Raw genomic sequence first — 57671 nt, forward strand, 5'->3', positions numbered from 1 at the left:
GTAAATAACCGCCCCATTCCAGTTCTTAAAGCACTGAGACTAGCTCGAATTGGAGATCGGCGCTTACTTGTCAGAGCGGAACAAGTTGCACGATTAGCCGCCATACGATTGGGAGAGCATTACCCTATGCTTAGACAAGTCGGGTTCGATATAGCCATTGACAAGAAACGGCGAATTTGGATTATCGAAGGCAATTATCAACCAGCCTTACGGCCTTTCCGACTTTTGAAAGATTCCTCGATGCACCGCAGAATATTATGGTACAAGAAACATTAAAACGAAAAAAGACGACCTGCCTGCTAGCCCGGGCAAGTCGTCTCTTCATGTTTCGTACCTAATCTCGATATTAACCCTCTTCGGTTATTTCCGGCATTTTCTAATCGCACTTGTAACACGTGTCACTCGGAACTGATTTACCCCTACCTGTATAATGGCGAACTGGCTGTACGAAGTACCAGAAGAGGTATACGGTTCAGCCTCAATATTTCCACTCGGTGTTCTAACCGTCGCGGTGATTCTGGTTACCAGGCACACACCACGGTCGGAAGATCTCCAAGTCTCGTCACGCTGAACACTATATCTATCGTTGCTACAAAAGATGGATGCATACTCCACTACTCCACTCGCATTAAACGAAGTAGAGTTATAGATCTGAACAGGGTCATAACCACCTCTAGGTGCTCCAGGTCTTCTATTTCCCATTCTCAAAACCTCCTTTTTATTGATAATCTATTAAATGCAATTAAATAGTTTTGGTGAGGTATAAATGTGGACAAGGCAGAAAAAGTGTGTTTGTCCGAGGGTCGCAGACATAAAAAAGAACCACCCTTTCATGTGCAAAGGTGGTTCGAGAATTATAGTCCTATTATCATAATCATCTTATTCAGCCAATTGAGCCGAAACGGTACATTATAGAAGGTCAAATAGAAGGTCAAAACTCCCTAAATTGCAGATGCTTCTATTCTGCCGCCTCCGCCAACCATGCTTGCATAGCCGGAGATTCCGCCGGATTCAAACGTAAAGAAATTTCGGTATTGATCTTATCCGGCGGCATGACTTCAACAAGGACACATACCGACTCTCGCGGTTGATTTAAGGCAAATATGCCTTCATCATCGAGCATTTTCATCGCCAGCTCCATGGCGTTCAGCCTCACATCCAACTCGCGATTCCAATCATCATTCTCCAGTTCCGCAATGAAAGGACGCTCGTTATATCGTTGTTTGACATCGGCAAAGTGATCATCCCCAAAACAACAATAGGGCGAATCCGCATACGACCATTTGATGAGATCCGCAATCGTGGATACCGGCGTATCACTTTCCTCTGCTTGTCTAGCCGATTCCAACGCCAAAGCTTCCCACGACCATGCAGAAATGCTTGGCGCATGTCCTTCGCCAGTAGTGTATAACGTACAATAATAGTAACGTTCACCATTTTCAAAAAGGGTGCAAAAAGACTTTCTGGCGGCAGCAGCGATCTCTATGGCCAGTGTCTCTATTTCTTGCATTGGCTTCACGATTAGAGTTCCCCTTTCCATTCGTTGATCATTTGCCCCTTCGATATGAATTGGCTATTTGGACTAGATACCAGACACCTGCACCCACAAGGGCAGCAAACACCAGATTGATACAGCCGAACACGATGAGTGACTTTGCTTGGCCTGGACCAATCCGGAAAGCGGTAACAAGCTGGAAGACAGCCGGTAGCAAAAATGCCAGCCAGGAGATGGTTATAAGCTTTTCTGTTCTGAAGCTCCACCATACTGCGGAACATGAGGCAACTAGCAGTACCCAGGTACAGATAATATTTAGGGCGAACGTCATTTCAGCCCCTCCTATTTGCCATGAATCACAAGTCCATATTTACTGAAGATCCACGATTGGCTCAATTTGTGCATTGCATCATGGCTTATACGCACAGAGGGCTTTTGCTCCTGCATCGCATCTGCATCAAGGGCTGAGAAGCGAAGGGGTTTGGTCATTTTTTTGATAGAGTCTCTTATTTCATCGAAAAACGCATAGGTCAGCGGCTTATGGTCCCGGATATCCTCATATATATAGTACTTTCCTTTTTCATCTTCCAAATCAACTTGAAAACCTTTCGGAAATGAAAGCAAGATACACGGCAGTTCATCCTCTGCCCATTGTCCGTGATATGGAAAAGAAACCTCTTCATTTCTTACAAAAAATCCTGAACTTTCTTGATCCGATGCAATAGAAATAGAGTAAACAAAGAAGGGATGGATGTCATCTCTCTTTTCTCCTGCCACAAAATACTGATAGAACGTCTGATACTCCTCGTACACCTGATTATAATCATGCTCTGTTCGGGCAGCATTGGTACGATGGAATTGCGCTTGCCGATGCTCCAAAAGCTGCAAAAGGCTTTTAAACTCTTCAGGAGTGATGAAGAATCTCAGTTTATAGAATCCGCTATTCTTTAATTTGTCCATTTCTTTTCGCTCACCGCCCTGTTTAGAAATGTTATGCCAATGACCTTAGCAGTTCGGGTTCAACTATATATGTATCTTATTTCCATTATAGTGATTACCTTTCCTGAGTCTACCTACTTTACACCTGAATTTTGCGAATGAACTTTGAAAGGGTAGCGAAATATCAGGATCATTGCGCCTGTACGCGAGCAAAAGACATACGTGAGGTGAATTCCAGACTACCCGCCTTATAAGGATGGGAGCACGCCAACATCTCGTAATCAGCACAAATTAGCCGTACGGAATATCACCCGTACGGCTAATTTTGAATTATTCAGCTTTGCGAATTTGGAATTGTTAAGGTTTAACTACAGAGAGAAGAGACTCATTCCCCTCAGAGATCACCGTCACATCTGGAGCAAACGTTGCATCACTTACATGTAGCGTTTCTCCAAGTTCCATAGTACTAATGTCAAATTCAATCGACGTTGGCAAGTGTCTCGGCAATGCCTCCACTTCAATAGAAGATAATTGAACTTGCACGACTCCACCCTGTTTTGTACCGATCGGTGTGCCGTTGAACTTCACAGGAATTTTAGTACGCAGGATCTCATTGGTCTGCACCTGCTGAAAATCCACATGAAGTAAATCCCGTGTAACTGGATCACGCTGGAGATCTTCCAACAATACAGTCAATGAGCCTTTCTCTTCAAACTGCAGTTCTATAAAACCAGACGTACCCTGCTTCAACCATTTTTGAAATTGTATTGTTGGAATATGAATCATTTCATTCTCCGTATTTTTGCCAAACACAATACCTGGCAAACGCCCGGATTTACGTAAATCCCTAAGTCGGGATGTATTTAATGGAATGCGGGTCTCCGCCTGAAAACTAGTAGTCATGCTATGTTCGCTCCTCTTTATTAAATGATATTTTCACATTTTTCATACTCATCCAACCATCCCCTGTTGGGGCTAAAGAGAGAAACATAGCATCACCACCTCCATATACGATCCAATTGATTTTAAAATACATTTAATGTAAGCACCCATAATATACATGAAGGCACTCTACTCCGAAGAGTAGAATGCCTATGGGATGCTTCAACCCTATCATAGAAACATCAATTTGTCGATTTAACCCCATAATATGATCAAAAGCGTCTCCTTCCAGTCCGCGTCGTTGATCAACATAGAGACCACCCCAACGATGGAGTGGCCTTCATGTCCTCATCTCAAATGTATACATCCTCGATACTCGTTGGATTCGTCAGAATTTATCGATCTGCGTAATTCCTCAAGCCACATGTCCATGAGCACCTTATTTCGGGGACAAGAAAAATCGCGTCCTCTAAGGAGAGAACGCGAAATAAAATAGATTGATTTTGTTTTTCAGCATCGTCAATTAACGCTTTCGAGCCACCACCGCTAACCTACCGTTTTCGGTCGAATACTCGCATGTGGACAGCACAATAAGCTTGTCACCATACTGTGCTGTTACGCCTGTGTCATAAAGAGAGAGTTTTTTGATATTCTGAACATATGAATCGAACTCGGCGGGCGTATTTACATTCTCAATCTGGTAGTATTTAAACACGTCGTCCGATTTGCGATAAACTTTTGACAGAATAACGGCAACAATCTCATACTCTTCCTTTTCGTAAAGCGTGCTGAACTGGAACGTCGCATGTTCTTGATAAAAGCTTTCGTTCTTGTACTTCATTAAATCTTTAAACATCCAACCACTTTTCATGTGATGACCATGAATCAGCAAAATGTCCGAATTGTTGGTCGTACTAGACTCGTCCAAAAAAGGAAGACCGCCTTGGTTTTCATTTTTATCAAAATCATGATTGAGATAGTACTCCGAATCCTGTGGATTCTGCATAACCGGGTACTCAATTCGGGTACCGTCAATCTTCAGCCAGCCGACGATGTCTGAGTTCCTCTCGTAAAGATCTCGAAATTCGGGAAGCATAACCGGCTCATTGCCTTTATTGAACAAAAGGGAGGGGAACGCATCCCCTCCGCCTTGTTCTGATCCTTCTTTCCAAACCTTTGTTAACTCTTCGATTTTCTGCTTCTCGGCATAATCTCGCAAGAAAGTCCTCGCAAGACTGACAAGTGAAAATACCAACACAAGCAAGGAAACAGCGATAAGAATTTTTTTAGTTTTGCTCATTTTCTTACCGCCTTCCCTTCCATTACTGGATGTGCTTTTTCTTCTTGTACCCGAGCAGACAGAACCCGATCGTCATTAAGGACATCAGCGCCAAAACCATATACAAGAATGGCGATACGCTGTTATCTCCAGTTTTCGGAGCATCGTCCAACTCGTTGCTATCGTTCTTCTTAAGCTGATCGTTACCATTGCCCGGTTCAGGCGTTACGGTGCCTGGGTCAGGCGTTACGGTGCCTGGGTCAGGCGTTACCGTGCCCGGTTCAGGCGTTACCGTGCCTGGGTCTGGCGTTACCGTGCCCGGATCTGGCGTTACCGTGCCCGGATCTGGCGTTACCGTGCCCGGATCTGGCGTTACCGTGCCTGGATCTGGCGTTACCGTGCCTGGATCTGGCGTTACCGTGCCCGGATCTGGCGTTACCGTGCCCGGATCTGGCGTTACGGTGCCTGGACCAGGCGTTACGGTGCCGCCTCCGTTGTTACCATTGCCGCCACCAGAACTAATTGGCTTCATTGGCACATCGTACCTGACAATGTCAAAATCGACTGAAATGGTACCACTTGTGTGCGTTTCGTATCCGTCTTTCGTTACGATCAGATAGTAATCCGCTTCAGGAAACACCATGTACGCATAGAAGCCATCTGCATCACTACTCTGCTCCGGGCTCTCGTTGTCGTACGGTGGGAAATTTGGAACCTTTGGAAGTGTTACTTTCGTACCCGGAATGCGGCCGTTATCTCTATTCCGCTGCGTATCCGCATAATACAGTGTAACTTTGGCTCCATCAATTTTCTTGCCAGTGACGGCATCTCCTGTCGTTTCATCATAGACCGTACCGTAAGGGTCGACTAACTCCTCTGAAATATTCAGTTCTCCGTTAGCTTTAACGTCAAGTTGCGCCACTTTGAGGAGCAATTCCTCGCCGGTCTCAGCTTGATAGCGAACTTCCATTGTGTACTTTTGCTCGCTTAGCCCTTCCACAGAGAAAGTTCCATTCGAAGCCATAGGAAATGCTTTAGGTTGGCCGTTTTCCTTAACATAAATGCCATCCTTGTCTTTCAAATAGATATGCATCTGGCTAGTCAACAAATCGTTGAATAGCACTGTTGTTCCATCCAGTTGTTTGAACAGAATGATCCCCACGGCCGTAATGTCCGCTGGAACAGTCTCGTCCGTTACACTGCTGTTCACATTTGCTTTCTGCGTAAACTCAACAGGTACATCCTTACCGCCTACCCGATACATCTTCGTATATCTGATCGTATAGTCGGTATCCGCTACGGCTGGAATTGAATATTCACCCTTCTCATTCGTCTGCGTCTGAATCTCTTCGCCTGTCTTCAGATCGGTTACCGTAATCGGTGCATTCGGAATGACTTCTCCTGTGTTATTGTTACGCAACACGCCTTCCAGATACGGTCGGGTATTGGCAAAATGTGCTTCAGACCATTTTTTCTCTGGAATAGTGCCAATGTGAATGAGACTCTCTGGATCAGTCACATAGCCATCTTCCGTATAATCATCTTGGGTCACTTTGTACTGAAGATTGGTTGGAAGCCCTTGGACAATGAGCGTCTGTCCATCTGTAAGCTCAAAGCTCTCACCGCTCTTGATCATACCCTTGCTGCCGTCTGATTTCTCATAGACGTAGGATTCGTCCGATCCCTCGCCGGTGAAGGCAACCGTGTACTTAAACAGCTTCTTCTTGTCTTCATCTTTGCCTTTAACTGTGTTGCTGATTAATAGGCCGCCCTTCAAGACTCGTACGTTCGTGAATGGGGCATCTTCATCAATGCCTTTCATGACCCCGGTATAGTACCGTTCTTCAGGAGTAGTCATGTATTCATCGGTTGTGTAATCTTGTTGGGTAACTGTGTATTTCAGATTCTTAGGCAGACCCAAAATATCCAGTGCCGCTCCATCCTTAAGGCGGAATTTACCGCCGGACTTGATCGAACCTGTGCTGCCGTCCGTCTTCAAGTAAGAGTAACTTTCCTCTTTGCCTGTATCCTCAAAGTTGACGGTGTACTCGAACTCCTTCGTTTTATCGCCGCCGTTGCCCATGACCGTATTGCTGATGGTCAGCTTGTTAACGGTCCGTTCATTGATAAAGTCCGCCTTGTGATCACCTTTATTCACGATTGAGCCAGACAGCTCCCTCGTACCCGGTGTCGTCGTATAACCATCAACGGATGTATAATCAGCCTCGGTTACGGTATAGACCAGATCCGCAGGCAAGGCTGGGAACGTCACAGATTCCCCGTGCTTAAGGGTAATCTTGCCTCCGCTCTTGATCGTGCCAAACGTATCATCCGACTTCTTATAGGTATACTCTCTGTCCTTACCTTCGCCGGTGATGGTCACGGTGTACTCGAACTCCTTGTCCGGATCACTGCCGTTGCCTTCCACCTTATTGGTAATGGTCAGCTTGCCTTGGGCCGGTGTAGGCACGATCAGTGGATTATCAGAGGTTAATTTCACCCCGTCAACCCAGATGGGCTTCCCTGGCGTATTCCCTACATATACTTGGTATACTCTTGTAGTTGGCAGCCAAGTATTGGTGTCAATATAAGTTTCTTTCAGCTCATAATACCCTGGATCAGGGAATAGCAGATTAAGTTTCCCTCCGCTATCGGTTTTTCCTTTGGTGATTATAGTTCCGCCGTCTTTCTTATAGAGTGTAAACTCTACGTCTTTTAGCGGATTGCCATTGGGATCTACCTTTTTCAGAGGCAACAGAGCATTGGAACTTGAACTGCCAGCCACGTCCGAACTGTCCAGCGTACTTTCGCTTCTGGCACTGACAGATTTCAGATTGTCATCGCCCTCCAGTTTTACCTCGTTGCCCATTGTGTCTCCAGCTTTCGCTTTAGATGGATCAACTTCTGTTTGGTACACAAACTGGTAAAACTGATTAGGGTCGTCCATTTTAAATGTTAGAACCGTAGCGCCACCCGTGCCTGGTGTAGCTTCTACTTGAACTTCAGCATTCGGGTCGCTGAGGTCCAGTGCTGCGCCCTCTCGTTCAAGAGTGCCGCTTGCGGTCAATTTAGCAGGATAGACTGCCATACTAGGTGATGTCAGCACAAGCTTTCCGTTTTCTTCATAACGCAAATTCATGCCTGCACCCAGGGTATCCTGCAAATAAACACCCTGCTTCATGTTAAATGGCGGGGTATAGTTCACCGTCCATTCCAGCACTCCTGGAACTGGCTTAGTTACCGACTTTCCAAGGGTCTGAATAGGTACAATAACTTTGCGCTGTTCGGTGACAACCTTCTCCACTCCACCCCATGACATATGAAGGTCGGCTTTGTTATACAGCACCTGTTTGTCTGTACCGTTGATGGTGTATTCCTCTAAATACTTCTGCAGAGCATCGTTGGAAGGTCTTGCCTTCACCAGAATGATATAAGGACTTTCCAACTTGGAGAAGGTGAAAGTACCCTCGTTTCCAATGTGTGAAAAATGGACTACATGAGAACTAGTACCTGGTTCAATTAGAGTTCTAGCATCGTTTCTAACACCATATTCTGTTCCTGCACCATTGTCCGAAAATCCTTTCCAAAGCTCAAAATCCTTAGTTTCAGAGAAAGGAACGAATTCCCAGCCTTCGGGAAGTGTATCCACTAGCTTAATATTACTAATGACTCGATTACCGCCATCCTTAGCCATTTCTTCTGTGTTATATCCAGGCATATTAACCCCTAAACGGAATGTGACCGTCTTGGTTGTCCTGTCATAGCCAGAAATTGTCCATGCTTCATTGTTATCATTTCTAATGTAACTGCTAACGTAATTCGGCGTCACATTGTCATAAGTACCATCTACTTTTAATGGCCTCGAAGCAAAGAGCATATCCTTGTTCAACATATGCAGGTGTAGGTTGGCGCTGTTATCTGCTTTTTTTACGGTTTCGCCATCAATGAGCAAAGCCCGATTCGAAACAGTTTTCCCTGCGTTAATATCCTGTCTGAAGAGAATGTTCGGGTTGGTCTCAAGTGCACGGAAGCTGAAGGATGCCGCTTCTTCGGTGTATCCGGTCACCTTGATCAAATCCGCCACCACTTTACCGTCCACGGTTAATGGAATAGCTTTCATCGTCAATCCGGTTGCATTCGACTTCAGAGTTCCCGCTTTGTACTGCTTCCAAAGCTGCGCAGAAGTGATATTTGCTTTAATTTTCGCAATTGTCTCCGCACTCACCTCGCTGGTTTCATCTACAGCGTTGTCCAAGACGTTCAAGTCACCGCCATGCACAAGGACATCGTATACTACCGCGTTAGGTAAGGCATACTGTGGTGCTAGATTAACGGTCCACGTGATACTGCCCAGGTTATAATCCTCGGTTGATACTGCGCCTGTTTTTGTAAACGTGTGTGCGCCAATGCTGACGACTGCCTCATCTGTCACCGCAATAGGTCTTTTACCCGTCATTACATCGTTGTTCTGTATAACCCCTGGTGTATCCAAATTCCAGTTGGCACGAGGGTCAATTTGGAAGCTGGAACCACTTATCGCCTTGCTTTTAATCAACAATTCGACTTTTCCGTTAATATCCCCGAAGGAATACACGCCGTTTGAATCTGGTGTAATTGGCGTTTCTTCAGATACAGCGCCATCTACCCATGTCTGCCATGCAGCCGATTCAAATTCCAGCCCAGCCGGTAATACATTTGTGATGGTAAAGTCCTTTAACTCTTTTTTATTATATTGGTTAACCGCGATCTTCCATGTAATGGTTTCATTCGCATGGTCATACGAAGCGCTGGCTTGAATCCAGTCGGGAGCAAAAGAAATCTCCTGACCTGCCTGTACCAACATGTTGTTGTCCTGTCTCAGTTCCACTTTGCCATTCATGTCCCGGTAGCTGCGACCAAGATTGTTTGGCGGATTCCGATGTTCGTAATAATAAGCTTCCTTTGGAATCCATGTTTTATATTCAACCTTTGGATCTAGACCTGTTCCCTGCGGAAATATGTAAGTCAGCGATCCGTCGGCCCCAATGACTGGCGTTACATTTTGGCCGTTTACTTTGAATGAACCCTCCTTATAGATACCACGGACATTTCCAAAACCCGTATTATAAGTGGCTGGATTCGTATAGAATGTCTTCCCGTCTAACGGCAATTTGACTGTTTTATCAAACTGATCGAATGCAGAGACGTTTGACTCCCAAGTAATTGCACCTTCAACCAATTGCGCTGGCTGAATCCCGCGGTAACCATACTGATCCCACCTGATCATTCCAGGCGAGCTTAAAGTAATGTTATACTCTGCTGTAACATCTGGGTTCTCTAGCTGATATGCACCACCAAAGATGTTGATCGGCTTTTTATCGCCATACGCTAGTCCCGTTATATCTGCATTGGCAGTAGATTCAAAGCTGAAGGCAATACCTCGTCCAACACCATTGAAAAAATTATCTTCACCGTTAAATACAATCTTAATGCTATTTGGAGTGAAATAGGCGGTGCCCAGCTGTTTTGTACCTGATTCCGTCTGTGCATTCAAGGTTTTAGTAGCTGTTGGCAGCACCACTTCCTTGAAGTAATCTTCTCTTTTCAGCTCGATCCAGTCACCCTTTTGGATGTATTTCTCAGGATCTGCATTAGTTGGATTTGGGTCATCACCATTCACTGGTACCTTGAGACCTTCCGATTTGAGCGTAAAGGGCTGTCTACCCTGAATAATACCGTTCGGATTAATAACAGCATTCCCCTGTGTCACTTCCAGCGGAAAGGTTGAATTAGATTCCATAAATACCGCTGTTTTGTCCATTGGGACTGCCGCCATCGCTACGAAACTATTCGGTGCATCGTACACTGCCTCAGGTATCGAAAGTGGTTCGTCGGCACTCGGTGAGTCAGATTCAATGACCGCTTCCATTCCGGAATCGGTTGGCACACTCTCCGCATATGCGGCGGTGGAGTATATCACTGTCTGCAAGACGAGCAACATTGCCAGAAATAAAGACAATAACGGTTTACCTATATTGCGTTTTTGTTTCAAACGAAAATCTCCTCCACTTCTAAAATTTTTGCAGCAACCAGAAACTTTTTCCCTTTCCTTTGGCCATTCCATCCTTACAACAGAAACTGATAAAATTCATCAAGTTCATATGGCTTGCCTTACCATTTTACTGTAGAGCCCTTACCAAATTCTGAACACTAAGCGGTAACCAGAGCATAGAGCTAATTCAAACATGGATTTCTCCATAGAATCGTGGATTTTAAGCATAAAAAAAACATCCTAAATTGGAATATGGCATTCTCCTGGATAAACCCTTTTCACCAATTGAAGAACTACTTGTTGAGAGGGTTTATCCGTAGAGGAATGCTCATTCGCCCGATAGGATGTGTTTCTCTGTTTTAATATAAAGTTTGAATAAGTTTTACATTATGAAGCTTTTGCTGCAACAGCTTTTTCAATTAATGCTTTTGCATCGTTAGTAGTCAGACCTAGTTTAGGTTGAAGTGATTTTTTATCTGTTCCAGCAAAAATACCTTTGTCAATCAGTTTTGCCATAGGTTTAATTGCATAGGCAGACACGGATTTACCATCTTCGAAACTTGCAATAATTGTAGCAGCGTCTTTATCAGTCGCTTGATCTTTTACCAATTTAGCAAGAATGGTAGCAGCTTCTTCACGTGTGATATCCCGATCAGGATAGAAGTTTCCACCATAACCTTGAATGAATCCAGCATGCATAGCTTCAGCAATCGCATCTGCATATGCAGCATTAGCCGCAACATCTTTGAATGCAGGTGCTGTAGCTACTTCGTTAAGTTTCAACATGTCGACCAGAGCACTTACAAATTCAGCACGAGAAATGACTTCTGTTGTTACAGGTGTTTCTGTTGGCTCGGTAGATGCAGCCAGGTTTGTGATACGTCCTTCATTTTTAGCTTCGATGCTACCGCCTTTATACGTGTCTACGATGTATTGGTAGAATACATCCAGATCGATAGGACCTGCCAGGGATGATTTAGCATCCAGCAGCACTTTATAGTTATCTCCACCTGCAGCCATAAAGTTGTTAACTACAGCCGTATATGTTTTTGCAGGATCAATCGTTGTTCCATCTTCAAGACTGAGACCTGTAACGCGTTCTGCCACCGGCTTATTGAAATCTGCAGTGTATTTCAAACCAGAGATTTGGAGTGTTTTGGTATTAGGTGTACCGTCAGCATTGGTACCCCATTGCTGCTGCAACAAGGTTTTAACCTGTTCGCCAGTCAGCTCAAGTTTTACTAGAGTATTACCAAACGGTTGGATTTTGGCAAGATCAGCAAAGGTCACATCGCCTTGTGGCAGATCCGCACGAATACCGCCTGGATTCATAAATGCAAAGTCAGCAGCACTTGCCTCATCCCCAAAGTCTGCTTCACGCATTGAATCTGCAATGAGGTTGCCTAGAGGGGCTTCGTTATTATAAGCATCTGTACGGGTAACAGAACCGTCCGTTGTACCTACTGGCTTCGTCAGCTCAGGATGCTTGTCTAATGATTTTTTAATAATCGCTAAAGATTCAGGGTCTTCTTTTACACCCTCTTGGAGAGTCGTTGTAACAGTCGCTGATTTTTCAGTTACATCCCCGGTGGCAGGGTCAATCATCAGTTTGATATCTTCAAACGCCGTACCATAGGAATAAGCTTGAACGATCAACTTTCCATTCACTTCACCGTTAGCCAAAGCATGATTGTCACCTGCAACGATAACGTCAACAGGGGAGTCCGCTGGTAAAGCTTTTGCCAGATCAGCTGCTTCTCCAGTGGTTACGCCTTCTTTGGTTGTTGCTGGATCATGTGCCAAAACAATGATCGTTTCTACACCTTGGTCTTGCAATTCTTTAGCATATTTATTAACGGCTTCCACTTCTTCTTCTGCGCTTAAGAAACGTACGCCAGCTGTCCCAGATGGAGATACTTTGGCAGGTGTTGATTTCGTCACTAGTCCGATAAATCCAATTTTGACTCCGCCCACTTCTTTAATCACATACGGCTTAATCAATGTTTTTCCTGTGGCAGTTTCAATCACGTTTGCATTGACGTAATCAAATTTTGCACCGGCATGCGTTACCTTACCTTCTTTTGGATCAAGGCCACCAAAGATCTGTGCCTTTAAAGCAGCGACACCTTGGTCGAATTCGTGATTCCCTAAGGACCCTACATCGAAGCCCATCATATTCATCCATTCCATGGTAGGCTCGTCACGATCCAAAGATGAGGCTGGAGCAGATGCACCAACAGAGTCTCCATTATGGAAGAGTAGGGAGTGTTCATATTTGGCTTGAGCTTCTTTGAGATAGGTTGCTAGAATTGGAGCCGTTCCTGCCTTCTTATCACCCACGATTGATGTCGTATCTAACTGACCGTGGAAATCATTGATTCCAATCAAGTGTACTTCTACATCGTTACCTGCGGCAGAGACAGAACCTGCTGCGCCCAATAGTTGCGTGAGTAATAGTGCAGCGGTGGCTACACGCAGTGTGCTTTTACCCAAAACTTTTTTCCAAAACATGAATGAAAAAACCCCTCTCCAATTTTAGATCCTGAGATATTTTACCATAGTTCAATTCATAAAAATCATTAAATATATAAAATGGATGTAAAAAAATTGAGGATTGATAGAGGAGATGAAAACCTATGTCTCGAGCTACACCAAAGTTAGTGTTTAGCTTCAATTTATTCAAGCCATAATAGGATTTTTTCTAGCTCAGGAGACGAGAAGTTATGACGCATTGGACGTAAGTGATAGATTCAAAATTTTATATAGAAAAATATGGATTTTATATTTTTTGTTGCTATAATGGAAAATAAAGTATGTATTTTTATCTGATGATACAACTCCTCTACTAAAGAAACACTTAGCTTCCATCTCCTAAAACACACACATCCCATTACATAATATGTATTAAAGATTTTCACACTTTCTATTAAAGGAGGTGACCGTTGGGAGCATTTTAGATCTTATTTCCCGTTTTACACCAGATGGGGACGTGTTACCTCACCGCTCCTGACTGAATACAACGCAGAAACATGCAATAGCTGTAAGGATTTGTTGTTCTATGCATTTAACTTTAACCATTATAAGAAAAATAGGAGCGTGTCCAATGAACAAACGACTTTTTCCCAGATCTTTTCGCATTCTTATGGCTTGCTTGTTGATTCTTGCATTTGCCGTACCAGCAACAGCTTCTGCTGGCTATCTTGGTGATAAGCTCACGATCGGCCAAAGCATGGCAAAGGGTGACTATCTCACCTCCCAAGATGGCAGGTTCTCAGCCATTTGGCAGAATGACGGAAACTTTGTTATCTATCAAAACGGTTCTTCTCTCTGGAGCAGCGGAACTAGTAACAGTGGGGCTCTTTCGTTCAATTTTGAATCACAGTACGGGAAACCTGTCATCTATAAATATGGCATGAAATATCAAGACGTTTACCAATATGGTTATCGTTATGGTTTCAACCCGGCTACAGGTAAATTTGAATATTACACCGGTTGGGGATGGGACAAAGTTTTGATGATTGATACTTCTGTACAGGTAGCTGCCTGGTCTCCCAATACCACCTCATGGATTCCAGGTCATCACGGGAGCAGCTTACCGGCTAACACAACAGGTGATACACTGGTCATGCAAAGTGATGGGAATTTAGTTCTCTATAACACAACCCTGACCAACAGCAATTATCCGAACAGTTGGATTCCTGTCTGGGCTTCCAATACGGGCGGGCGTTAAAATCAAATGGAGAGCCGCGTGATGCGCGGCTTTTTTTGTTTTCAAAGGAAGTTGATAGATTACTTACATGTAGCGAGGGAGATCTACATATAAGAAACTTTAAAAAGTATTTATCATATTAAATAGAATAATTAACATATACAGGATGTGATTGTTTGACAGGAATTATAGGTGTTGTAGTTTTAATCATAGGATTAATTATGGCGATTTGGCCTTACTTTGCTTGGTATGTAAGACTGGGATGGAAGTTTAAAGATGCGGAGCCAAGTGACTTAGCATTAAATGCTGGACGGATCTCAGGTATTATCTTAGTGATTGTCGGTTTTATACTGATCGTTTCAAGTTGCTCCACAGGAAGCGGAGCGGATAGGAAGTGGGCAGAACAATTTAAAGAGAAACTTGATGCAGGGCAAGTAAAAGAAATCAGAATCGGTATGATTAATCCCACTATATTAAGCGAGGAAGAAAAAAATACGGTTATCCAAATGATACAAGATGCAGAACTTAGACCTTTTCATGCAGGTGATGTTGTTGGATCGAACAATGCTGGAGGAATCGAATTGTTGCATCCGAAGGCTATGCTGGACAATAAATAGGGTATTAGCAGCATTGAGTTCGCCTTTAAAGAGGGAACCGAAAAGCATTTTTTAAGCAAAGCACCCTCTGCCATGTTGTCAGCAGAAGGGGCTTTGCCTACTTCAGAAAGTCTCAGAAACTAACAATAAGCTGGCGCTTATCATCTAACATATTGAGTAGTTTCTTAGATTATATATCTTAATTTACTATCAAATAATTATTATACTTAAATGTAATATAATAGTAATTATAACATTATCTTATTTATATATTTAAGAGGAGATTTTTCAAGAAATAAAGATAAGATTGCCTGATATATAGTCATAATATCTCTTTTATAAAAAAAACTGTTCTTTGTCAGAATGAAGGTTAGCCCAACATTTGCAAAAGAACAGTTGCTTTTGATATTGTAAACCATTAAACAGAGCTGAGCTCTAACCAGTTTACGAATTACAGGGTAGCTTATAAGTAATATTACATACTACTTATATATCCATAAGCTTTCTTGAGGTTATCATTGGCATCGTTGTAGTTACCATACACATCAGATGCAGCTTTTCCCGCAGCTCCTCCAGCTACTACAGCTCCAATAATAGTCTCAATACCGATTATTGTTAATCCTGTTAAACCAACAAAGGCTTTCAAATTTGATGTCATAGAGTTGTAGTTTATTTGAAATGTATCAATAGTAGTCTGAGCTCTAGTAGCGTAAGTGTTGGAAATAGGAATATTAGACTTTTGAACATTACTTCCCTTAGGATTTCCAAATACTGAGACTCCATTATAGCAACCATAGCTGTAGTTCGTAAAGTTTCCATAATAATGGCAAACAGACGGAATACCACCTTTATCATTGGCAGCAACAGCAAAAGCTGTAGGACTAGTAACCGATTTAGAAGCAAAATTAGGAATTAGATTAGCCTCATCAGTTACCTCTTCTCCATTAAGCAATAATTCATTATCCTTAGTTGCTTCAATTATATCTGTTCTAATATCATCTTGAAGAACTTCCCTTTGCTCTTCACTTGCTGTAGGCAGTAAATCATAATGAGTGTTAGTAGTAAGTGTAACCTTAATCTCACCCTCCGAGTCGACTTCTCTAATATATGATACATCTTGTACCTTAGTTCCTACTAGTTCCCCCTGAAGTATAACTTCAGATGTATTCTGCCATTCTTGTTTTTCGGTGTTTCCTCCTGTAGAATCCGTTGCTGCGAATGCAGATGAACTGCCCAATAATGTAACACTTAGTACCACTGCCATAAACTTTTTAAACATGTATTCCTTCCTTTCTTCCCGTATAATGGTATAATTAACACACTAATAATTCTAGTATTAATAAATTTATTAGTAAATAGTACCATATAATCATTTATTGTCGAATTATGTATATTAAAGGAGGGTGGACAAAATGCGTGCAATTCGTGCTCATCTAAGTATGTATCCTAAGTGGCTCTTATTTATCCTTCTGGTGTTTTTAATTACCTTTATTTTATCAATTACTGTTTTTAGTAACTTCACACTTATGCTAATTAACTTAGCTCTGCTTTTTGGTGCGTATTCTATAAAAGAAATTAAAGGAAATCAATTTGTCTTTGTCTTTTGCCTTATTCTATGTATAGCCTTCATATTGCTTGCTTTCAAAACTTACCCCATCTAAGCCTCCTCATGTAATAAATACAAAGGAACCCTTTAAATAAAGTTAAAGGGTTCCTTTGTATGCACCTTTGTAGTATCCAATTCTAGATTTTGCTCTATTTGTAGTACGGTTCATCGTATCACAAGTATGGCGAAAGTCTTTAAAAAGTCTTCAGTATTATCAGGCGGTGCTTGTCCAGTCAATCTCAATCGGGCTTGATAATACCAGAAGGCTTCCCTTTGAAGAGCGTTCATATATCGACAAATAAATGTGTTAGACTACTAAAAGAAGAATCGCCGATCTATATTAAAGACGCTACACAACTGGATGCAGACAGTTATTACGATAAACGTAGTTAGAAAGGAAGCCCCATGGATAGTTCCTTGAAACAACGAATGAAATCATTATTAGCACCCGTGTTTCCCGGTGGAATCATAGCCATTCTGATATTTTATCTTGATTACTTCCAATTCGAACTTGTTGAAAAATTTCTACTTTTTGCGGCTTTTGTCATTGTACCTCTTGTGATTTTACTTTTGAACCATGACGAAAAGAATGAACATCAACGAATGATTTATGCTGCTATGAAATGGCTTCAATTTCCCGCTGCGCTTCTTACCCTGGCCTCGGTAATGAGTAATAAGATGTGGGGGTTAGAAAGTACGGAAATCCCAGGGATTCTGTCTCTTGGATGGCTACTGTTCACACTGCTGCTTGGCATCTATGGCTTGACCACGATTGTAATCTCTAAAGGAAAAGCAGCTGAAATAGCGATTGGTGCGGGGCTCGTTTATTTTTTTATCGGGGGCATTTGGTTTACCTTATATCAATATCAATTGAACCTGTTCCAAGCTAATCCTTCAACGCACGCGTTAAGCTCGCTCCACTTTCATTTCTCATCTGCGATCGTTCCGATTTTTATTGGTGCACTGGGACGCATCATGACGAAGAAAAGCTGGTATCCTTGGGTCGTTGCCATCGATATCATCGGACCAATCTTGATTGCTATTGGTATGATTTTCTCCAAGCCAATTGAATACATTGGTGTCACTTTGTTCGCCTGTAATATTGTGGTTTACACCGCTTATCTCCTTACTTACTTGAGGAAAAATGCTTTGGATATTAAGGCAGCCTTTTTCTTAGGCCTTTCTTGTCTAGCCTTTTACACGGTTGTTGTCATTTCCATCTTCTATCCGTTACTAAAAAATATGTACTCCTTAACCATACTCGATTTTATTCCCATTTATGGATCTCTGCATGCGTTTGGTTTTGTCTTATGTGGACTAATTGGTTGGGTGTATATGGTGGACTTCATTAAGGAAAAGGCTAACCAATCGGCTTCATAGGAGTAGTTTAGTCAGGTTCGTGCTATAATAGTGATCACATAAATAACATTCATCATTCTGCCGAGATGGCGATGATTAAGGAGATTGAATTTTGACGAACAACCATGATATTGGAGCAGTTAACGAACTACCGGAGAACTTTGAAGAGCTCAAACGAGCGGCTAACCGGACGTCGAGCTGGAGAGAAAGACTGAATGCAGTGAACGAATTGGGGAACTGGAATACAGCCCCTACCATTAAATTGCTGCAGCATGTTTTGAAAGCTGATCAAGTGTTTCAAGTGCGCGAAGCCGCATATCACAAGCTCAAGCAGTTGGATGAAGATGTACAAATGCCTGCCAAAAACAAAGGTGAGCTGTTTAAAGGTACTAACAAAATTTTGCTACGGATTAAAAAAAGCCTTCCTGAAGGTCACACATTCGAGCAATTCAAGGAAAAACTGCAAAAGACACGTCTGGATATTTATGATACTTACGAGGGCGACAAAGATGCTGAGTTCGATTCCTGGCTCCATGGAATTTGGGAGACACTAGGTAGAAAATAGCCGACGTTCACCGTATAATAGCTGAGTATCAAGCCACTCCATCAATGGAGTGGCTTCTTTATTTTTTCAGCGTCACCTCCATCAGATGTGGGGGTATTTTCTCTCTAAAAAAGTCACCACTGTCAAACTGATCTGACAAAAAAACGCCCTGTCTACTGATTCTTAAAAATCAGTAAACAAAGCGCAAAGTTAGAGCCTACATTCAACTTTACATGTACATTCCCCTGTACGATGCGAAGTGGTGTGCTATAAGATTTATTCTGGTATATAAGGAAGATCCAGTGTCTTCGGAACGTTGATGACATGTTTTTCTGTATACGTGCGGATACCTTCTGCGCCATATTCACGGCCAATACCAGATTGCTTGAAGCCACCGAAAGGGAACCGAACGTCGAGCCCCTGCACAGCAGCTGTATTGATCATAGTCGTTCCAGCTTCGAGTTGACGTGCGACGGAGATGGCATCCTCTTCCTTCCCCCACACAGAACTCGTCAATCCATATATACTTTCATTGTGTAGATGAATAACCTGCTCTTCATCGTCAAATGGAAGAATCGGAACCGTAGGACCAAACTGTTCCTCCACTACAATCGGATCATGAACATCGCAACCTAAGACAAGCGTAGGTTGTAGGTAGTAACCTTGTTCAAACAGCTTCTGATCAAGAATTTGACCGAGAGGGATGACCTTAGCCCCACGCTTTTGCGCATCTTCAACCAAACCAAGCACATAATTTTTCTGCTTCAGATTATTAACCGGACCTACTGTCGTATTTGAATCAAATGGGTCACCAATTCGAATCCAGCGATTAGCCGCCTCTATATATTTTTCCACAAACTCATCATATATAGAACGGTGCACATACACACGTTTGGCGATCATACAGATCTGACCTGCTGTCAAGAAATTAGAAATGACAATCCGGCGCATTGCTCGCTCATCATGAACATCAAAGCTTTCCAAGAAGATAGCCGCATCATTACCACCAAGCTCAAGCGTCATATCCTTAATCGTTTCCGAAGCCGCTTTAATAATATGCTTAGCTGTTTCGGTTCCACCTGTAAAGGCGATTTTCGTAACAAGAGGATTACTAGTCAGTTCAACGCCCACATCCGCAGCACCATGAACGACATTGATTACACCACCCGGGAACTCACTCGCAATAATCTCTGCCACTTTCGCTGCCGCCAGTGGCGCATATGGACTTGGTTTAAGCACAATGGTGTTACCCGCAAGTAAGGCAGGAGCGATCTTAATCGTAGATAAAGCAATGGGATAGTTCCATGGACTAATCGCAGCCACCACACCAATGGGATCATAGGAAAGAATCGTTTTACCATTCTCATGCTCTTTGATCTCTTCCTGTAGAGCTGATTTAGCTTCATTACAAGCAAACTCCATCCACATTAACGAAACATAAATTTCACCGTGTGCATCATACAGGGGCTTGCCATGCTCTCTAGACAGCAATTGTACAATTTCATTCTCAGCTGCTCTAATCTTTTCTATCGCCTTGCGCATCATCATAATGCGTTCATCAATGGAGGTCTTCTTCCATGTTTTAAAAGCCCCTGCCGCTGCTTCAATCGCTTCAACCGCTTGTTCTTTCGTAGTGACAGGGAAATAACCTACGATCTCAGTTGGGTTTGTCGGATTCTCTTTTGCTAACTGCGAAAGGGATTTTACATTCTGACCATTAATGAACGCTTCAACGATAATTGTCTCTTGGTCTGCTTGAATTGTCATTTTACATCCCCTCCGTTATTTAAATGGATTAATTCCAAACTTCTTCTGCAATTCCCTTCACATAACGAAGTTTACGCCATTGCTGTTCTTCCGTTAAAATATTGCCTTCTTCTGTAGATGAAAAGCCACATTGTGGACTCAAACAAAGTTGCTCAAGTGGTACATAGGTTGCCGCCTCTGCAATCCGAGCTTTAATGTGTTCTTTATCCTCTAACTCGCCTGTTTTCGATGTGAGTAAACCAAGCACGATTTTCAAATCTTTTCGATTCACATATTTTAATGGCTCGAAACCACCTGAGCGCTCATCATCAAATTCTAAGAATAATCCATCTACGTTTAAGCCTCCAAAGATAACTTCAGAAGCGTAATCATAACCACCCGTTGAGAAATAGTTCGATTTATAGTTACCACGACAAATATGCATCGTCACCACTAAATCTGCCGGTTTATGAGACAAGGATTCATTAATCATGCGCTGCATCGTTTTCAACTCTTCCGCCGGTTCCAGACCTTTAGCACGTAGCTTATCGTGACCAGCTTCTGAGAACAGGTCTGCCCAAGCTGTATCATCTAATTGCAGGTATCGACATCCTGCATCATAGAAGGCTTGAATTGCTTTTTGATACGCCGCAATCGTATCCTGAAGGAATTGCTCTCGGTCCGTATAGATGTTAGCGTCATTCTCCAATCGATATAGAAGCATGTTGGGACTTGGAATGGTCTGTTTCGCCACAGCGTCACCTGCATGCTTTTTCAAAAACTCAAAATCCTGAACAAAGGGATGACTCGAGAAATCAACTTTACCAACAACACGAATCCCGCCCTTGCGCGTTTGCATATTATGGAATTTCGGTCCATCTATTTGCTCATACAACTCTACGCCATCCAAGCCGCCCAGAAAATCAAAATGCCACCAGCTTCTGCGGAATTCACCATCCGTAACTGCCAATACGCCATTTTCCTTTTGCTTTTCAATAATTCGAATAATCTCTTTATCTTCCACAGCTCTTAATTCCTCATATGTGATGTTGCCTGATTTATATTGTTCACGTGCCTGACTTAAATCTGCAGGACGTAGAAAGCTACCTACATGATCATTACGAAATGGTATCATAACTATTTCTCCTTCTAACTTTTTAGTCTAATGAGTATAGCATGATGGAAAGGAATGCTTGTTATATGAAAAAAGCATGGCTAGTCATAGCTTTTAACAATAGCTAGAAGACTTTAATACGCAAAAATCCACAACTTCATAGGGTAGTGGATGTGGTTTTACCTTTTATCAATATCAATTCAGGCTAACATACACCTTCCTATCTCTGCCATTATAATTATTTTCTAGTATAATAACGGGATACAACAATAATTTTAAAATAGAAGGAGAGTTGTTATGGAATATCATGTATCCATACATGGGAATGATCAAGGAAAAGGAACAGCGGATCAACCCCTTCGTACCATATCACGCGCTGCGGCTTATGCCATGGCTGGTGATACAGTTATTGTTCATGCGGGAGTATACAGGGAATGGGTTAACCCGGCTAATGGAGGAACAGCGGAGCATAGAATCGTATATCGATCCGCAGGAGACGGGGAAGTCGTGATTACAGGAGCTGAGCGGATTGCCAACTGGAAGTCCGAAGGAAACCATGTCTGGAGCACAGAAGTGCTCAATTCCCTCTTTTCCATTCGCAATCCCTATGAGGTAGAGCTCAGTGGAGACTGGTTGTTTGACGGGCCCTTCCCAATTCATCTCGGCGATGTCTATTTGGATGGCAAATCATTGTATGAATGCGATAATATTGAAAGCGTTCACAACCCTGAAGTTTGGTCCGAAGCCAAGTATCCCAAGGATTCATTGTTAAAATGGTATGCCGAGGTTGATTCTACAACAACAAAAATCTGGGCCAACTTTGGTGGAAAAGATCCTTGTAAGGAAAATGTAGAAATTAATGTACGTCCTTATTGCTTCTGGCCTGAGAAACCGGGAATTAACTTCATCACCGTAAGCGGTTTCACTCTTCGTCAAGCCTCCCCCCAATGGGCACCACCTACGGATTATCAGGAAGGTTTGATCGGACCTCACTGGAGCAAGGGCTGGATTATTGAAAACAATATAATCAGTGAATCCAAATGCGTTGGTATTAGCCTGGGTACCGAAATCGGTACAGGGCACACCAGGTCTTTGGAGAAGCATAGTAAAGGTGGTACTCAACGCGAGCAGGAGGTTATTTTACAAGCATTACGCTCCGGCTGGCACAAAGATAACATCGGCAGTCACACAGTTCGAGGTAATGTGATTCACGATTGTGAACAGGCAGGTATTGTGGGTCATATGGGAGCAGCCTTCAGCCACATATATCAGAACCGTATTTATAATATTCACCACAAACGACTCAGACACGGTGCCGAAGTTGCGGGAATTAAGCTTCATGCTTCCCTGGATACTCAAATTAGCGAAAATATAATGTATAGCTGTTACCGTGCGCTTTGGCTGGACTGGCAGGCACAGGGCACTCGCATCAGCCGTAATGTATTTTTTGACAATCTTTCGGAAGACCTTTTCGTTGAGGTTTGCCATGGTCCGTATATGGTCGATCACAATCTATTTCTCTCTCCGATGAATTTCAGAAATATGGCTCAGGGCGGGGCATTTGCTCATAATATGTTTGCAGGCCGATTTGTAGTTCGTTCCGAAATTACTCGTATTACGCCATATCACTTCCCTCACGAAACGGCTATGGCCGGATACTCTAATATCACTGGAGGCGATGACAGGTACTACAACAATATCTTTATAGGTGACAATGATCCTAATAAGGAGCCTGTTCCCATCACCTTTTTTGAGCATCTTCCGCTTAAACCAAGAGATGAAGTTGGAGAGGACGGGAAGACGGTCATGGATGGTGTTCCGGACAATTCCATATGTTATCTGCATGCTGTGGGACTTGGCGGCTACGATCAACATCCTGATGTGAAAGATAAGAAATGGTGGGAATACACCAAAGAGGAGCTTATGGAGCTTGGCGATGCCGCAAAGGATTTCTTTATAGGCAATGCCGTTCTTCCGGTAGCTATGGGTGGCAATGTATTTCTTAACGATGCGGTTCCAAGTCGTCACGAATCGGATGCGAAGATAGTTGCACAGAAGGGCGTAAAAATTGAGATGGATCCTGCACTAGGCAAAGTGCACATTCAGATCCATGATCCCGAATTGCTTCGGGGAACCTCTGCAATGTTAGTTACCACCGATCTGCTTGGAAAGACTTATCACGCCAACATGAAGTTTGAAGAGCCGGACGGCAGTCCATATCATTTCGACTCCGACTTTTTCGGAACAAAGAGACCCGATGCAGTTGTCACACCTGGTCCCTTTGAAATAACCGAACAGGGTACTCTTGATTTTGAAATTTAAGTTTATGATTGAGGGTCCAGTCATTTCAGGTGATTGGATCTTTTTTGTGTGTAAAGCCTCTACTCCGCTAATCGGGATAAAGCCATATTTTCATCAAAAGCCTTTCGCCCTAATTGTGGCAGGGTTCACCTGTTAACTCAAAAAGTCCATATCAATATAAGGCGTGTTATTTAATAAATTTTCATAGTAAAAGCGTCGGGCTTGCTCATACCATTCAGTCCAATCAGGAGCGTTAAAGTCTCTGCTTCTATAGAGCGCAGCTAAAACTCTAGCTTGCCTTAAATTTATAAATAGTGGAACTTTGTTTAACTGGCTTTGGCTTACAGTGTATTCCTTGCAATAGCCATTTAAGAAATTGCAATAGTACCGTTTTGCAATCTCCTTCCTCACATCTCCAGACACAACCCAAGGAATTGGGATTTCATAAAATAATGGTGTAGCAATATCAGAAACAAACCAGCTATATTCCACCTCATCATAGTCAATAATAAAGGCTTTATCCCCATCATTAAGATAATTGCCAGGGCTGATATCCCCATGAATAAGACCGTATGTATTTTTTTCCTTGGGCAGGGCACTAATTTCATTAATTATACGATCATAGTTACTGTGTAATTCTAACGGACAATACTTCTTAAAAGATTCTAATAGCGTATTACCACTCCATTCATGGCGTGGGTTTTGGGTCGAGTAATTAAGAGATAACTTATGTATTTTCCCGACCATTTGTCCAATATTTTCATAAAACGTATTGCTCTCCTCGGCGATTACTGCATTTCTGCCTGGTGCTTTCTCAAAAGCTGTCACGATAAAGGACCCGTCAATGATATGAATAAGATCCCCTGATGAAGATTGAATAGGCCTTGCTACTTTCATTCCGCGATCAGCCAGAAACATGATGAAATCTAGTTCCGCTCTTGTTAATAATTCATTTCGATGGGTGACATGCGTAATTCTTAAAATGACTTCTCTATTTTCAACGACGCCGGAATAAACGAAATTTTGAAACCCATTTAATTCGATAATGGAGTTCTCACGTATTCCAAAACATTGTGCGGACTCTTTCAATATATCTTTTGTGAATAGTAGTTTAATCTTTTTATCCATATAATTTCTCCCCTTTACTTCTATGGTAACAAGAGGTGCCAAATGAGATATATGCAGAATTTAATTAGAATCAACTTTTACACAAAAAGTCACATCGGGAAGCTCGATGTGACTTACAAATGAAGATATGTTTCTTGAGTGTATGATTCTTCAATACTTACGTAGAAAAGACCTAATTCATTCGAGAGTTCATCGATCCATTTTCCATTGAAATAAGGTGGCGGTTAGAAGTAGCTACTCTCTACTCCCCAATTATTTTCACATTTTTGCAAGTTTTCAAGGGTAGGGACATAAGTATGCGGACATGAGTGTTCTTACTTGTGGTACGGTTCCCCCCGATTTATCTTCACCGCGCGATAAATCTGCTCCACCAGCACCAGCCGCATAAGCTGATGCGGCAGGGTCATGCGCCCGAAGCTCAAGCGCTGCTTCGCGCGGCGCAACACCTCATCGGAGAGCCCGTGGCTTCCTCCGATGACAAACACGACATGGCTCGTCCCATACGTGCCGAGCTTGTCGATCTCCAATGCCAGCTCCTCGGAACTCCAGAGCTGGCCATCCAACGCGAGCGCGACAACATGCGCCTCGCTCTTCACATGCGCGAGGATGCGTTCGCCCTCGCGCTCTTTTACCGCCCGAACCTCAGCTTCGCTTAGGGTATCGGGCGCCTTTTCGTCTGCGACCTCGATCATCTGAAACTTGATGTACGGGGCGAGACGCTTGGCATATTCTTGAATGCCCAGCGTGAGATACTTTTCCTTCAATTTGCCTACGCCAATAATCTGAATAAACATGAAATTCATTCCTCCTAAATTGTCTTGCGAGATATTCTATAAGTAAGATGCTTCATCGCATCGTTCGTTCCAACTGTATTATACCTATACTACACATTTCTCCAAATTCTAACGAATCCCACACACCTTATTCAGCCCCATTTCGGCTACTTTAAAATCTAACGAATCTGAAACACGCTATTCCGCACCCACCGAGCACTCCCCACCACTTTCGAGGCCTTTTCAGTAACATAACGTGTCTACGATTCGTTAGATTTCAACCAGGCGGTATTTGCCACGAATAAGGTACGTCAGGTTCTTTAGAGTTACTCCGCCCCGCCACACCCATGTCCCTGCCCACATCGCTGCCACCTAACTTCACTTTCCCCCATGCCCGGGCTTCCATTTCTATTACCTACACACCTTGCACCTTTGCTACAACCTATTTCACTCCCAACTCGGAACTCGGCACCTACCTACCTTAATCTTCTCCTACTCTACCCTAATCCACATTAGCCTCTACGACCCTCGCCCAACTCCAAGCTGCTACCAACCGCCACCAATTCCCCACAAAGACAAAAAGAGCGCTCATCACGCTCTCCTTGGCTTCTTGCTGTGATGTTCATACCGGATGGAAAGTCAGCCCGAAGCGCCACCTTAAGTCACGCCTCCGGCCATCTAAGTCCTACAGTACGCTAAACGACGAGAAATTCCGCATGCTGTTCGCACTCGGCGCATTTCGCAGGCGGGTCCCAGTCGGCAAATTCCGTCTCCTTCAGATCAACGATATCTGGAGCGTCCTCATACTCATCGACAAACATGTCGATGGCAATGTCCACGTGTTCTTTGCATACAACGTACATCCGTTAAGCATCCTTTCTGTAACCAGCTATGTTCCCGATTCACAACCGCTTATCCCATTACAGGATAGCCACTTCTCAGTTCTATCACACCTGCCACTGAAAAGAAACCCCTAGCCCTAATTTATCGTGCCCAACCTACACCAAACCTCTCCATAGCGCAAAAATAAACAACAAAAAACATCCCTTCCGGATACCTCCACGGTACCCTGAAAAGAATGCTCCTTAATCCGTGCTCTTTACTTCAATCCCGACTGCGCCTTCGTCAACAGCTTCCCGCCTTGAAAAGCAATAACCGCATTGGCACCATTGCCGGCTGTGCCTTTATAGTTGTACACCACCATGTTCTCCGCTTCACTCAGCGCTTCACCTTCGCCGCCGAGGATCTCGATGACATCTCCCACCGACATGCCAACCTCAAGCTTCTCATACTGGGCAAAGGTAATCAGCACCCCATCGCCTTTCCCGGCCGATCCGTTGTTTCCCGATGTTACAGGCGTTTGACCACCAGCCTCACCTACCGCAATCACACTTGTACTCAACTCATTCAACTTGGTCTCAAGTGCTGCGATCTTTTGCTCCTGCTCAACGCTCTTGGCTCCCTGCTCCACCAGTTTCTTCTCAAGCCCTGCAATCTTCTCCTGCAAAGCACTTGTATCTACAGATGCTCCTGTCGTAGCTACCTCAGATCCACAGGCGGACAACATAAATAGGGACAGAGCCAAACTCGTTCCCCCAAGCATCTTTTTCTTCAAATGTTTCATTAGAAATACCCCTTCCATTCTGAAATAAAATCAGATCGACAAACAGATGTTATTGCATCAGCGACCGTCTCCAACATATTGACAACAGTTTACCACAGCCCTAGTCTTATGTATCTGCTCCTTTGGCTCCGGGTCTAACTGATCATGAGAATATAAAAATGGTTGATCTACTCATTTACTGTCGAACGAGCACATCCACCCATAACAACTAAAAAAGAGTGGTCAGTTGATCTGATCACTCTTCTAGCATTCCCTATTACAATCCAAACAACAGCATAAGCTGCGTTCGAAACTTCCCTACTCCGGTTTATCCGTCAACTTCACCGATACTTTCTCAGCTTTGCCATCCCGGTAGAAGGTCACTTCAATCGTATCCCCAATCTTCTTCTCATCGTACAGATACTTCCGCAGATCCAGCGTGGAGGTAATTTTTTGCCCGTCAAATTCCGTAATGACATCATTCAGCTTCATACCTGCTTCGGATGCCGGACCGGATGCTTCCAACACAACCACGCCGCTGTCCACGTGAGATGGCAGCTTCAGATCTTTGCGCTGCTCGTCATCCAGTGGGGCATAAGGGTTGCTCAGATCCACCGTGTACACGCCGAGGTATGGACGAGATACTTTACCGTTCAGTAGCAGGGAATCTACCGTTTTCATCACTTCGTTCATCGGAATCGCGAAGCCAAGACCTTCAACGCCCGTATCCGAGATCTTCATCGTGTTGATGCCGACCACTTTGCCGTTCAGATCGACCAAAGCACCGCCACTATTACCTTCATTAATCGCCGCATCCGTCTGGATCACATTTTGCTCCCAGTCGTACACCCCGTCCTGATTAATCGATACAGGCAGAATACGATCCGTATAACTTACAATACCGGATGTCAGCGTACCACCCAGACCGAGCGGGTTTCCAATTGCCAGCACCGTTTGACCCCGTTGAAGTTTACTGGAATCGCCGATCTCCGCCACTGCACCCAGCCCTTTGTCTTCTGCAGATAGTACCGCAATGTCACTTACCCGGTCTTTACCAACCAGCTTCGCTTTGTGTGTCTCCCCATCTACGGTCACAATCTCCAGATCACTCGCCCCCTCCACAACGTGGTGGTTGGTCATAATATAAGCCTTGCCATCTTCCTTCTTGAAAATGACCCCTGAGCCCAGCGCCGAATCTTCCATCGATAGACTGCTACCCGTTTTATGGTTCACAATGCTCACCACTGAAGGACGAACATGGGCTGCTGCCTGGATAATCCGGTCGTATGGATCAGCTGCCTGCGCTGTCTGTGCACCGCCTCCACCACCATTACCTGTAGCATTAGCCAGCGGTAACGAAGCAGGCTGTGTGATGAAGCTAAACAGCATGACGGTCACGATGGAGCTGATCACCGAGCTAATCACAGCTACCTTCACTGTGGAACTGATTCCCGTACGCGATCTGCGCGGATTGCTCCAGCGGTCACGTCCACGTGCTCTGCCTCCAGGGCGGATGATCTGAAGTTTGCCTTTCTGTTCAGGTTCGGCGCGTCTTGATACTTTGGTTGAATAAAAATCGTCTCCAAACAATCCCATCGTGATCCTCTCCCCTTCGTTGTCACGCATCAAGACCCTGACTGCCGCCTAAGTTTTCGCATGGATCAACGATGGAGTTCTCACATACACCACTCCGCCAACAGACGAACCTTCCGATCGCTGTTACTCACAAATTTTTTTGATCCCCTCTTCCAAGGTAAAAATTTGTTCCTAAAGGCGAACACTCTGTTTCTTCAGGTTTCTTCTGTCGTCTTCGTTACGTGAAGACTCCAACGGTTTCCCATGCTTTTTTGCAATTTTAAAAAATGGTCTTGCATATCGCCGCATCCCGGCATCAAATCAAGATACAGCGTCTATGTACAACAGAACGGACACGCCATTCTGTCAGTGACTCTATCAATCATGCTCTCGCATTCTATGACATGCCATTTCACACGCAAAACAGCAAAAATCACAATGCTCCTCATATACTAAACACGTCAAATCACAAAAAGTTGCATATTTACGAAAATTAAAGCAAATTTCCGCTATAACGCGCTTAACAATAAAGGTCCATAGTATCTATCACCACAAAATCCGGTCCGCTAAGCGCCATTTTGGCAAATTTGAAGAACTTTTTCACCCCTGCATAGTCACAGGTTCAGCATACACGTCTCATCACACAAATGTTAGCGGCAAAAAGAGGAATGTTTTCCATCAAGCCTGACTACAATAATAGTAAAAGACAATTCGAAGCTTCATAGAGGAGGATATATATGGATCGCACGCGTACACTCACAGCCATGGATGAAGTTCATATGGCGGCCAAGCTGGCCGATCTCAAGGAAGAACACTATCGCAATACCCTTGCACTCAGCACCATCATTGAACTGCTTATTGATAAAGGCATCCTGACCCGCGAGGAAGTCGAGCGCAAAGCCGCCGAACTGGACAGCTTTATGGCTCACCCACCCTATCCCATGGCGTAGGACGGTCGTAATACGTATCACAGAGTTTGAACTCATGATCCCGATAAAAGCATCCACGGCTCTCCATCGCGTCGCGCACCGACATTTTCGCCAAGTCCATCATATTATGATCCCGGCTAAGATGTGCCAGATACGTGCGCTTGATGCGTCCGTTCATCAGTTCACTGAGCGCTGCCCCTGCCGCTTCGTTCGACAAATGCCCAATGTCGCTCAAAATCCGGCGCTTGGTGTTCCACGGATAACGTCCCATACGCAGCAATTCGACATCATGATTCGCCTCCAGCACCAGCACATCAGAATCGGATATCGCATCGCGAACCTTGTCGCTCATGTACCCGAGATCCGTTGCAACAGACAGCTTCTCAGTACCATCATCGAACGTATAACCTACCGGCTCAGCCGCATCATGCGAGATCCCAAAGGATTCCACGCGCAGTGACCCAAAATCATGCTGTTCACCCGTCTCAAATACCCTCCGGTTTTCCTCTGGAATCGCCCCAACCGACTTCTCCAGCGCCGCCCACGTATTCAGATTCGCGTAGATTGGTAAATTATATTTCCGAGACATCGCGCCTAGTCCTTTAATGTGATCGGAATGTTCATGTGTAACCAGAATCCCGTCCAGTTCTGCCCCAGAAATCTCCCTTTCCTGAAACAGTGCATCCAATCGCTTCGCACTAAGACCCGCATCAATCATGAGAGATGTGCCCCCATGTTGTATGACTGTGGCATTACCTGTCGAACCGCTGGATAACACGGTAAAATATATCCCCATAACGCATTACTCCCCTGGTTTGTCTGTCTTGGGACTGAATACATCCCCACTGATGCCCTGCACGTACAACACTTCGCCACTTTCCAGCACGAACCGCCATGCCGGCATCGCTACCTGTATATCTGAATTGAACAACTGGCCGTAATAGCCCAGCTGAATATCTTTGACAATTGCATCATTTGGCAAAAAGTTCTCGATCAGCGTTCCCAGCGCCTTCGACGCCGGAAGCACCTGCTGATCGCTCTCCTCTGCGGTTGTAATCCGCACTGGAGTTTGACGGTAACCCGTTATTTTCTGATCGCTGTAGAATAACTCCAGACTCACATTGAAGAGCGGCCATTTGCCATCGACCAGTGGGTGAAGCACAAAAGCCCCATCCTCGGCCATCAGCTGATCCAGCCGGTATGTCCCGATCTGTGGAATCTCACGCTCTAATGCATCTTCCAGCTCGCTCTGCGAGAAGATCAACTTGCTATCTACAGGCTGTTCCAGTTCCATATCCACGCCAGCTCTGTCCTCTTCAATGAACTCATAGGACAACTTTGGCAGCTTCGGCGTTTCATTCGGAATCGGAGCCAGCACCTGAATGCCCTTCTCTTCCATCGCCTGCTGTGTATTATCTGCCAGTGAGGTGAAGTCCAGATTGGCTCCGGCCGTCTCCCGCGCATCCATCCAGATCTGGTATCCCAGCACCAGATTGAGCAGCAGAAAGGCATAGATCAACACATTTTTCGCCCGTCCCCAATCCAAAACATTCACCTCCGTCCATTTGATAAAAGCAACTAATATCACACTGGCCCACTCCGCGGTCAGAACAACCTTCCGATCGCTGTTATCCCCAGATTTCTTGATTCCCTTTTCCTAAGGGAGAAATCCGGCGATAAAGGCGAAGCGTATGCTTTCGATGCAGCTTTCTTTCAGAAAGCTTTTGGCTTCGCTTCTCCAGCTTTTTTCTGCCCTCTCCGTTATCGTGTGACCTTACACCTCGCTCGGATATCGAATGACTCCATTACCCTACAACCCATCAAGAAACGGTGGTTTCCTCCCCGTTTCCAAAGCGGATCACCCATACCGGAATCAGCTTTAGTCCGTCCTCAATTGAAGAAGGACGATACGCCGGGTAGACATCCACCACCTGGCGATTCTCACCTGCTACCTTTTTAATAAGAGCCTTCAGCTTGTCTCCGCCAGGCAACTTTACCGATTTCTTCGTCTCTGCACCTTCGTTCAGGTATTCCAGTGATCGCTCATAACTGGATACCGTCTCCTGCTGCATCTCCATACTGATCGTGCCAAAGCGGAACTGCATGGAATCCATAATCGGATAGCTGCCATAATACTGCTGGAATTCAAGCTGCGTCTTGCTGTCAGCGGTCTCCAGCATCATGCGTGACCGACCTTTCCAGCCACCATGTTGATTCACAAAGTCAACCGCAGACAACGCATCCTTCGCAGGATCAATCTGTCCCGCAGGCGGTGCCGCCGGATCGGTATAACTGATCCAGCGTTGTTCCTGTTTAACTTGCAGACTACGTTTACTGTCCGTGTAGATCTCCGATCCATCTTTTTCCCGGATATTCCGGGTCATGCTTGGATCGAAGAACAGACTCCGCTGCATCTGCTCAACCGTGAACTGACCTGTTGGCACATCCGCCTCAATCGTCTCCAACGCTTCCGCAGGGATATAATACCCGCCATCCATCAGCGTATATGGCGTCCAGTTCGTACCAAAGTCAACATGCTGCTGCACGTCTTGTACTGTCAGGTCCGCCTGCGTTGCTTCGTATACCACGTCTCCCTTGGCGCTGAAGAACAGCGCATGGGCCTTCGTTTCATTTTTGGACGTATAGATCGAAATTCGGTTAATCGTCTCCCCTTGAAATAAGGAATCCGTCCCAAGCCTCATCACCCGCTGTAACAATGCTACGGGAATACCTTCTTTGAACGATAGCTCAAACCCAGGGTTCTCCTTGCGAATCTGATCCCAGTTCACCGATTGCACACTACGGCGCTGAAAATCATCGAACGCTCGCCCCTGTAACCGTGAATAAATTAACTGATAGAACGTATTGCCAGGGTAAAACACCGTATGTTTATCCTCGCCCAGATGAATAATCATCTGATCGGGGAAGATCAATTCTTCAATATTGCGTTCCTGACCCATATTTTCCGTCTTCACATAATTCGTCTCTGACGTCACAATGGAATCCCCGCCTCCGGGCAAACGGTAGATCAGAAAATAACTCTGAACCAGACTGGCTACAACAAGGGCAGCAAGCACCAAGGATTTAATCCGTTCCTTCACGGTGCTCACCCCCTTTCTCACGCATCGGCAGTGTGAACGTTACTGTCGTTCCCACATCTACTTCAGACTCCAGAGAGATGCTACCATCATGTGCCTTCACAATTTCCCGGGCAATGGACAGTCCTAGCCCTGTGCCTCCCATACTGCGGGAACGAGCCTTGTCCACCCGATAAAACCGCTCAAAAATGCGATCCAGATCGCGCTGTGGGATACCCATTCCGGTATCCGATACCGAGATGGCAAGTGCATGTTCATCACTGCGTCTAGCCGCAATCGTAATGGTGCCGCCTTCCAATGTATATTTCAGCGCATTGGACACGACATTATCCAGCACCTGATCAATCTGATCACGATCCAGCGGGACAGCCGGAATATCATTCTCCACAGATAATACAGGCTGAATATCCTTCTGATGCATCTGGAACGAGAATCGATCCGTCACTTCCTCCAGCATTTCCAGAATATCGGTTGGCTGCTTGCGCAGTAAAGCTTCCTTGGAATCCAGCCGCGATAGATGCAGCAGATCCGTAACCAGTCGTATCATTCGTTCCGTCTCGTTCTGAATAACACCAACGAAACGACCGGCAAGCTGCGGATCTTCCAATGCCCCGTCATCCAGCGCTTCCGCGTAACTCTTGATCGTCGTCAGTGGTGTACGCAGTTCATGGGATACATTGGCCACAAATTCACGCCGGGATGCTTCAAGCTCTTCCTGCTCGGTAACATCCTGAAGTACGGCAATCGTTCCCGTGATTCCCCGTTCACGTCGATGAACCGGTGTGAACGTCATCCGAATGACCACAGGCTCTTCTTGTCCTGCGGGTGCAATCTGCAGCAAAGTTGAACCTGTGAAACCACTCGCGAGGGCTTCCGCATCCTCCGGATCAATGCCGAGTAATATAGCGAAGTGTCTTCCTTCAATATCAGCAGGATGCATACCCAGAATGCTGCTGGCACGACGGTTTACGAGAATAACTTTACCGTACTCATCCGTAGCAACCACACCATCACTCATATTCGTCAGAATGGAGGTCAACTTCTCCTTCTCCTCTTCATTCAGTGAAAGTGCATCCCGAAGCCTGCTGGTCATATAGTTAAAAGCCCGACTGAGCTGACCAATCTCATCCGTGCCAAATACAGGTGTCTGTTGATCAAAGTTACCTTCTGCGACCGCTGTCGCTCTCCGAGTCACTTCCTTAATCGGCTGCGTGATCGTATGGGACAGAATCACGCCAAGCACCGCCGTTAACACCAGGGCAATCAGGATGCCGGAGATGAAGATTTTGTTGATTCCCTCCATCGTGGAATACAGCTCGTTCATGGATGCCGCGATGTAGACCGCGCCAATGATCTTGCCGCCGGACAGCACCGGCTTGGCGACGACCTTTTTGCGAACATTATCCTCGTCCACGATATATTCCTCATTGTCCCGAATGCCTTGCAGCGCACGGCTGACAACGGTTTGGGTATTTTTGCGCCCCACATAGTCCGAATGTGAACTTAGCGAGGTCGTGAGTACCTTGCCGCTGGCATCCAGCACCTGAATCTCGGCACCGTTAATGTTGAACAGGTTGTTCACCAGCACACGCAGATTTTCCGTTTTGTCCTCGCCAGCCTCTGCTTCTCCACCAGCCATCGTCTCCCCCACGAGAACCGACAGCATCTCCGCACGCGCCTGCAAGTCTTCCGTAAAGTTGCTCGTTAGTGAGTTCTTCATCGCGCTCACAAAATAAACCCCGATCAATTGCATCGCAATCAGAATCAGCAGTACATAGATAATTATCAATTTCGCCTGAATCGTTCGAAAGAACGAAAATCGCGCGAATCGGCCCATTATATCCCCACGCTTTTGGCACTGCGCACGAGATAACCGAGCCCGCGGCGAGTCAGAATCGTTTCCGGTTTGCTCGGATTCTCCTCAATCTTCTCACGCAAACGACGGATCGTGACATCCACGGTACGTACATCACCGAAATATTCATATCCCCATACCGCTTGCAGCAGATGTTCCCGTGTCATAACCTTGCCGGAATGCTTCGCCATATAATAGAGAAGTTCGTATTCACGGTGGGTCAGATCAAGCGGTTCTCCGCCTTTATAAGCCGTATACATGTCCATATCAAAAGCCAGATCAAATAGCCGCATGACCTGCTTCTCTTCGTCTTCATGCGCTTCTGCCGTAATCGCAAGCTTTTGCCGTCTGCGCATATGTGCCTTCACCCGTGCAAGCAGCTCACGCGTACTAAATGGCTTCGTAACGTAATCATCCGCACCCAATTCTAGCCCGAGCACCTTGTCGATCTCGCCATCTTTGGCGGTAAGCATAATGATTGGCATCTCCAGATGAGCGCGCACCTCACGACATACATCCATACCGTCCTTGCCCGGGAGCATCAGATCCAGCAGCATCAGATCCGGTTTCTCGGATAGCGCCAGTTCAACCGCACGAATACCATCGAATGCACAGATGACGTCGTACCCCTCTTTTTCCAAATTAAACTTCAGAATGTCCGCGATGGGCTGTTCATCGTCCACCACCAAAATCTTCCCCTGCATCGGCTAAGTTCACCCCTATATCCTGCTTAATCCGCGTTAGCGTTTATATCTCTCTTCTATGTTTAGCTTGTACCAAGCCTGCTTGATTTGTTTCTCTAGTTTGTTGTTTATACTCTCTAGTTTAACATACCTGAAGCACCGTCACATCCCGATCAGGGGCTTGGAAGGTCTTTCATCTGAAAATTTTTTACAGCAGCAAAAAACAAGGCCAGCATCATAGCCAACCTTGCTCTACTTAAGCTCTATATTAGTTCAGATACGTTAACGGATTTTCTACCGTTCCATTCTTAATAATCTCAAAATGCAGATGTGTTCCGGTCGAACGACCCGTGTTACCCATAACGCCGATACTCTCGCCTTTTTCAACCACTTGTCCAACCTTAACGCCAATGCTGTTCAAATGCCCATACAGTGTTTCGTATCCGTTACGGTGGTTAATAATGATGACATTACCATAACCGCTTTTCTGTCCTGCAAACGTAATTACACCCTCATCAGACGCTTTCACATCGCGGTTACCTACCAGATCGACACCTTTGTGCTGGCGACCCCAGCGTTGTCCGAAGCTGCTGCTCATCGTTGCATTTGATACCGGCCAAGCAAATTCACCTGTGCCCTCACCAACCACTTTTGTCCCGCTAAGGACCACTTCAGTTACAGCTGCTTTAATCACTTCCTGACCAAGCCACTCTTCCTGAACCACTTCACCATTTTCTTTCGTTATACGGTACTGCATGCTTTTTAAGCCACTTTGTCCTGGGCGCACGACTTTAGTGGTACCAGCTTTCAACTCGGCACTTTTGCGCACTTCCACTTGTGGTTTGATCTCAATCTGTTCAACAACCTGCTCCACCGATTTAACGGTTACCGCCGGTTTCGGAACGGTCAAGGTCAGTTCGTCTCCGATTTGAAGCGACGTTTCCTTGATGCCCGGATTATGCTGGCGAATCTCGCTTTGTGTAATTTCATACTTGGCAGCGATCGAAGAGATCGTATCTCCTTCACGAACCACATAAGTTACAGGCGCGTCTTTACCAACGGTTAAAGCTTTAACCGCCTCGGACACATCCCATATTTTGTTTGGATCAGCCTTCACCACATCTGTCGCTACATCTTCCTTGATGCCTACCGACTTCAGAGTTATGCTAGGTCCCTCCTCTTTCTTCGAGGAGTTAGCCGATACCGACTTCGTCTTAAGCGAACTTCGCACAGCCGATGCCGATATGTATTTGCTCTGCACTTGTTCCAGGATTGCATCAGCTGTTGCCTGATCCTTCACGATACCAATGACTTCACCGTCTACCTTGAGCTCCACACCTTTGGCGTAGGCTGTCAGCATGTCACCCAGTTTGTCCAGCGTCTCGTCACTGTTCACTTCAGGTTTGTACGCTCTTACCGTTTCGGTTGTGATGCCATCCGTGTTCAGCACCATCTCTGCATCCGGATATTTATTTTGATATTCCTCGGTTTTGTCTGTAAATAGTTGTTGTAATTGTGCCTCATCTGCAATGGTACCAATCTCGCTACCTTTAACCATTACTTTATAGTACGGTACGGTGTTTGCAGTAACATATTGTTTGCCTGCGAACCCGAGCGATGCTGCGATGAATACACCACATGCTGCTGTAATGATCCATTTGCGCGAGGCCAGAACGCGCTTCTTATTCACACTGAAGGTGGACATGCTCATGTTGTTTTTGTCTTCGGCCGTCCGGTGTTCCCCGGATTGTTCGTGTACCCGGTCTTTGCCCGGTTGGCGTATGCCTCTGAAACCTTTCATGATTCTCTCCTTTTCAGCACTTCTCAGTTCGCATTTCTGTCAAGACATCACCCATCGTGTCTGTCCCATGCTCGTTGATACTTGTATTGGGTGTCCGCAAAATCAGGACTTTAGCTGCGCTCGTAAAAGTGTCAAAATTTTAACCTTTTATCACACCCGTATACTTTAACACAGGTTTTACACTCATTTCAACTCTATACGTCACACCGCAAAGCCACGCCACGCTTGGTTTCCCTGAATTATCCATAAGATAGTACGGCTGGTCCATCACCCATTATGCCTCAACATCCGCTGTACTATGTACTTTTGTTCGCAAATTAAGACTAGGTTCTAAGACCCAGTGAAATATGCTTTATTTTTCATAAAAATACAAATGAAATCCCTCACCAGATCAACTCTGATAAGGGATTACGTAAACAACCTGTTTGTGGTTTATCTTAAACTGGATTTCATCTCATGCCACAATAGAAATTAACTTTTATGTCTCTATTCTTTGACTGCAAGAATTACAAATCGCTTCTGCTGTACTTCCCAGAATCCATTGTGCTCCATCTCCATATGAATATCCATTAACGGCTGACGGAACTGTTCCACTTTGAAATCAGGTACTTGCCACGGGATGGTCTTTAGATAATATACCAGTGCCCCTATATCATAGAAACGCTGCGCGGGAGTTGCTTCCCGTTGCTCCAGAATACGGAATCCACACTGTTCCAGCTGAAGAACAGCACGATCCAGCTCCCATCCAGCGTAATCCGCTGGCATAGGAATGCCAAGCCGCTCATTGATCTCCCAGCAATCTGACCAACCTACCTGTTGAGTCAGAAACAGTCCCCCTACCGCTAGAATCCGCCTAACTTCCTGCTCATCATACGACTCATGCCGATTAAGAATCAGATCAAATTCCCCTTCTACGAAAGGAAGTTGCGAATCATCAGTCACTGGAAGCACCTTCACACCGAGCGGCTGTAAACGTTCCTCTGCAATCGGTATATTGGGGAGATAGCCTTCGGTCGCACATGTGTATGGAGGAAGGGGACGGAGTCTGGACAGCATTTCTCCTCCACCAGTGCCCATGTCGAGCATTCGTTCTGTTTGATTCAACAATCGGCGCGCCATCGTTCCATATGACCAAGGCAACATTCCGCTCTGGAGTCGCCCACTCCCTGTTACATAGCTAAAATCCCAGCCACTAAACGGCTGGTCCGCCTCTTGCAGCCCTTGCTCGTATCGCTCTTTCGCCGCCTCGGTAAACTTTTTTAGTGATGGTTCTGAATTAGAATGATATAAGTTCATGTTCAATAAAGCCTCCAATTAGTGTATTCATAAACAAAAGTCCATCGGTTCTCTTGAAAGCACCTATGAACGGAGGTCCACGAATTGGACTGGAGGTTTCTGCAATGTTGCCTAAACGTTTTTATATGTCGTGTTCTTTCCCTTTATATTTCATACACTGTTCCCTCCTATAGGCATTTCCATTATTTATTTAAATAAATTATATTCAATCACCATCGACAAGTCCATTACATTATGAATCAGGCGATACCCGTCTATGAGCACGCCTGCTGTACCTTCCAATCTTATTCTGTTTGCAGTACTTCCATCAGGTTGTCGTACTCTTCACTGGTCAGGTACTTCGAGATCACCTGTTCAATCTCACGTAATTCCTGTTCCGTTAGGCCACCTTCCATGGCACCTGAGATCTGCTGCATTTCTTTCTGTGGCAGCTTGTTCATGAGCAGGCTGAAGATTTTTTCTTTCTCCTCTGCTGGCAGCTTGTCCTTCGCTCCTGTAATGTCATCCGGTGATACAACAATGGCATCATTGCCTGAAGAAGCACCGCCGCTGGCCGCTCCGGTTCCATTGCCTGAAGCCGAACCACTACCCTGATCTGTTCCTGAGTCATTACCCGTGCCCGTATCCGTCCCATTGCCTGCACTTGTGCCTGAGTTTGATCCGCCAGTCGTATCTGTACCTGAGCCTGCACCTGCGCCCTCGCCTGAGCCGCTCCCTTGGGACGCATTATTGCCTGCATCTACGCCAGATTGACCGCTCTCCGTCCCATTCCCCATAACTGAAACAGCATCTTCCGGAACCTGCTCTTCGTCCGCTCCTGTCGGCTGATCTGTAGTCCCATTTCCTGATTTATTCCCCTCGCTGGTTTTACCGCCCAAGGAACCTTGGAACATGGCGGTTAACCCCATGGGTTGACCTTCCCACTGAATATTAAAACTCGCGAGTAGCGACTTCGCATATGACTGTACAATTAATCCGGTCGTGAGCAGTGTCAGTGAACTGACCAGCAACACGGTTAGCACGATTTTGACAAACCACACAAGCAACTTCATTCCGTTCTCTCCCTCCGATTATCCCACCCGTCTAACATGCGCATGTCGGGGTCTGTGACTCTACTGTTAACCAGTATTGACGGAAATCTTGGGATTATATCCGAAAAACATACAAAAAACCTCCAGTCATCGCTATAAAAGCAACAACTGGAGGCTTAACATGCCTAAGTCGGCAGAGGATTCTATTTTATAATTCAAGAAACAATCTCTCTATTTCTTCGATTAATCGTAGATTGGAAGAACTTGATTTGTTTGCTCACGGTTACGACCAACGGAGAAGATGGCAATTGGAATGCCTGTCAGTTCGGAAACACGTTTTACATAATTCTGTGTGTTCACTGGCAGGTCTTCGAGTTTCTTCGCTCCAGTGATATCTTCGCTCCAGCCTGGCATCTCTTCGTATACTGCTTCACATTCTGCCAGCATTTTGAGGCTTGCCGGATAGTGTGTAATGACCTCGCCGCGGAATTTGTATCCGGTGCAGATTTTTACGGTTTCCAGACCTGTCATTACGTCCAGAGAGTTCAGGGACAGACCTGTAATTCCACTGACACGACGCGCGTGGCGAACAACAACACTATCGAACCAACCTACACGACGTGGACGTCCAGTTACCGTACCGTACTCATGTCCAGTCTCACGGATTTGGTCACCGATTGCATCATGCAATTCTGTAGGGAATGGGCCGTCTCCTACACGGGTTGTGTAAGCTTTTGCTACCCCAATGACTTGCTGAATACGAGCCGGGCCTACGCCAGAACCGATACATACGCCACCTGCGGACGGATTGGATGATGTAACAAATGGATAAGTTCCTTGATCAAGGTCCAACATAACGCCTTGTGCACCTTCAAACAATACTTTTTTATCCTCATCAATATATTCGTTCAGAACAACCGATGTATCACGTACGTAAGGACGCAGAATTTCAGCGTATCCGAGGTAATCTTGCAGAATCTCTTCCACATCAACAGGCTGGCCGCCGTAGACTTGCTCAATGACGCGGTTTTTTTCTTTGACCAGATGACGCAGTTTCAGTTCGAAATCTTCAGCATCCAGCAGGTCAACCATCCGAATACCAATACGAGCTGATTTGTCCATGTAACATGGGCCAATTCCTTTGCCAGTCGTACCGATTTTGTTCGGGCCTTTGCTCTCTTCTTCGAGTGCATCCAGTACCATGTGATATGGCAGGATGATATGTGCGCGCTCACTGATGGACAGGTTCTTCGTTGTAAAATCATTGTCATGAATATAGTTAATTTCTTCGATGAGTGCCTTCGGGTTGATAACCATTCCGTTACCAATAACACACGCTTTATCCGTGTAGAAAATCCCTGATGGAATCATCGTCAGTTTATATTTTTTGTTATCAATCAGAATTGTATGACCCGCATTGTTACCACCTTGATAACGAGCCACCACATCAGCGCTCTCCGCCAAATAATCCGTGATTTTACCTTTTCCTTCGTCTCCCCATTGCGTTCCCACTACAACTACCGTTGACATAGTTAACATTCCTCCGTGGGTGCCTTGCGCACCTTTGTATTGGTCTGTCCGTCCTCTATCCCGGCAGGCATGTTACGCAATAAACCGACTGAGAAGCGTGCTAACGGACAGTAAAAATGTCCTTCCGTTACATTCAAGGGAAGGTTTTCGCTGCTTTAACGCAGCAGTATTAGTGTACCAGTACCCTTTTTCAAAGTCAAATCAAATGGCGAACAATTAGATATAGTACAACCGTAATGTTCGGGATTTACCCATTATTTCAACACAAAAAACCGGAGACTTCAGTCCAAGCTTGCTTGACTGCTATCACCGGTTCAAGGATACCCATTTCAATGTGAATCTATATCTGGTATTTATCACACATGTTTGCGTTCAGTTGCTCTAATGGTTGATCTTCGGGACAGACGATTCTGGCTTCTTGATCGAAGCCGTCAGCACCTGCCCATTACATCGCGAAGGCATCATTGTGTGCCCTCTCGTAATTGACGAATTTATTAAAGTTTTTCAGGAAGACCAGTTCTACCGTACCTACCGGGCCGTTACGCTGTTTAGCGATAATGATCTCGATAATATTTTTCTTCTCGGTCTCCTGGTTATAGTAGTCATCCCGGTACAGGAACGCTACGATGTCGGCATCTTGCTCGATCGAACCCGATTCCCGCAAGTCACTCATCATCGGACGTTTGTCCTGACGTTGCTCTACACCCCGGCTCAGCTGGGACAAGGCAATAACCGGAACTTCCAGTTCCCGGCCAATCTGTTTCAGTGTACGTGAGATCTCGGATACCTCTTGTTGACGGTTCTCCCCTGCTTTACCACGTCCACTAATCAGTTGAAGATAGTCGATCAGGATCATGCCAAGGCCTTTCTCTTTCTTCAGACGACGGCATTTGGCACGAATATCCGCTACGGTAATCCCTGGCGTATCATCTATAAAGATGTTGGCTTCTGACAAAGCTGCAATACCCATCGTCAGCTTCTGCCAGTCTTCATCTCCCTTGAAATCACCCATACGCATTACGCTGGCATCCAGGTTGGCTTCCGCACAGATCATACGTTGCACCAGCTGGGCAGCTGACATCTCCAGACTGAAGATGGCTACCGTCTCCTGGGCCCGAATGGCTACGTTCTGAGCGATATTCAGGGCGAAGGCTGTCTTACCTACGGAAGGACGGGCCGCTACAATGATCAAGTCACTGCGCTGGAATCCGGCAGTCATCTTGTCCAGATCAATAAACCCGGACGGAATACCTGTCGTTGTACCCTTATTCTGATGAAGTGTTTCCACACGATCGAATACTTCCATCAGTACGTCCTGAATGGCTATAAAACCACTACTGGAGCGACGGTTGGAGATCTCCAGAATGCGACGTTCAGCTTCTCCGAGCATCGCTGCAACATCTTCGCCGCCTGTATATCCTTCGCTCACGATCTGTGTTGCCGTACGAATCAGGCGACGCAGCATCGATTTCTCTTCGATAATCTGAGCGTAATAGTCTACGTTCGCGGCTGTAGGTACACCATGGGCTAGCTTAGCCAGATAACTAACGCCCCCAATGTCCTCCAGCTCACCTTTATCCTTCAGAAGCGAAGTCAGTGTCACGAGGTCAATCGGTTGATTTCCCTCGCCAAGCTGGATCATCGCTTCGAAGATTAATTGATGGGGTTTATCATAGAAATCCTCGGTTTGCACCCGTTCCATCGCTGTAATCAGGGCTTCACCCTGCAACAGGATTGCACCCAGCACGGCCTGTTCGGCTTCCAGGTTCTGCGGGGGAATCCGGTCGAATGACATTTCGCCGCCCATCTTACTCTTCCGTTACCTGTACCTTCAAGGTTGCCTTCACTTCAGGGTGAATCTTGACAGTTACTTGCGTTACGCCGAGTGTACGAATAGGCTCGTCCAGCTCAATTTTGCGTTTGTCCACTTTCAGACCTTTTTTGGACAACGCTTCTGCGATCTGTTTGCTGGTAATTGCGCCGAACAGACGACCGCCTTCGCCGGACTTGGCTTTCAGTTCAGTTACTTCTGCTTCCAGCTTCTTCGCTAGTGCTTCCGCTTCTGCTTTTTCTTCCTGTTTGAGTCTTTCTTCAGCCGCCTTCTGGTTGTCCAGAGTCTTCATGTTGCCATCCGTTGCTGGACGTGCGATTCCCCGTGGCAGTAGGAAGTTCTGTGCATAACCCTCAGATACTTCTTTCACTTGCCCTTTCTTGCCTTGACCCTTCATATCTTTTATAAAAATGACTTTCATTCGAACAGCCCCTCTTCCTTTTCGATTTCAGCCAGTACGTTCGTCAGCCGTTTTTCTGCCTCTCCAAGCGTTCCTTCAAGCTGCACGGCAGCATTCGTCAAATGCCCGCCACCGCCCAGTCGTTCCATGACAACCTGAACATTCATGCGCCCCAGCGATCTCGCGCTGATGCCAATCAGTCCATCCGGACGCTCACTAATCACAAATGAAGCGACCACGTCAGTCATGTTCAGCAATGTGTCCGCCACCTGGGCGATCATCATCTGTGAAATCTTGCTGCCAGGGTCTGTGACCGCCAGCGCAATGTTTCCATATACCATTTTAGCATGCTTTATGATTTCTGCCTTAGCAATATATTCTGACAGATCCTCTTTCATCAACCGCTGGATCATAATGGTGTCCGCACCGCTACGGCGCAAGAAACCTGCCGCTTCGAATGTTCTGGACCCCGTGTGCAATGCAAAATGCTTCGTATCCACTGTAATCCCGGCAAGTAGAGCCGTAGCTTCTAGCGGAGTGAATTGTACCTTATCATGAATGTATTGCAAGAGTTCGGTTACCAATTCGGCAGCAGAGGACGCATAAGGCTCCAGATAGATCAACACTGCGTCATTGATGAACTCTTCGCCCCGGCGATGGTGATCCACAACGACGACACGGGTAGCAGACTGTACCAGTTTCGGCTCCATGGTCATGGATGCCTTATGCGTATCCACCACCACCAGCAACGTATGCTCGGTCATCATCTGGGTTGCCTGTTCCGGTGATACAAATGCTTTGGACAACTTCTCGTCCTTGTTCACTTGCTCCATCATGCGTTCAATCGATGGATTCACTCCATCCAGAACAATCCGTGCTTCCACATTGTACAGACTGGCTGCTTTCCACACTCCGATGGATGCGCCGATCGCGTCCATATCCGGAATTTTGTGCCCCATGATGAGCACCCGATCGCTCTCCTGCATCAGATCACGCAGCGCGTGCGCAATAACGCGGGCTCTTACCCGTGTCCGTTTCTCCACTGCGTTAGACTTGCCGCCATAGAAAGACAGGCGTTGTCCGGACTTCACGGCAGCCTGATCACCACCACGTCCAAGTGCCATGTCTAGACTGGACTGTGCCAGTTCTCCCATCTCGCTGATGCTATCCGATCCAAACGCCAGTCCAACACTGAGTGTCATTGGCACTTTGAGGTCAGCAGTCATCTCTCGAACCTCATCCAAAATGACAAATCGGCTCTGCTCCAGTTCCTGCAAAGACTTATGATTCAGCATCAACAGATAACGATCAGAAGACAGACGGCGCAGGTACACTTCGTACCGCTTGGCCCATGACGTAATTTCGCTGGTCACACGGGCAATCAACGCTGTACGCTGTTGATCGTCCATGCCTTGGGCAGCCTCGTCCAGATTATCCAGAACGAGAATTCCCAATGCAAGGCGTTCATTTTCATATTTATCACGAAGAATGGCTAGCTCCGTAATCTCGTATACATATACATACCGCTCCTGCGGGTTATGAATAACTCCATAATGCCGATCATCCAACTGGAATTCGTCATGCAACTCCTTGGATGAATGTTCCTTCGTCCCATCCTTCTTCTCTTTAGGCTGAGGAAGTTTGGGAAACATATTAAGTAGCGGATTACCCACCATTGTCTTCTCCTGGAACATCTCCGCGACAAAGCGGTTATGCCACTCTACCGTACGATCTTCGCTGTACAGCACAATTCCGAATGGAAGCATGCTGACCGCTTCCCCCTCCATCCGTTTGATCCGAATAGATAGGCCATTAATGTAGTCGTTAAGCTCACGGCGGAACGCGAGCTCCGCCTTAATCATGACGATTCCCAGCGCCGAAGCCAGTATCAGACTAATCAAACCAAGCGTCCAGTTATAAATGGTAACGAACATAACGAGCAACAGCAGCAGTATGAACGCCCATACGGTATAGTAGCCGTGCCAGCGTTTCTTCAGAAATTTAGGCATGACTCATCACCCTATCGTTTTGATTTCGATATTGCCTCACGAAGCGGGAACGCCAGATCGATAATTCCGATAATCCGAAGCGGACCAATGAAGAAGACCGCAGCCGCCAGGAAATATGGTATAACCGGATTCCATTTCTTTGTATGTGAGAGAAAGAAGAAGAAACCGATCGCTTGAATCATGAAGCCCAGATTAATTAACGGCGACAGATTCATGGCAATCATGGTCCAGTATGTTCCATCACTTTGTCTGGAGATCACTTCGATCAAGAGAGCAAGGAAATAATACCAGATCAATGCACGCGGCATACGCCATTCTCTCGCTGGTGGAAGCTTCGATACCACCACACCCATCACGTTCAGAATTGGACGAGCTATGGCGTGTGTAATAAAGGCCATTACCATCGATGTGACAACGAGAGCAAACGGAATCATAAGCTGTGTTTGTTTGGCAACATCCTCGGTCATCTCAGGTGTCCATGCAAAACCGTTGATCATCTGATTCGATGTATTGGTTAACGGTTCAATGGTCAATTTGACCACATCTTCAATATAACTGGACAGGTCGAATTGGAAAATGACACTGCCGACTAAGAGCAACAACAAGTATTCTGCCAACATCATGCCACTTCCCGCCATCAGAGCGAACAGGGCCGATTTGCGTGTTTTATACGCGTGACCCATAACGATTGCAGGCAGGGTAAAGATGAGCAATAGTAACAGATAGATGGGGTGGAATACGACCAAAATAACGGCTACGGGCACGAGATGCCATATAAATGATTTTAAAGATAATGAAGCATACAAAATAACTCCCGGAATCATCATAAAAAATATGGCAAGTACCGATAAAGGAGTTAACAGCGAAAGTAGCAAGAGCAGATAGACTGCGCTCCAAACAGCTGATTTAAAGCTAAATTTCAACAAATTCACCTCTTACGCATATGATCTTCTAGCGAGGAAATATCCTGGTACCAGTCTTCAAGCTGGTGACCTTCCTGTTTATGCTTTTTCAACTTCTCAACTAGCAGTGCATCCAGATCCTTGAAAGGAATACCGAGCCTGCGGCCCAATATGTAACTACTCATAATCAAACTGGCAAGACTGTCCCCGATTCGAGTTGTACTGCCTTCCCATAACGCCTTGAATAATCGGGATACCTGATCAAGCACTTCGGTTTTCAGCCATTCAATCACTTTAGCGCGTTTGGCTACATCCAGTTCTTTAGGCATATTGGCGAAAGTCACTCTCCCCCGAAAAAGCTTTATTCTCGATTATAGCATAAAAAGAGGGCCCGCAAAATTACCCCAAAAAACGGAGAAGTTCTCCGAAACTGATGTCAGGTACTTATGCGGAGTCCTCCGTACATCCTATCGACCTATATATTTGTAAAAAACTTCGAATGCGCCCCTGATTCAGGACTTCTTAAGTTTAACATGATACCGGACGGCTGTGATTATCCATCATGACACAATAATGTTTAAATTCGTAACAGCCTTACTTAGCCTTGATCGATTCTTTGGCTACAATGCCCTCGCAGTACTCAATAATCTGACTCCGTCTGACAATACCAATGAACCGATCCATATCATCGACCACAGGAACAAAGTTCTGAACTTTAGCCAGATTAATGAGGTCCTCCATGTTGGCGTTAATGGATACAGGTTTAATATCCAAGCGAAGGGGAACATCCTTGAGCAAGAACTTTGAAGCGTTTTCAAATGAAATCTTTCCCTCGGCATTCTTCATATACCACAGTAAGTCGCCTTCGGTAACCGTACCAATATATTTGCCCTCTTTATTCAAAATGGGTACCGCCGTAAAACGATGATATTCCATCCGTTCCAACGTTTGCCGCAGTGTAGAATCCGACGTCACGCACGTAACCTCTTGTTTGGGTAGCAAAAAAAATGCGATGTTCATACCCTTGTGTATCCTCCTTGTGAATTTCTTCGTTCAACTTATCTCGCTCAACTTATATTATACGGATCAGAACGCAGGATGTTCCAAAAGGATAATAGTTCTCAATACAAAGAAAAAAAACAGCAGCCCGCGAATAAACGTACTGCTGATTGTGGTCTACAACACATCATTGGTATGGAATTGGTTATTCAATCTTTTGCCGGTCAGGGATCATGACTTCACCGGCTGGGGTCGATTGATCCATCCAGTTGTTAATCAGCTCTTTGGCATATTGAACATCTTTCTCGTCAGCCTGACCATAATAGATACCGTCTTTTTTCATTCCCTCACCCAGGATGGTGAAGCTTGAAATCTGCGGTTTCTCTTGAGTAAGCACTTGTTTGGCCAGATCAATAATGAAAGAAGCTCGCATATCCGTCTGGAAGCTGTCTCCCATGATCTGAATCAGTTCCGGAATTTTGGCGATTTGATTCAAATTCAGCATCTCATTCGCCATCGCGTTCAGGAAAATCTGCTGCCGCTTGGTACGATTAAAATCGCTATCCTCACGGTATCTTACATAATACAGTGCTTCCTGCCCGTCATAGATCGGCTTACCACCTTCAATCGTGAACTGCACGTGATCCGGATTCTTGTTCACAATGTCCTCATCGATTGGCAGTTTTACACCACCAAGCGCATCAACCACTTTTTTGATTCCGTCGAAGTTGATTGTTGCATAATAACCCACATCAGCATCAAGAAATTTCTCCACCGTATTGATGGACATATTCTCCCCACCAAAAGCATAGGCATGCGCCAGCTTATCATAATCATCTTCGCCGTCCTTGTTGGCATCCCGTCCTACAATCTGCACATACGTATCACGTGGAATGGATACCAACAGCACACGGGATTCCTTGGGACGAACTACAGCATAGATGACGGTATCGGAACGTCCACGCGTCTTCTCATAGGCGCGTTTATCCGAACCGAGCAGTAATACGGAGAAAGGTTCCTTACGGTATACCGTTGGATCAGGCGTGTTGTTGCCTTCTTGCGGTACATAAGAGCGGGATAACTGATCTTCTACCGAACCGGCGAGAAACAGATCAAATGCCGCTACAGCCAGTTGCTGACGGAACAAATAACCTCCAATTAACAAAACAACAAGTGAAACGAGCGTTATATATAGGCCTTTTCTTCTTTTCTTCTTCTTATCCTTAGTTCTGCTTTTCATCCATTGATTCCTTCTTCACTATCAAAATGATAATCCATAATACCAATTAAACGTCTGGGATGCCTTGTGACTCGGTGTTCTCTGAAGTTTTCTCTCTCTGGAATCAAGACACCGCTTACGCTCGTTCTATTGTAATCATTGCAGGAGCAAGAAAAGTTACAATCCGGTTAAATTGAAAAGAACAGCGACTCCTTTTTAGCTACAAAAGGTACACTGTTCTCTTCATTTCTAACGTTATCGAATCAGTTTGTGGATATACTTTCTACATGTTGGCTCTTCTCTTTTTGACGCAGACGTCCCGTTATAAGCGCAGCTACCAGCGTAAGCACACTGAATACCACCGCAGACCAGAAAAGGCCATTGTAACCCTGCCCTGTCGTTTGATGCACTGCCTGGAGCAACACATCACGGATACCTGCATCAGGAATCTGGGACAGGCCCTCTGTCAGACTGGATACATCACTCCCTGATGCTCCACCCGAGGCATATTGCTCCAGCATCTCCGGAGGCACCTGAATTCCTTTGTCAGCGAATCCTGCCTGAATGTTAGATCCCAGATTAATGAAAGAACGTGCCAGGAATCCAGCGAAAATCGTAGGTGCAATAGCCATCGCCATCTGGCGGAATAACGAACTGGTCGCTACCGCGATGCCTTTGTTGTTCTCCCCCGCCTGTTCCGTGACAAGTACGTTAACTGGCGCACCAAGCATCATGCCGAAACCGATACCTACGAGTGTACTCGCGATGACAAATTGCCAGATATGCTCCACCCATAGCGGGAACAGCAGGAATCCAATGGCAGATAACAGCCCCGCAACCGATAACGTCCAGATTGGACCTTTGCGGTCAACGAGGTATCCACCTCCACCTGCCCCGATGCCAGATGCCAGCGCAAGCGGAGTAAACCAGTACCCGGAAGCCGTATTGGATACGCCGAGATATTGCTCAACAAATCCGGGAATAAAGATCACCGAGGCCAGAATGGCTCCGGAGAAAAAGGCAATCAACAGCGTCCAGCGAAAGGACGCAATGCCCAGAAGCTGTGTCGATACAACAGGTTCACGTTCAGATCCTTCCAGCCTTTTTTCCATGAAGTAAAAGAGCACCAGAATGATTACACCTGCCAAGAAGAAACCGTAGAACATCGGTGATCCCAGGCTTTGAAGCATGTTCACACCGTCCAGATTGCTGAAGCTATACATTAAACTGAGTACACCCAACGTTAGGACAGCAATACCGCTCCAGTCCACTGCTGCACGGTTCAGTTCCTGCTCTTCCTGAATGAATCGAATACCTGCAATGAACAGCAGTATGGCGATAGGCACGTTGATCAGGAATAACCAATGCCAGTTGCCCGTAAGGTCCAGTATAAAAGCACCGACATTGGGTCCCAAGATAGCGGCAACACCATTCATCCCTCCCAGCAGACCCAAGGCTGTACCTTGTCGCTCCGCCGGGAACTTGCTTAATACGTATGAGCTGGCAATGATAAAAATCCCACCACCGCCCAAAGCTTGAATGACACGAGCAATCAGGAAAAAGGTAAATGATGTGCTCAGCGCAACGAGCAGAGACCCGATCCCAAACAACGCCACTTCAATCAAAAATAGCTTCTTGCGACCATAACGGTCCGACAGTTTGCCCGCAATAGGTACACTCACCGCAAGCCCAAGCGTGTAAAGCGTAATCGTCCATGCTCCCCATGTTGGCGACACACCAAATGATGCATTTAAGGTGGTCAGTGAAGAGGTGATGATCCCGTTATCCAGCGCAGCCATAAATACCCCTATGGCGAACAGGATTAGCGGCCATTTCATTTGTTTTTGCATCACAAATTACCTCCCGATCAGATCGTAAATTCAGTATCGTACAGTTGGTTTGGTACATATATATTAAACCGAGTTGAATAATAATGACTCACTGGTCATTTTAAAACAAAAGAAAACCATATGTCAATTTAATAATATGGTTATATGGATCAATTTACCTCAGATTCGATAAAATAGAGTACCACATGTTCAGTCGAACCTGCGGACAGCCCTCATATCTTATCTAACGTACTAACGCTTGCGTAATGCTTCAATAATCTGGTCTGACTCGGTTTCCCGAAAACCCATAGTTGAATAACTTCCGAGTCTCCACAAAACGCCCTTCACGAGTATCTGTTCCAAATACAACTGATATCAGTCTTTTGCCATCACGTTCAGCTGTCCCCACAAAATGATATCCGGAATCTTCATCATACCCGGTCTTTAATCCGTCATTCCCATCGTAAGCATACGGCCCACCAATGGAGGACAACATCCAGTTCGTGTTACTCATGTACATCCCTTTTTGGTGCATTGATACTTGCATTTGACTGGATATTCTTAAAATCTCGGGATGGTTATTCAGCAAATATCGCGCAAGCTTGCATGCATCTATAGCCGTCATTAAGGTCTGCCCTTGTATATCCATCGGACGGTTAGGACCAAGCAGCTTTTCACTGAGGCCCGTTGAATTCGTGAATTGTGTATCCTCCGACAGCCCAATCTGAATTGCTTTCTGATTCATCTGTTGCACAAACTTCTGCTCTGTACCACTGATGTGTTCAGCCAGAGCAACAGTTGCATCATTGGCTGAATAGACAGCTACGATCTCGAACAACTCCTGAACGGTGAACTGCTCTCCCTGTTTCAGGGTCAGTTGACTGCCCCCCACGGAGCTGGCATACAGACTCACATTAACAAGATCATTCCACCCTATATCCCCATTGATCACGGCCTCCATCACTAACAGTTCTGTCATCAACTTACTGACGCCTGCCGGAGCAATCTCTTCGGAGCCGTTAAAATCCATTAAGATCTGTTCAGAGTTCATATCCATTAATACCGCAGATTCAGCTTTAATTCCCGGTTTGCCTACCAGCATGTCCGGTTTCACACCCAAATATATAATAAGCAAGAGAGCCAGCAGCATACCTGCCCGTTTCCACCATTTTTTCATAAGATGATCACCTCTTACCTATATAGACGAAGTAAAGAGGCATTTTGTCTGCACTTTTTTGAAAAAAAGTTAAATTTTTTTTATTTTTTGGTTACAAAAAAAACATGAACCCCATACACCCATGCCAGAGTGTACAGAATCCATGTTTTAAAGACACTTTTTATTCATTTTCCCAGGAGAATTCTTCATTAATAATCTAGCAACCGGCTTCTTAAAGGACCCCAATCCTTACAGCTGCTAATTTAAGAATGTTTTACTGAGCTACAACTGCTTTGTCTGCATTAACTTGCAGGTCGCTCAGGTAAACGCCTGTTCCATCACCAATCGCATAGTTCATTACACGTTTGTTAACGGGTGCTACAACTGCACGATACAGTGTAGGGAATACAGGAACTTCATCTACCATGTATTGTTGCCATTGATTGTAGATCTCTTTACGCTTGTCTACATCAAATGCTTCAGCAGAGATACCTTGTGCCAGCAATTTGTCATTCTCTTCGCTGGAGAATCTGGAGAAGTTGTAGAGTGCATCGCGGCCATACAGACCAGATGGATCTACGTCAATACCAACGCCCCATGCTGCTTGATACACATCAATGTTTGGATCATCTTTACCTGTGTTACCTACACGGTCATAGAAGCTGTTGAACTCAACCATTTCCAGGTTTACTTTCAAACCAATAGCTGCCCATGATTGAACATAATAACGAGCCAAAGGTTCAGCTGTGTCGCCACCAGTCATGGATACAAAGTTGATTTCGAGTGGTGTTCCATCCGGATTTGTACGGAATTCACCATCCAGTTTGTAACCAGCTTCGTCGAGCAATGCTTTCGCTGCTTCTGGATCATATGCTACACCCGGATTGTTGGAATCATGGAATTCTGGGTGAGACGGTGGAATCAGGGTTGTTGCATTCCAACGCAGACCATTATAGAAACGTTTACCAACTTGATCGTTATCTACAGCCATCCACATGGCTTTACGCAAGTTTTTGTCGCCCATTTTTGCTTCGGCATTGCTTACAACTTTTCCGTTCTCTTCATCCCACGTACCCAGTTTGAAACCGATGTACGTATAAGCACGATCGATTGTGCCCAGGAATTCTACGTTGGACAGGTTAGCATTGTCTTTGTATTGATCTGTCGGGAATGCATCCACGAGATCTACCCCGCCAGATTTCAGTTCTTGAACAACCGTTGTCGGGTTGATAACTTTCAGAGTTACACCATCCAGTTTTGGAGCTCCACGCCAGTAGTCATCGTTTTTAACAAAAGTTACAGACTCACCTGGAGTGATCACATCCACTTTAAATGGACCAAAACCAATTGGTTTTTCACGTACTTCTTTGGAAGAAGACATTTTTGCTACATCCATATCACCGAAGATATGTTTAGCCAGAGGATACGTCCATACGCCACCTGTCAGCAGGGACGGAGTAGATTCTTTATACGTAATGCTGATTTGTTTGTCGCTCAGCACTTTAATACCAGAAATTGTTTTTGCTTTTCCAGCATGATACTCGTCCATACCTACTACACTAGTGAAGTTGGAGTCGTAACGTGGACCATCATACGCTTTGTTACCAATAACTTCATAAGCAAACTGCAGATCTTCAGCCGTTACCGGCTTGCCATCATGCCAGTTTACATTGTCGCGAATGGTTAGTGTGAACGTTTTGCCATCTTCGGAAGTCTCATATGTTGCAGCACCATCATTGGTGTACACATAGTCTTTATCCCAAGTCAGCAAGCCTTCATCAAACCATTGAAGAACCTGTGCATCCGGGTTACCGGAATAGAAGTTAAAGTTCAGTGTACCTTCAAAAGCAGTATCCGATACAAGTCCGAATGTAATCGATCCACCCTCGATCGCAGTACCCTCATTCGTTTTGACATTGTTGAAGTCATCAATGGAGTAAACGCCCTCTTCATTAGCAGGTTTTTCCTCCGTTTTTCCCTCTTCTGTGTTGGAAGCTGGAGCTGGAGTAGCCGCTTCTTTCTCAGAGCACGCTGCGAGCACCAATACAAAGACCAACATCATCGTGAAAAATAGTCCCCGTGAAAATAATCCCTTTTTCATGAACCTTTCCTCCCTTTTTTTAACCTCTTCTTTGTCTTGCATCAGTCGCACGCTTTAGGGCTTGACCGACATTATTTATACTCAACATCAATACCAGAATCAGTACCGATGCGGGTAGCCATATCCACCATCTGGATTCCAGGGTTTGCGGATTACGTGCATAACTTACGAGTGTTCCAAGACTAGGCGTACTTTCGGGAAAACCAAACCCAAGGAAAGACAGCCCGGATTCGAGGCCAATGTTGGCAGCGAGATTCAATGTCATCGTTACGATGATAATGGAGCTCAGATTCGGAAGAACCTGTGAGAGCATAATCTTCAGATGAGAAGAGCCCAATGTTTTTGAAGCTTTTACATAATCCAGTTCCCGTTCCTGTAATGCTTTGGAGCGAATCAACCTGGCGATACCCATCCAGAGAAATGCCGTCATGATTAGAGAGAACGAGATGATATTGTATTTCGGTACTGCCGTAACAAACGCGATAACAATCATCAACATCGGAAGGATCATGAAGAAATCAACAACACGCATAAACAGGTTGTCTATCATTCCACCGAAATAACCGGATAAAAGGCCAATTAAGATACCTATGAAGCCAGTCATTAACGTTACGATAATTCCAATGGTCAGGGAGTTACGTGTACCGATGACCAGTTGGCCAAATACATCACGACCTCCATAGTCCGTTCCAAGCCAATATTTCGCGGATGGTGGTTCATATAAGGCAAACAGATCCACGCGTACGATATCATCCTGATTCAGAATGAGAGACGTGCCATATACCAGCAACATGACCAAGCCCAAGAAAATGAGCGAGATTAGTGCCACCTTATCTCTGACAAGCTCCCTCCATAAAATACTCAAGCTGGAGGGGCTTTTATCAACCTTTTGTGAAGTTACAACTACCTCGTTGGCCTTGCTCATCTTGTTTTCACCCCGAAATCTTCAAGTTCTTACTTGATCCGTATACGTGGATCTACAATTCCCAGAATTATGTCAGACAGCAATGCCCCGAGAATGGAAGCTACGCCATACAACAATACGAGTGCAGTCACAACGCTGAAGTCACGCAATGAGATGGAACTCAGGAACAACTGCCCCATACCTGGATAACTGAATATACTTTCGATAAATACCGTGCCTCCGATAAGTCCTGTGATCTCATATCCAAAGAACGCGGCGATAGGTAATAGTGAATTCCTCAAGATATGCCTGTTGTAGATCCGAGATTCCGAGGCACCTTTGGCTCTGGCAGTAATAACGAATTCCTTATGCTTGATATCAATGATTTCACTACGTAAATATTGAACCGTAGATACCGTTGTAATCAGTGCCATGGATAGTGCCGGCAATAATAGATGATAGAACTTACTCATTACGTAGCTGAATGTGCCTGGTGTAAGTCCTGGCGCAACGCTACCTCCTGTCGGGAACCAGCCGAAGTGGAATCCGAAGATCCATACCATCACCAGTGCGAAGATGAACAATGGTGCGGCAAACCCCAGATAGGTGTATCCCGTGATCAACCGATCAGACCAGGTATCGTTGTAACGACCGCTGATGATACCCAGTGGAATAGCGATCAGGTAAGTCAGTACAAGTGTCGCCAGTGCGAGCCAGAATGTATTTGCTACACGCTGACCGATCAAGTCGGTAACCGGCATTTTGAAACGGAAGGATTGCCCAAAATCACCTTGGATGGCGTTTTTGATCCAGTCCCAATATTGCACATACCAAGGATTATTCAATCCCAATCTCTCTCGCTGGGCTTCCAATGCTTTGGGATCAACGCTTGGATCAAGCAATCCCGTTAGTGCATCGCCCGGCATGGCCTTGGCCATCAGAAAGACCAAAAGACTAAGTAAAAAGATCTGAGGGATCATTATGATAATTCTGCGTACTATCGTTTTCCACATATGGCCTTCAACCTTTCTGAGGTAGAGCTACTCGGTGAGTATCGGAAATGGATTTGAGCGAGTATGCAAGCCCTTCCTCATCAAAGAAATTTCGGTATGAATGTTCATACTCGGATTTGACCTGTTGACGGAAGGCTACCATTTCCTCTCGTTTGGTTGGGTCCATATCCGGAATGGCTGCAATGAGACGTTTGGTATAGATGTGTTGCGGATTCTCAAAAATATCATTTGTTGTGCCCTGTTCCACATATCGACCTTTATACATAATTCCAATCTGATCACACATATGACGGATGATGCCGAGATCGTGACTGATGAACAGATAGGTCAGATTTAGTTCTTTTTGAATCTCCTGCATGAAGTTGAGTACCTGAGCCTGTACCGACACATCGAGTGCAGATACAGGTTCATCCGCGATAATTAGCTTCGGCTTCAGTGCAATAGCCCGTGCAATGCCGATCCGTTGACGCTGTCCGCCGGAGAATTCATGCGGATATTTGTAGATTGATTCCGGACTCAGGCCAACCTTTTCAAGTAATTCTCTTACTTGTCTTTTTTCCTCGGTAGCTGTCAGACGCTCATAGTTACGGAACGGCTCAGCGATAATATCGATAACCCGCTTCTTTGGATTCAGTGATGAATATGGGTCTTGAAAAATCATTTGTACATCCCGCTGGAGCTGCCTGTTCTTACGTCGCTCCGTAGCCAGATTTTTGCCGTTAAACAGGATCTTTCCGTCAGTGACATGGTTTAGCCCAATAATGGCTCTGCCTGTTGTTGTTTTTCCTGAACCTGATTCGCCAACCAGACCATAGGTCTGTCCTTCTTCAATGGAGAAGCTAACATCATCAACAGCCTTTACACTGCCAATTTCCCGTTTAAGCAATCCACCGCGAATCGGAAAGTGTATCTTAAGCCCTTCTACTTCGAGTAATGCCATTATGTTATTCCTCCTCAGCTTTGGTCAGGGAAATGAAAGTGCTGGTAACAGGTACACCGTACAAAGTGACCTGGTGCAATTTCATGCATCTGTGGGTTCTCTTCATGAGCCGATTCACTAATCCATGGAATTCGGGCTTTGAATCTGCACCCTTTGCGAGGAAGATTTTTGAGTGATGGTACGATGCCTTGGATGACATGTAATTTGGATCTTTCTTCAGACAGGGTGGGAATAGAGTTCAACAATGAGCGGGTATATGGATGCTTCGCATCGTTCATCAATGTGAAGATATCTGCGATTTCAACAATTTCACCTGCATACATAACTGCTACGCGATCAGCCATCTCAGCAACGACACCCAGATCATGTGTAATCAGAATAATGCCTGCGTTAATTTCACTCTTCAGATCACGGATCAGCTCCAGAATCTGTAGTTGAATCGTAACGTCAAGCGCCGTCGTTGGTTCATCGGCTATGAGTAATTCCGGTTTGTTGGCAATCGCAATGGCAATAACAATTCTCTGTCTCATACCACCAGATAGTTCGTGGGGATACTGCTTGTATATTTGTTCGGGACGTGGAATCCCTACCTGATTCAATAAGTGAATGACCTTTTCTCTCTTCTCTCTGGAAGACAGCTTGGACTGATGAAGTGTGAGAATCTCTTCAATCTGTTCACCAATAATCATTAGAGGATTTAGTGCGGACAATGGGTCCTGAAAAATCATGCCCATTTCTTTGCCGCGTAGCTTGTTTAACTTGCTTGGGGAGATGTTGGCAATATCTTGTCCTTTATAGAGAATCTGGCCTTCGATCTTTGCTTTGTTATGCAAACCCATAAGAGAGAATGCAAAAGCACTTTTACCTGACCCGGATTCACCTACAATCGCCAATACTTCATTTTTCTTCACCGTAAGGTTAACGTGATCCACTGCTGCATAATAGTCATCTTCAATTCTGAATGATGTTGTTAGATTTCTGACTTCCAATAGCTCTGTATTCAAATCAATCACCCTAACCCCATAATTTCCGTAGATTGTATTCGTGTGTAGAAATGCATCCACTGTATATTTCCAAGTTCTTGAAGATAACGAACAATAGCTTATACAAAATACCAAATTGTTAGGAGAAACAAGTTTAAGAGACTTATATTTAGACCATTGGTCAATTAATGTTGATAATTCCTAGCGGAATTATATATCAAAATAATTAATGTAATCATACGTGTAATTTTAGCTAACGTCAATGCTTATTTTGAGATTTTTGGTATAAATGTTTTTTATACTACAGATTTGGATATTAGTAATACTATAAAGGCTTATAGCAGGGAATTTGAGAGGCGTTATCTTGTTTTTGGCTGTGAGGTATACATAGGCAATTGGTCAAAATAACATATACATAACATACTAGTTACATCTAGTGTATGTGTATGCTTTGTATTAAGTAGACAATCTTAATTTTGCGT

The 57671-nt window shown here is 45.2% G+C and carries 46 protein-coding genes and 1 pseudogene (1 of these 47 running past the window's edge); 8 read left to right on the forward strand and 39 right to left on the reverse strand.

Going from position 1 to position 57671, the window contains the following annotated elements:
* Nucleotides 1-276: the 3' end of a YheC/YheD family protein gene (locus EL84_RS05575; protein ID WP_047841000.1), read on the forward strand. Its footprint begins 447 nt before the window's first position; 276 of the gene's 723 nt are visible here — the last part of the coding sequence; the start codon falls outside the window, past its left edge; it ends in the stop codon at nucleotides 274-276.
* 84 nt (nucleotides 277-360) lie between these two features.
* On the opposite strand, the gene EL84_RS05580 is transcribed toward EL84_RS05575, so the two are convergent.
* The 6 genes from EL84_RS05580 to srtB all read right to left on the reverse strand — a co-directional run bounded on the left by EL84_RS05580 (nucleotide 361) and on the right by srtB (nucleotide 4616).
* Nucleotides 361-702: a hypothetical protein gene (locus EL84_RS05580; protein WP_047841001.1), complete on the reverse strand. Its 342-nt coding sequence runs from the start codon at nucleotides 700-702 to the stop codon at nucleotides 361-363.
* Nucleotides 703-958: 256 nt separating this feature from the next.
* Nucleotides 959-1510, reverse strand: coding sequence for a DUF4303 domain-containing protein (locus tag EL84_RS05585; RefSeq protein WP_047841108.1), 552 nt, complete (start codon nucleotides 1508-1510; stop codon nucleotides 959-961).
* 37 nt (nucleotides 1511-1547) lie between these two features.
* Nucleotides 1548-1826 (reverse strand): hypothetical protein, encoded by a 279-nt coding sequence (locus tag EL84_RS05590; protein ID WP_036611832.1) that lies wholly within the window; start codon nucleotides 1824-1826, stop codon nucleotides 1548-1550.
* A gap of 11 nt (nucleotides 1827-1837) precedes the next feature.
* Nucleotides 1838-2455 (reverse strand): hypothetical protein, encoded by a 618-nt coding sequence (locus tag EL84_RS05595; protein WP_047841002.1) that lies wholly within the window; start codon nucleotides 2453-2455, stop codon nucleotides 1838-1840.
* A 336-nt stretch (nucleotides 2456-2791) separates the two neighbouring features.
* On the reverse strand, nucleotides 2792-3337 hold the full coding sequence (locus EL84_RS05600) for a 50S ribosomal protein L25 (RefSeq protein ID WP_047841003.1): 546 nt from the start codon (nucleotides 3335-3337) through the stop codon (nucleotides 2792-2794).
* Between the two features lie 502 nt (nucleotides 3338-3839).
* A complete protein-coding gene (srtB, locus tag EL84_RS05605) occupies nucleotides 3840-4616 on the reverse strand; it encodes a class B sortase (RefSeq protein WP_047841004.1) in 777 nt (258 codons plus the stop codon).
* A gap of 251 nt (nucleotides 4617-4867) precedes the next feature.
* Between srtB and EL84_RS33045 the strand changes: the two genes are divergently transcribed.
* Complete coding sequence (locus EL84_RS33045) at nucleotides 4868-5215, forward strand: hypothetical protein (protein WP_414855711.1); 348 nt, start codon at nucleotides 4868-4870, stop codon at nucleotides 5213-5215.
* A gap of 599 nt (nucleotides 5216-5814) precedes the next feature.
* Here the strand turns inward: EL84_RS33045 and EL84_RS05610 are convergent.
* Nucleotides 5815-10698, reverse strand: a pseudogene (locus tag EL84_RS05610) (DUF5979 domain-containing protein); the annotation flags it as partial.
* Nucleotides 10699-11013: 315 nt separating this feature from the next.
* A complete protein-coding gene (locus tag EL84_RS05615; protein ID WP_047841006.1) occupies nucleotides 11014-13137 on the reverse strand; it encodes a bifunctional metallophosphatase/5'-nucleotidase in 2124 nt (707 codons plus the stop codon).
* Between the two features lie 592 nt (nucleotides 13138-13729).
* On the opposite strand from EL84_RS05615, the gene EL84_RS30730 reads away from it, so the two are divergent.
* Complete coding sequence (locus EL84_RS30730; protein WP_053061396.1) at nucleotides 13730-14356, forward strand: hypothetical protein; 627 nt, start codon at nucleotides 13730-13732, stop codon at nucleotides 14354-14356.
* Nucleotides 14357-14511: 155 nt separating this feature from the next.
* The gene (locus EL84_RS05625; protein ID WP_047841007.1) at nucleotides 14512-14952 is read left to right on the forward strand and encodes a DUF6199 family natural product biosynthesis protein; all 441 of its coding nucleotides are present in this window, start codon (nucleotides 14512-14514) and stop codon (nucleotides 14950-14952) included.
* 454 nt (nucleotides 14953-15406) lie between these two features.
* On the opposite strand, the gene EL84_RS05630 is transcribed toward EL84_RS05625, so the two are convergent.
* Entirely contained in the window at nucleotides 15407-16210 is an 804-nt protein-coding gene (locus EL84_RS05630; protein WP_047841008.1) for a hypothetical protein, read from the reverse strand.
* A gap of 732 nt (nucleotides 16211-16942) precedes the next feature.
* Between EL84_RS05630 and EL84_RS05640 the strand changes: the two genes are divergently transcribed.
* Nucleotides 16943-17917 (forward strand): YndJ family transporter, encoded by a 975-nt coding sequence (locus EL84_RS05640; protein ID WP_047841010.1) that lies wholly within the window; start codon nucleotides 16943-16945, stop codon nucleotides 17915-17917.
* 91 nt (nucleotides 17918-18008) lie between these two features.
* A complete protein-coding gene (locus tag EL84_RS05645; RefSeq protein WP_047841011.1) occupies nucleotides 18009-18461 on the forward strand; it encodes a HEAT repeat domain-containing protein in 453 nt (150 codons plus the stop codon).
* Nucleotides 18462-18716: 255 nt separating this feature from the next.
* Here the strand turns inward: EL84_RS05645 and EL84_RS05650 are convergent, their stop codons facing one another.
* Both EL84_RS05650 and EL84_RS05655 read right to left on the reverse strand, forming a co-directional pair.
* Nucleotides 18717-20207 (reverse strand): aldehyde dehydrogenase family protein, encoded by a 1491-nt coding sequence (locus EL84_RS05650; RefSeq protein ID WP_047841012.1) that lies wholly within the window; start codon nucleotides 20205-20207, stop codon nucleotides 18717-18719.
* Between the two features lie 28 nt (nucleotides 20208-20235).
* On the reverse strand, nucleotides 20236-21321 hold the full coding sequence (locus tag EL84_RS05655) for a 5-methyltetrahydropteroyltriglutamate--homocysteine S-methyltransferase (RefSeq protein ID WP_047841013.1): 1086 nt from the start codon (nucleotides 21319-21321) through the stop codon (nucleotides 20236-20238).
* Nucleotides 21322-21597: 276 nt separating this feature from the next.
* On the opposite strand from EL84_RS05655, the gene EL84_RS05660 reads away from it, so the two are divergent.
* Nucleotides 21598-23622, forward strand: a complete 2025-nt coding sequence (locus EL84_RS05660) for a right-handed parallel beta-helix repeat-containing protein (RefSeq protein WP_047841014.1) — start codon at nucleotides 21598-21600, stop codon at nucleotides 23620-23622.
* Nucleotides 23623-23754: 132 nt separating this feature from the next.
* On the opposite strand, the gene EL84_RS05665 is transcribed toward EL84_RS05660, so the two are convergent.
* From EL84_RS05665 to EL84_RS05680, 5 genes are all read right to left on the reverse strand, one after another.
* The gene (locus tag EL84_RS05665; RefSeq protein ID WP_047841015.1) at nucleotides 23755-24729 is read right to left on the reverse strand and encodes a phosphotransferase enzyme family protein; all 975 of its coding nucleotides are present in this window, start codon (nucleotides 24727-24729) and stop codon (nucleotides 23755-23757) included.
* 314 nt (nucleotides 24730-25043) lie between these two features.
* A complete protein-coding gene (rlmH, locus tag EL84_RS05670; protein WP_017691463.1) occupies nucleotides 25044-25523 on the reverse strand; it encodes a 23S rRNA (pseudouridine(1915)-N(3))-methyltransferase RlmH in 480 nt (159 codons plus the stop codon).
* A gap of 674 nt (nucleotides 25524-26197) precedes the next feature.
* Nucleotides 26198-26365 (reverse strand): CxxH/CxxC protein, encoded by a 168-nt coding sequence (locus EL84_RS31200; RefSeq protein WP_017691462.1) that lies wholly within the window; start codon nucleotides 26363-26365, stop codon nucleotides 26198-26200.
* Between the two features lie 236 nt (nucleotides 26366-26601).
* Nucleotides 26602-27126, reverse strand: coding sequence for a hypothetical protein (locus tag EL84_RS32475; protein WP_053061397.1), 525 nt, complete (start codon nucleotides 27124-27126; stop codon nucleotides 26602-26604).
* Nucleotides 27127-27423: 297 nt separating this feature from the next.
* Entirely contained in the window at nucleotides 27424-28701 is a 1278-nt protein-coding gene (locus tag EL84_RS05680) for a S1C family serine protease (protein WP_036611896.1), read from the reverse strand.
* Between the two features lie 716 nt (nucleotides 28702-29417).
* On the opposite strand from EL84_RS05680, the gene EL84_RS05685 reads away from it, so the two are divergent.
* A complete protein-coding gene (locus EL84_RS05685) occupies nucleotides 29418-29630 on the forward strand; it encodes a hypothetical protein (protein ID WP_036611899.1) in 213 nt (70 codons plus the stop codon).
* Here the strand turns inward: EL84_RS05685 and EL84_RS05690 are convergent.
* The 23 genes from EL84_RS05690 to EL84_RS05800 all read right to left on the reverse strand — a co-directional run bounded on the left by EL84_RS05690 (nucleotide 29599) and on the right by EL84_RS05800 (nucleotide 57210).
* Nucleotides 29599-30405, reverse strand: a complete 807-nt coding sequence (locus EL84_RS05690; protein ID WP_047841016.1) for an MBL fold metallo-hydrolase — start codon at nucleotides 30403-30405, stop codon at nucleotides 29599-29601. The genes EL84_RS05685 and EL84_RS05690 overlap by 32 nt on opposite strands.
* Before the next feature lie 6 nt (nucleotides 30406-30411).
* Nucleotides 30412-31155 (reverse strand): two-component system regulatory protein YycI, encoded by a 744-nt coding sequence (gene yycI, locus EL84_RS05695; RefSeq protein WP_047841111.1) that lies wholly within the window; start codon nucleotides 31153-31155, stop codon nucleotides 30412-30414.
* Nucleotides 31156-31429: 274 nt separating this feature from the next.
* Complete coding sequence (locus tag EL84_RS05700; protein ID WP_047841017.1) at nucleotides 31430-32710, reverse strand: YycH family regulatory protein; 1281 nt, start codon at nucleotides 32708-32710, stop codon at nucleotides 31430-31432.
* Complete coding sequence (gene walK, locus EL84_RS05705) at nucleotides 32694-34544, reverse strand: cell wall metabolism sensor histidine kinase WalK (protein ID WP_036671863.1); 1851 nt, start codon at nucleotides 34542-34544, stop codon at nucleotides 32694-32696. The genes EL84_RS05700 and walK overlap by 17 nt, the downstream gene beginning before the upstream one ends.
* Nucleotides 34544-35266, reverse strand: coding sequence for a response regulator YycF (gene yycF / locus EL84_RS05710; protein WP_047841018.1), 723 nt, complete (start codon nucleotides 35264-35266; stop codon nucleotides 34544-34546). The genes walK and yycF overlap by 1 nt, the downstream gene beginning before the upstream one ends.
* A 247-nt stretch (nucleotides 35267-35513) precedes the next feature.
* A complete protein-coding gene (locus EL84_RS05715; RefSeq protein ID WP_152682964.1) occupies nucleotides 35514-37046 on the reverse strand; it encodes a peptidoglycan DD-metalloendopeptidase family protein in 1533 nt (510 codons plus the stop codon).
* 486 nt (nucleotides 37047-37532) lie between these two features.
* Nucleotides 37533-38342 carry a class I SAM-dependent methyltransferase gene (locus EL84_RS05720; RefSeq protein ID WP_235431488.1) on the reverse strand — a complete coding sequence of 270 codons (810 nt, stop codon included), beginning with the start codon at nucleotides 38340-38342 and terminating at the stop codon, nucleotides 37533-37535.
* 284 nt (nucleotides 38343-38626) lie between these two features.
* Nucleotides 38627-39394 (reverse strand): hypothetical protein, encoded by a 768-nt coding sequence (locus EL84_RS05725; RefSeq protein WP_047841019.1) that lies wholly within the window; start codon nucleotides 39392-39394, stop codon nucleotides 38627-38629.
* 222 nt (nucleotides 39395-39616) lie between these two features.
* Nucleotides 39617-40903, reverse strand: coding sequence for an adenylosuccinate synthase (locus EL84_RS05730; RefSeq protein ID WP_047841020.1), 1287 nt, complete (start codon nucleotides 40901-40903; stop codon nucleotides 39617-39619).
* A gap of 445 nt (nucleotides 40904-41348) precedes the next feature.
* Nucleotides 41349-42710 (reverse strand): replicative DNA helicase, encoded by a 1362-nt coding sequence (gene dnaB, locus EL84_RS05735; protein ID WP_047841021.1) that lies wholly within the window; start codon nucleotides 42708-42710, stop codon nucleotides 41349-41351.
* A gap of 1 nt (nucleotide 42711) precedes the next feature.
* Nucleotides 42712-43155, reverse strand: a complete 444-nt coding sequence (gene rplI / locus EL84_RS05740; RefSeq protein ID WP_047841022.1) for a 50S ribosomal protein L9 — start codon at nucleotides 43153-43155, stop codon at nucleotides 42712-42714.
* A complete protein-coding gene (locus tag EL84_RS05745; protein ID WP_047841023.1) occupies nucleotides 43152-45143 on the reverse strand; it encodes a DHH family phosphoesterase in 1992 nt (663 codons plus the stop codon). The genes rplI and EL84_RS05745 overlap by 4 nt, the downstream gene beginning before the upstream one ends.
* 11 nt (nucleotides 45144-45154) lie before the next feature.
* Nucleotides 45155-46066 (reverse strand): DUF2232 domain-containing protein, encoded by a 912-nt coding sequence (locus tag EL84_RS05750; protein ID WP_036612044.1) that lies wholly within the window; start codon nucleotides 46064-46066, stop codon nucleotides 45155-45157.
* 5 nt (nucleotides 46067-46071) lie between these two features.
* The gene (locus EL84_RS05755) at nucleotides 46072-46374 is read right to left on the reverse strand and encodes a MazG-like family protein (RefSeq protein ID WP_036611930.1); all 303 of its coding nucleotides are present in this window, start codon (nucleotides 46372-46374) and stop codon (nucleotides 46072-46074) included.
* 265 nt (nucleotides 46375-46639) lie between these two features.
* Complete coding sequence (locus tag EL84_RS05760) at nucleotides 46640-47065, reverse strand: CBS domain-containing protein (RefSeq protein ID WP_017691444.1); 426 nt, start codon at nucleotides 47063-47065, stop codon at nucleotides 46640-46642.
* 184 nt (nucleotides 47066-47249) lie between these two features.
* On the reverse strand, nucleotides 47250-48284 hold the full coding sequence (locus tag EL84_RS05765; protein ID WP_036671869.1) for an LCP family protein: 1035 nt from the start codon (nucleotides 48282-48284) through the stop codon (nucleotides 47250-47252).
* Between the two features lie 242 nt (nucleotides 48285-48526).
* A complete protein-coding gene (locus EL84_RS05770) occupies nucleotides 48527-50113 on the reverse strand; it encodes an MFS transporter (protein WP_047841024.1) in 1587 nt (528 codons plus the stop codon).
* Nucleotides 50114-50363: 250 nt separating this feature from the next.
* Entirely contained in the window at nucleotides 50364-51269 is a 906-nt protein-coding gene (locus tag EL84_RS05775) for a D-alanyl-D-alanine carboxypeptidase family protein (protein WP_047841025.1), read from the reverse strand.
* 253 nt (nucleotides 51270-51522) lie between these two features.
* Nucleotides 51523-53349: an oligopeptide ABC transporter substrate-binding protein gene (locus tag EL84_RS05780; RefSeq protein WP_047841026.1), complete on the reverse strand. Its 1827-nt coding sequence runs from the start codon at nucleotides 53347-53349 to the stop codon at nucleotides 51523-51525.
* A gap of 19 nt (nucleotides 53350-53368) precedes the next feature.
* On the reverse strand, nucleotides 53369-54274 hold the full coding sequence (locus tag EL84_RS05785) for an ABC transporter permease (RefSeq protein ID WP_036611941.1): 906 nt from the start codon (nucleotides 54272-54274) through the stop codon (nucleotides 53369-53371).
* Nucleotides 54275-54303: 29 nt separating this feature from the next.
* The gene (opp4B, locus tag EL84_RS05790) at nucleotides 54304-55266 is read right to left on the reverse strand and encodes an oligopeptide ABC transporter permease (protein ID WP_036611942.1); all 963 of its coding nucleotides are present in this window, start codon (nucleotides 55264-55266) and stop codon (nucleotides 54304-54306) included.
* Nucleotides 55267-55273: 7 nt separating this feature from the next.
* Complete coding sequence (locus EL84_RS05795; RefSeq protein WP_047841027.1) at nucleotides 55274-56206, reverse strand: ABC transporter ATP-binding protein; 933 nt, start codon at nucleotides 56204-56206, stop codon at nucleotides 55274-55276.
* Nucleotides 56207-56220: 14 nt separating this feature from the next.
* Nucleotides 56221-57210 carry an ABC transporter ATP-binding protein gene (locus EL84_RS05800; protein WP_036612047.1) on the reverse strand — a complete coding sequence of 330 codons (990 nt, stop codon included), beginning with the start codon at nucleotides 57208-57210 and terminating at the stop codon, nucleotides 56221-56223.
* Nucleotides 57211-57671 lie beyond the last annotated feature (461 nt).

Origin of the sequence: Paenibacillus sp. VT-400 (assembly GCF_001029205.1) — a bacterium.
GTDB classification, from domain to species: Bacteria; Bacillota; Bacilli; order Paenibacillales; family Paenibacillaceae; genus Paenibacillus; species Paenibacillus amylolyticus.

Excerpts from the sequence above, each read along its gene's own strand:
- opp4B (WP_036611942.1), bottom strand. The coding sequence starts at position 55,266 with ATGTGGAAAACGATAGTACGCAGAATTATCATAATGATCCCTCAGATC.
- EL84_RS05725 (WP_047841019.1), bottom strand. The coding sequence starts at position 39,394 with ATGAAGTTGCTTGTGTGGTTTGTCAAAATCGTGCTAACCGTGTTGCTG.
- EL84_RS05585 (WP_047841108.1), bottom strand. The coding sequence starts at position 1,510 with ATGCAAGAAATAGAGACACTGGCCATAGAGATCGCTGCTGCCGCCAGA.
- EL84_RS31200 (WP_017691462.1), bottom strand. The coding sequence starts at position 26,365 with ATGTACGTTGTATGCAAAGAACACGTGGACATTGCCATCGACATGTTT.
- EL84_RS05680 (WP_036611896.1), bottom strand. The coding sequence starts at position 28,701 with ATGGGATTGTTTGGAGACGATTTTTATTCAACCAAAGTATCAAGACGC.
- EL84_RS05745 (WP_047841023.1), bottom strand. The coding sequence starts at position 45,143 with ATGCCTAAATTTCTGAAGAAACGCTGGCACGGCTACTATACCGTATGG.
- EL84_RS05795 (WP_047841027.1), bottom strand. The coding sequence starts at position 56,206 with ATGGCATTACTCGAAGTAGAAGGGCTTAAGATACACTTTCCGATTCGC.
- rplI (WP_047841022.1), bottom strand. The coding sequence starts at position 43,155 with ATGAAAGTCATTTTTATAAAAGATATGAAGGGTCAAGGCAAGAAAGGG.
- EL84_RS05650 (WP_047841012.1), bottom strand. The coding sequence starts at position 20,207 with ATGACAATTCAAGCAGACCAAGAGACAATTATCGTTGAAGCGTTCATT.
- EL84_RS05760 (WP_017691444.1), bottom strand. The coding sequence starts at position 47,065 with ATGAACATCGCATTTTTTTTGCTACCCAAACAAGAGGTTACGTGCGTG.
- EL84_RS05630 (WP_047841008.1), bottom strand. The coding sequence starts at position 16,210 with ATGTTTAAAAAGTTTATGGCAGTGGTACTAAGTGTTACATTATTGGGC.
- EL84_RS05655 (WP_047841013.1), bottom strand. The coding sequence starts at position 21,321 with ATGATACCATTTCGTAATGATCATGTAGGTAGCTTTCTACGTCCTGCA.
- EL84_RS05590 (WP_036611832.1), bottom strand. The coding sequence starts at position 1,826 with ATGACGTTCGCCCTAAATATTATCTGTACCTGGGTACTGCTAGTTGCC.
- EL84_RS05660 (WP_047841014.1), top strand. The coding sequence starts at position 21,598 with ATGGAATATCATGTATCCATACATGGGAATGATCAAGGAAAAGGAACA.
- EL84_RS05730 (WP_047841020.1), bottom strand. The coding sequence starts at position 40,903 with ATGTCAACGGTAGTTGTAGTGGGAACGCAATGGGGAGACGAAGGAAAA.
- dnaB (WP_047841021.1), bottom strand. The coding sequence starts at position 42,710 with ATGGGCGGCGAAATGTCATTCGACCGGATTCCCCCGCAGAACCTGGAA.
- EL84_RS05600 (WP_047841003.1), bottom strand. The coding sequence starts at position 3,337 with ATGACTACTAGTTTTCAGGCGGAGACCCGCATTCCATTAAATACATCC.
- EL84_RS05685 (WP_036611899.1), top strand. The coding sequence starts at position 29,418 with ATGGATCGCACGCGTACACTCACAGCCATGGATGAAGTTCATATGGCG.
- EL84_RS05720 (WP_235431488.1), bottom strand. The coding sequence starts at position 38,342 with ATGAACTTATATCATTCTAATTCAGAACCATCACTAAAAAAGTTTACC.
- rlmH (WP_017691463.1), bottom strand. The coding sequence starts at position 25,523 with ATGTTTATTCAGATTATTGGCGTAGGCAAATTGAAGGAAAAGTATCTC.
- EL84_RS05665 (WP_047841015.1), bottom strand. The coding sequence starts at position 24,729 with ATGGATAAAAAGATTAAACTACTATTCACAAAAGATATATTGAAAGAG.
- EL84_RS05690 (WP_047841016.1), bottom strand. The coding sequence starts at position 30,405 with ATGGGGATATATTTTACCGTGTTATCCAGCGGTTCGACAGGTAATGCC.
- EL84_RS32475 (WP_053061397.1), bottom strand. The coding sequence starts at position 27,126 with ATGAAACATTTGAAGAAAAAGATGCTTGGGGGAACGAGTTTGGCTCTG.
- EL84_RS05580 (WP_047841001.1), bottom strand. The coding sequence starts at position 702 with ATGGGAAATAGAAGACCTGGAGCACCTAGAGGTGGTTATGACCCTGTT.
- walK (WP_036671863.1), bottom strand. The coding sequence starts at position 34,544 with ATGGGCCGATTCGCGCGATTTTCGTTCTTTCGAACGATTCAGGCGAAA.
- EL84_RS05640 (WP_047841010.1), top strand. The coding sequence starts at position 16,943 with ATGGATAGTTCCTTGAAACAACGAATGAAATCATTATTAGCACCCGTG.
- EL84_RS05715 (WP_152682964.1), bottom strand. The coding sequence starts at position 37,046 with ATGAAAGGTTTCAGAGGCATACGCCAACCGGGCAAAGACCGGGTACAC.
- EL84_RS05780 (WP_047841026.1), bottom strand. The coding sequence starts at position 53,349 with ATGAAAAAGGGATTATTTTCACGGGGACTATTTTTCACGATGATGTTG.
- EL84_RS05775 (WP_047841025.1), bottom strand. The coding sequence starts at position 51,269 with ATGAAAAAATGGTGGAAACGGGCAGGTATGCTGCTGGCTCTCTTGCTT.
- EL84_RS05785 (WP_036611941.1), bottom strand. The coding sequence starts at position 54,274 with ATGAGCAAGGCCAACGAGGTAGTTGTAACTTCACAAAAGGTTGATAAA.
- EL84_RS05765 (WP_036671869.1), bottom strand. The coding sequence starts at position 48,284 with ATGAAAAGCAGAACTAAGGATAAGAAGAAGAAAAGAAGAAAAGGCCTA.
- EL84_RS30730 (WP_053061396.1), top strand. The coding sequence starts at position 13,730 with ATGAACAAACGACTTTTTCCCAGATCTTTTCGCATTCTTATGGCTTGC.
- srtB (WP_047841004.1), bottom strand. The coding sequence starts at position 4,616 with ATGAGCAAAACTAAAAAAATTCTTATCGCTGTTTCCTTGCTTGTGTTG.
- EL84_RS05595 (WP_047841002.1), bottom strand. The coding sequence starts at position 2,455 with ATGGACAAATTAAAGAATAGCGGATTCTATAAACTGAGATTCTTCATC.
- EL84_RS05615 (WP_047841006.1), bottom strand. The coding sequence starts at position 13,137 with ATGTTTTGGAAAAAAGTTTTGGGTAAAAGCACACTGCGTGTAGCCACC.
- EL84_RS05770 (WP_047841024.1), bottom strand. The coding sequence starts at position 50,113 with ATGCAAAAACAAATGAAATGGCCGCTAATCCTGTTCGCCATAGGGGTA.
- EL84_RS05755 (WP_036611930.1), bottom strand. The coding sequence starts at position 46,374 with ATGCCTAAAGAACTGGATGTAGCCAAACGCGCTAAAGTGATTGAATGG.
- yycF (WP_047841018.1), bottom strand. The coding sequence starts at position 35,266 with ATGCAGGGGAAGATTTTGGTGGTGGACGATGAACAGCCCATCGCGGAC.